This window comes from Burkholderia paludis (assembly GCF_000732615.1).
GTDB classification, from domain to species: Bacteria; Pseudomonadota; Gammaproteobacteria; order Burkholderiales; family Burkholderiaceae; genus Burkholderia; species Burkholderia paludis.
Map to the genome: position 1 here is coordinate 1 of NZ_JPGL01000076.1, position 46,581 is coordinate 46,581.

At 66.8% G+C, this 46,581-nt stretch carries 44 protein-coding genes and 7 tRNA genes; 27 read left to right on the forward strand and 24 right to left on the reverse strand.

The window, feature by feature from the left end; translation table 11 throughout:
* The coding region (locus GQ56_RS0133790; RefSeq protein ID WP_031402868.1) for a DUF4136 domain-containing protein at positions 1-449 on the reverse strand (449 nt) is incomplete at its 3' end.
* Between the two features lie 188 nt (positions 450-637).
* Here GQ56_RS0133790 and pepN point away from each other — a divergent pair.
* The 7 genes from pepN (at position 638) to GQ56_RS0133825 (ending at position 8,508) form a co-directional block, all read left to right on the forward strand.
* Positions 638-3,331: an aminopeptidase N gene (gene pepN / locus GQ56_RS0133795; protein WP_031402869.1), complete on the forward strand. Its 2,694-nt coding sequence runs from the start codon at positions 638-640 to the stop codon at positions 3,329-3,331.
* A gap of 276 nt (positions 3,332-3,607) precedes the next feature.
* A complete protein-coding gene (locus GQ56_RS0133800; RefSeq protein WP_031402870.1) occupies positions 3,608-4,621 on the forward strand; it encodes a class 1 fructose-bisphosphatase in 1,014 nt (337 codons plus the stop codon).
* A 206-nt stretch (positions 4,622-4,827) separates the two neighbouring features.
* Positions 4,828-4,903 (forward strand) — tRNA-Thr (locus GQ56_RS0133805).
* Between the two features lie 170 nt (positions 4,904-5,073).
* Positions 5,074-5,883: a helix-turn-helix transcriptional regulator gene (locus GQ56_RS0133810; RefSeq protein ID WP_031402871.1), complete on the forward strand. Its 810-nt coding sequence runs from the start codon at positions 5,074-5,076 to the stop codon at positions 5,881-5,883.
* Between the two features lie 164 nt (positions 5,884-6,047).
* On the forward strand, positions 6,048-7,781 hold the full coding sequence (locus GQ56_RS0133815; RefSeq protein ID WP_031402872.1) for an FAD-dependent oxidoreductase: 1,734 nt from the start codon (positions 6,048-6,050) through the stop codon (positions 7,779-7,781).
* Positions 7,778-7,990 carry a hypothetical protein gene (locus GQ56_RS0133820; protein WP_031402873.1) on the forward strand — a complete coding sequence of 71 codons (213 nt, stop codon included), beginning with the start codon at positions 7,778-7,780 and terminating at the stop codon, positions 7,988-7,990. Before GQ56_RS0133815 ends, GQ56_RS0133820 begins: the two co-directional genes overlap by 4 nt.
* A gap of 263 nt (positions 7,991-8,253) precedes the next feature.
* Positions 8,254-8,508 (forward strand): GlsB/YeaQ/YmgE family stress response membrane protein, encoded by a 255-nt coding sequence (locus GQ56_RS0133825; protein ID WP_027788093.1) that lies wholly within the window; start codon positions 8,254-8,256, stop codon positions 8,506-8,508.
* Positions 8,509-8,739: 231 nt separating this feature from the next.
* Here the strand turns inward: GQ56_RS0133825 and GQ56_RS0133830 are convergent, their stop codons facing one another.
* Complete coding sequence (locus GQ56_RS0133830; protein WP_031402874.1) at positions 8,740-11,094, reverse strand: TonB-dependent receptor; 2,355 nt, start codon at positions 11,092-11,094, stop codon at positions 8,740-8,742.
* 123 nt (positions 11,095-11,217) lie between these two features.
* Positions 11,218-11,607, reverse strand: a complete 390-nt coding sequence (locus tag GQ56_RS0133835) for a DUF2946 domain-containing protein (protein ID WP_031402875.1) — start codon at positions 11,605-11,607, stop codon at positions 11,218-11,220.
* Positions 11,608-11,846: 239 nt separating this feature from the next.
* Here GQ56_RS0133835 and GQ56_RS45955 point away from each other — a divergent pair, with 239 nt between their 5' ends.
* Positions 11,847-11,951: a chorismate mutase gene (locus GQ56_RS45955; RefSeq protein ID WP_162269111.1), complete on the forward strand. Its 105-nt coding sequence runs from the start codon at positions 11,847-11,849 to the stop codon at positions 11,949-11,951.
* A gap of 223 nt (positions 11,952-12,174) precedes the next feature.
* Positions 12,175-12,768 (forward strand): chorismate mutase, encoded by a 594-nt coding sequence (locus GQ56_RS0133850; RefSeq protein ID WP_031402876.1) that lies wholly within the window; start codon positions 12,175-12,177, stop codon positions 12,766-12,768.
* Between the two features lie 33 nt (positions 12,769-12,801).
* Here the strand turns inward: GQ56_RS0133850 and GQ56_RS0133855 are convergent, their stop codons facing one another.
* The 3 genes from GQ56_RS0133855 to GQ56_RS45700 form a co-directional block, all read right to left on the reverse strand.
* Positions 12,802-13,938, reverse strand: coding sequence for an exonuclease domain-containing protein (locus GQ56_RS0133855; protein WP_031402877.1), 1,137 nt, complete (start codon positions 13,936-13,938; stop codon positions 12,802-12,804).
* A 141-nt stretch (positions 13,939-14,079) separates the two neighbouring features.
* Complete coding sequence (locus GQ56_RS0133860) at positions 14,080-14,283, reverse strand: cold-shock protein (protein ID WP_031402878.1); 204 nt, start codon at positions 14,281-14,283, stop codon at positions 14,080-14,082.
* Positions 14,265-14,429, reverse strand: coding sequence for a hypothetical protein (locus GQ56_RS45700; protein WP_160257514.1), 165 nt, complete (start codon positions 14,427-14,429; stop codon positions 14,265-14,267). The genes GQ56_RS0133860 and GQ56_RS45700 overlap by 19 nt, the downstream gene beginning before the upstream one ends.
* Positions 14,430-14,676: 247 nt before the next feature.
* On the opposite strand from GQ56_RS45700, the gene GQ56_RS0133865 reads away from it, so the two are divergent.
* Both GQ56_RS0133865 and GQ56_RS0133870 read left to right on the forward strand, forming a co-directional pair.
* Entirely contained in the window at positions 14,677-14,943 is a 267-nt protein-coding gene (locus tag GQ56_RS0133865; protein WP_031402879.1) for a hypothetical protein, read from the forward strand.
* Positions 14,944-15,449: 506 nt separating this feature from the next.
* On the forward strand, positions 15,450-16,595 hold the full coding sequence (locus GQ56_RS0133870) for a porin (RefSeq protein WP_031402880.1): 1,146 nt from the start codon (positions 15,450-15,452) through the stop codon (positions 16,593-16,595).
* Positions 16,596-16,678: 83 nt separating this feature from the next.
* On the opposite strand, the gene greB is transcribed toward GQ56_RS0133870, so the two are convergent.
* On the reverse strand, positions 16,679-17,239 hold the full coding sequence (greB, locus tag GQ56_RS0133875; protein ID WP_031402881.1) for a transcription elongation factor GreB: 561 nt from the start codon (positions 17,237-17,239) through the stop codon (positions 16,679-16,681).
* A gap of 131 nt (positions 17,240-17,370) precedes the next feature.
* Here greB and GQ56_RS0133880 point away from each other — a divergent pair.
* The 4 genes from GQ56_RS0133880 to GQ56_RS0133895 all read left to right on the forward strand — a co-directional run bounded on the left by GQ56_RS0133880 (position 17,371) and on the right by GQ56_RS0133895 (position 17,876).
* Positions 17,371-17,447: transfer RNA gene (locus GQ56_RS0133880), tRNA-Arg, on the forward strand.
* A 66-nt stretch (positions 17,448-17,513) separates the two neighbouring features.
* Positions 17,514-17,590 (forward strand) — tRNA-Arg (locus tag GQ56_RS0133885).
* A 66-nt stretch (positions 17,591-17,656) separates the two neighbouring features.
* Positions 17,657-17,733, forward strand: a tRNA-Arg gene (locus GQ56_RS0133890).
* Between the two features lie 66 nt (positions 17,734-17,799).
* Positions 17,800-17,876: transfer RNA gene (locus GQ56_RS0133895), tRNA-Arg, on the forward strand.
* A gap of 192 nt (positions 17,877-18,068) precedes the next feature.
* On the opposite strand, the gene GQ56_RS0133900 is transcribed toward GQ56_RS0133895, so the two are convergent.
* From GQ56_RS0133900 to GQ56_RS0133915, 4 genes are all read right to left on the reverse strand, one after another.
* Entirely contained in the window at positions 18,069-20,435 is a 2,367-nt protein-coding gene (locus GQ56_RS0133900; RefSeq protein WP_031402882.1) for a RelA/SpoT family protein, read from the reverse strand.
* Between the two features lie 63 nt (positions 20,436-20,498).
* Positions 20,499-20,702, reverse strand: coding sequence for a DNA-directed RNA polymerase subunit omega (gene rpoZ, locus GQ56_RS0133905; RefSeq protein ID WP_006025620.1), 204 nt, complete (start codon positions 20,700-20,702; stop codon positions 20,499-20,501).
* A 58-nt stretch (positions 20,703-20,760) separates the two neighbouring features.
* Entirely contained in the window at positions 20,761-21,444 is a 684-nt protein-coding gene (gene gmk / locus GQ56_RS0133910) for a guanylate kinase (protein ID WP_031402883.1), read from the reverse strand.
* Positions 21,445-21,450: 6 nt separating this feature from the next.
* Positions 21,451-22,374 (reverse strand): YicC/YloC family endoribonuclease, encoded by a 924-nt coding sequence (locus tag GQ56_RS0133915; protein ID WP_031402884.1) that lies wholly within the window; start codon positions 22,372-22,374, stop codon positions 21,451-21,453.
* A 173-nt stretch (positions 22,375-22,547) separates the two neighbouring features.
* Between GQ56_RS0133915 and rph the strand changes: the two genes are divergently transcribed.
* From rph to GQ56_RS0133965, 9 genes are all read left to right on the forward strand, one after another.
* Positions 22,548-23,288, forward strand: coding sequence for a ribonuclease PH (rph, locus tag GQ56_RS0133920; protein WP_031402885.1), 741 nt, complete (start codon positions 22,548-22,550; stop codon positions 23,286-23,288).
* On the forward strand, positions 23,281-23,907 hold the full coding sequence (gene rdgB, locus GQ56_RS0133925) for an RdgB/HAM1 family non-canonical purine NTP pyrophosphatase (RefSeq protein ID WP_031402886.1): 627 nt from the start codon (positions 23,281-23,283) through the stop codon (positions 23,905-23,907). The genes rph and rdgB overlap by 8 nt, the downstream gene beginning before the upstream one ends.
* 34 nt (positions 23,908-23,941) lie before the next feature.
* Positions 23,942-25,156 (forward strand): radical SAM family heme chaperone HemW, encoded by a 1,215-nt coding sequence (gene hemW / locus GQ56_RS0133930; protein WP_031402887.1) that lies wholly within the window; start codon positions 23,942-23,944, stop codon positions 25,154-25,156.
* 42 nt (positions 25,157-25,198) lie between these two features.
* Positions 25,199-25,286: transfer RNA gene (locus GQ56_RS0133935), tRNA-Ser, on the forward strand.
* 140 nt (positions 25,287-25,426) lie between these two features.
* Positions 25,427-25,822, forward strand: a complete 396-nt coding sequence (locus GQ56_RS0133940; protein ID WP_031402888.1) for a hypothetical protein — start codon at positions 25,427-25,429, stop codon at positions 25,820-25,822.
* A gap of 216 nt (positions 25,823-26,038) precedes the next feature.
* A complete protein-coding gene (locus GQ56_RS0133950) occupies positions 26,039-26,332 on the forward strand; it encodes a hypothetical protein (protein WP_031402889.1) in 294 nt (97 codons plus the stop codon).
* A gap of 312 nt (positions 26,333-26,644) precedes the next feature.
* Positions 26,645-27,133, forward strand: coding sequence for an energy transducer TonB family protein (locus tag GQ56_RS0133955; protein ID WP_031402890.1), 489 nt, complete (start codon positions 26,645-26,647; stop codon positions 27,131-27,133).
* A gap of 292 nt (positions 27,134-27,425) precedes the next feature.
* The gene (locus GQ56_RS0133960) at positions 27,426-28,736 is read left to right on the forward strand and encodes an MFS transporter (RefSeq protein ID WP_031402891.1); all 1,311 of its coding nucleotides are present in this window, start codon (positions 27,426-27,428) and stop codon (positions 28,734-28,736) included.
* A gap of 104 nt (positions 28,737-28,840) precedes the next feature.
* A complete protein-coding gene (locus GQ56_RS0133965; protein ID WP_021164136.1) occupies positions 28,841-29,020 on the forward strand; it encodes a hypothetical protein in 180 nt (59 codons plus the stop codon).
* A gap of 14 nt (positions 29,021-29,034) precedes the next feature.
* On the opposite strand, the gene waaC is transcribed toward GQ56_RS0133965, so the two are convergent.
* Complete coding sequence (waaC, locus tag GQ56_RS0133970) at positions 29,035-30,033, reverse strand: lipopolysaccharide heptosyltransferase I (protein WP_031402892.1); 999 nt, start codon at positions 30,031-30,033, stop codon at positions 29,035-29,037.
* A gap of 170 nt (positions 30,034-30,203) precedes the next feature.
* Here waaC and GQ56_RS0133975 point away from each other — a divergent pair, with 170 nt between their 5' ends.
* On the forward strand, positions 30,204-31,757 hold the full coding sequence (locus tag GQ56_RS0133975) for a chloride channel protein (RefSeq protein WP_031402893.1): 1,554 nt from the start codon (positions 30,204-30,206) through the stop codon (positions 31,755-31,757).
* Positions 31,758-31,873: 116 nt separating this feature from the next.
* Here the strand turns inward: GQ56_RS0133975 and GQ56_RS0133985 are convergent, their stop codons facing one another.
* The 5 genes from GQ56_RS0133985 to GQ56_RS0134005 all read right to left on the reverse strand — a co-directional run bounded on the left by GQ56_RS0133985 (position 31,874) and on the right by GQ56_RS0134005 (position 35,022).
* Positions 31,874-32,275 carry a YXWGXW repeat-containing protein gene (locus GQ56_RS0133985; protein ID WP_031402895.1) on the reverse strand — a complete coding sequence of 134 codons (402 nt, stop codon included), beginning with the start codon at positions 32,273-32,275 and terminating at the stop codon, positions 31,874-31,876.
* Between the two features lie 160 nt (positions 32,276-32,435).
* Positions 32,436-32,690, reverse strand: coding sequence for a cell division topological specificity factor MinE (gene minE, locus GQ56_RS0133990; protein ID WP_031402896.1), 255 nt, complete (start codon positions 32,688-32,690; stop codon positions 32,436-32,438).
* A 12-nt stretch (positions 32,691-32,702) separates the two neighbouring features.
* Positions 32,703-33,518 (reverse strand): septum site-determining protein MinD, encoded by an 816-nt coding sequence (gene minD, locus GQ56_RS0133995; protein ID WP_031402897.1) that lies wholly within the window; start codon positions 33,516-33,518, stop codon positions 32,703-32,705.
* A gap of 59 nt (positions 33,519-33,577) precedes the next feature.
* On the reverse strand, positions 33,578-34,348 hold the full coding sequence (gene minC, locus GQ56_RS0134000; RefSeq protein ID WP_031402898.1) for a septum site-determining protein MinC: 771 nt from the start codon (positions 34,346-34,348) through the stop codon (positions 33,578-33,580).
* Positions 34,349-34,509: 161 nt separating this feature from the next.
* The gene (locus GQ56_RS0134005; protein WP_031402899.1) at positions 34,510-35,022 is read right to left on the reverse strand and encodes a GNAT family N-acetyltransferase; all 513 of its coding nucleotides are present in this window, start codon (positions 35,020-35,022) and stop codon (positions 34,510-34,512) included.
* Positions 35,023-35,689: 667 nt separating this feature from the next.
* Here GQ56_RS0134005 and GQ56_RS0134010 point away from each other — a divergent pair.
* Entirely contained in the window at positions 35,690-36,850 is a 1,161-nt protein-coding gene (locus GQ56_RS0134010) for an alkane 1-monooxygenase (protein ID WP_031402900.1), read from the forward strand.
* A 103-nt stretch (positions 36,851-36,953) separates the two neighbouring features.
* Here the strand turns inward: GQ56_RS0134010 and GQ56_RS0134015 are convergent, their stop codons facing one another.
* The 4 genes from GQ56_RS0134015 to serS all read right to left on the reverse strand — a co-directional run bounded on the left by GQ56_RS0134015 (position 36,954) and on the right by serS (position 41,299).
* Positions 36,954-38,489 (reverse strand): methyl-accepting chemotaxis protein, encoded by a 1,536-nt coding sequence (locus tag GQ56_RS0134015; protein WP_031402901.1) that lies wholly within the window; start codon positions 38,487-38,489, stop codon positions 36,954-36,956.
* A 144-nt stretch (positions 38,490-38,633) separates the two neighbouring features.
* Positions 38,634-39,587, reverse strand: coding sequence for a phosphatase PAP2 family protein (locus tag GQ56_RS0134020; RefSeq protein ID WP_063934563.1), 954 nt, complete (start codon positions 39,585-39,587; stop codon positions 38,634-38,636).
* Between the two features lie 202 nt (positions 39,588-39,789).
* Positions 39,790-39,880, reverse strand: a tRNA-Ser gene (locus GQ56_RS0134025).
* Between the two features lie 117 nt (positions 39,881-39,997).
* Positions 39,998-41,299, reverse strand: a complete 1,302-nt coding sequence (gene serS, locus GQ56_RS0134030; RefSeq protein WP_031402903.1) for a serine--tRNA ligase — start codon at positions 41,297-41,299, stop codon at positions 39,998-40,000.
* Between the two features lie 252 nt (positions 41,300-41,551).
* Between serS and GQ56_RS0134035 the strand changes: the two genes are divergently transcribed.
* Positions 41,552-41,818: a DUF2164 domain-containing protein gene (locus GQ56_RS0134035; protein WP_031402904.1), complete on the forward strand. Its 267-nt coding sequence runs from the start codon at positions 41,552-41,554 to the stop codon at positions 41,816-41,818.
* A gap of 43 nt (positions 41,819-41,861) precedes the next feature.
* On the opposite strand, the gene GQ56_RS0134040 is transcribed toward GQ56_RS0134035, so the two are convergent.
* The 3 genes from GQ56_RS0134040 to GQ56_RS0134050 form a co-directional block, all read right to left on the reverse strand.
* The gene (locus tag GQ56_RS0134040) at positions 41,862-43,172 is read right to left on the reverse strand and encodes a replication-associated recombination protein A (protein WP_031402905.1); all 1,311 of its coding nucleotides are present in this window, start codon (positions 43,170-43,172) and stop codon (positions 41,862-41,864) included.
* Positions 43,173-43,378: 206 nt separating this feature from the next.
* Positions 43,379-44,068: an outer membrane lipoprotein chaperone LolA gene (gene lolA, locus GQ56_RS0134045; protein WP_031402906.1), complete on the reverse strand. Its 690-nt coding sequence runs from the start codon at positions 44,066-44,068 to the stop codon at positions 43,379-43,381.
* Positions 44,069-44,114: 46 nt separating this feature from the next.
* Positions 44,115-46,424, reverse strand: a complete 2,310-nt coding sequence (locus GQ56_RS0134050; RefSeq protein WP_031402907.1) for a DNA translocase FtsK — start codon at positions 46,422-46,424, stop codon at positions 44,115-44,117.
* Positions 46,425-46,581: the final 157 nt, after the last annotated feature.

A 46,581-nucleotide genomic window follows, 5' to 3' on the forward strand; every position in this document is an offset into this window, starting at 1 on the left:
ATGCCGGGGGTGTAGTCAAACCCCGGTTCCGTCTGCGCAACATCCCCCGCCGGCACCGCCCCCCAGGGCCCCCCCGGCCCCCACGGGCCGCCCCGCCAGTACGGCCCGGGCGCGAACCACGGATCGTAGTAGACCGGCTGCGGCACCGTCACGAGATCGCTGCCGACCGCATAGGTCAGCCCGACGAGATACCGCGCCTGCTCCTGCGCCACCTGGCGGAACGCATACGTGGACAGTTCGTTCGCGACGATCGGTTCGTAGGTCGACTGCTCGATGCTGTTCTTCTGCGCATCGGTGCGCGTGAATGCGTAGGTGCGGGTCGCGTCGCTGCCGCGCCAGTCGGAGAAGGCCGTGACCTGGGTCGTCACGTAGCTCGTGCAGCCGGTCAGCAGCGCCACCCACAGCACCGCCGCCCAGCCTGCACCGCGTCGTATCCATTCGTGTTTCATGTTGATCCTCGTCGATCCGTCACCCGTTTGTCGCACCACGCGAACCGTAACGGGATGCCGATAATACGCGGACTGCCGGAACCCGCAAAAAGTTCGACCGGCACACGGCCGCCAGCCTTTGTACAATGGCCCGGTTCGCCCCGCCCGTGCCGCGGGTCCGCCCCCCCACTCCACCGATCTCGACGACCATGTCCGACAACGCCTCCTCCACCGTGATCCGCCGCGCCGACTACACGCCGCCGGCCTTCCTCATCGATTCCGTCGCGCTCGAATTCGATCTGGCGCCGGCCCGCACGGTCGTCAGGAATACGATGCGCGTGCGCCGCAATCCGGACGCCGCGCCCGCGCCGCACCTGGAACTGCTGGGCGAAGCGCTCGAATTCCTCGGCGCCCGGCTGGATGGCGCGCCGCACAGCGCCGTGCGCGCGCACGAGCACGGACTGACCGTCGAGAACGTTCCCGACGCCTTCGAGCTGACGCTCGAGAGCGCCTGCGCGCCGGACCAGAATACGACGCTGTCGGGCCTGTATGTGTCGAGCGGCAACTTCTTCACGCAGTGCGAGGCCGAAGGTTTCCGCCGCATCACCTATTTCCTCGACCGTCCGGACGTGATGGCGTCGTACACGGTGACGCTGCGCGCCGACAAGGCCGCGTACCCGGTGCTGCTGTCGAACGGCAACCTCGTCGATTCGGGCGACCTGCCCGACGGCCGCCACTTCGCGAAGTGGGAAGATCCGTTCCGCAAGCCGAGCTACCTGTTCGCGCTCGTCGCCGGCAAGCTCGTCGCGATCGAGGAAAAGATCACCACCGGCTCGGGCAAGGAAAAGCTGCTGCAGGTGTGGGTCGAACCGGCCGATCTCGACAAGACGCGTCACGCGATGGAGTCGCTGATCCACTCGATCCGCTGGGACGAGAAGCGCTTCGGCCTCGAACTCGATCTCGACCGCTTCATGATCGTCGCCGTCGGCGATTTCAACATGGGCGCGATGGAAAACAAGGGGCTCAACATCTTCAACACGAAGTACGTGCTGGCGAACCCCGAGACCGCGACCGACACCGACTTCGCGAACATCGAGTCGGTGGTCGGCCATGAATACTTCCACAACTGGACCGGCAACCGCGTCACCTGCCGCGACTGGTTCCAGCTGAGCCTGAAGGAAGGCCTGACCGTGTTCCGCGACCAGGAATTCTCGGCCGACATGGCCGCGGGCGACGACATCGAATCGGCCGCTCGCGCGGTCAAGCGCATCGAGGACGTCCGCGTGCTGCGCCAGTTGCAGTTCGCCGAGGACGCGGGCCCGATGGCGCATCCGGTGCGCCCGGAGAGCTACGTCGAGATCAACAACTTCTACACGATGACCGTCTACGAGAAGGGTTCGGAAGTCGTGCGGATGTACCAGACGCTGTTCGGCCGCGACGGCTTCCGCAAGGGCATGGACCTGTACTTCAAGCGCCACGACGGCCATGCGGTGACCTGCGACGACTTCCGGCACGCGATGGCCGACGCAAACGGGCGCGACCTCGCGCAGTTCGAGCGCTGGTACAGCCAGGCCGGCACGCCGCGCGTCTCGGTGCGCACCGCGTACGACGCCGCCGCGCGCCGCTTTACGGTCACGCTCGCGCAGGGCTACGGCGACGCGTCGCCGGCCGCGCGCGACACGCAGCAAGGGCCGCTGCTGATTCCGTTCGCGATCGGCCTGATCGGCCGCGACGGCCGCGACCTGCCGCTGCGTCTCGACGGCGAAGCCGCCGCATCGGGCACGACGCGCGTGCTCGACTTCACCGACGCCGAGCAGACCTTCACGTTCGTCGACGTGCCGGAGCGACCGCTGCCGTCGCTGCTGCGCAACTTCTCGTCGCCGGTGATCGTCGAGTACGACTACAGCGACGACGACCTCGCGTTTCTGCTCGCGCACGACAGCGATCCGTTCAACCGCTGGGAGGCCGGCCAGCGCCTCGCGACGCGCGCGCTGCTGACGCTCGCCTCCCGCGCCGCCGCGCACGAGCCGCTCACGCTCGGCGAGAATTTCGTCGCCGCGTTTCGCCGTGTGCTGACCGACGCAACGTTGTCGCCCGCGTTCCGCGAACTCGCGCTGACGCTGCCGTCGGAAACCTATCTCGCCGACCAGATGGCCGAGGCCGATCCGGCCGCCGTGCATCGCGCGCGCCTGTTCGTGCGCCGCCAGCTCGCAAGCGCGCTGCGCGCCGACTGGCTCGCCGCCTACGAGCAGCAGCAGACGCCCGGCGCCTACGAGCCGACGCCGGAGGCCTCGGGTCGCCGCGCGCTGAAGAACCTCGCGCTGGCGTATCTCGCCGAACTCGACGATCCGGCCGACGCGGTGCGCCTCGCCACCGCGCAGTACGAAACCGCGAACAACATGACCGATCGCGCGGCCGCGCTCGGCGCGCTGCTGTCCGCCGCGGCGGCCGGTGCGCCCGAGCCGGCCGAGCATGCGCTCGACGACTTCTACCGTCGCTTCGAGAAGGAGGCGCTCGTGATCGACAAGTGGTTCGCGATGCAGGCCGCACAACGCGGTACGGCCGAGCAGCCGACGCTCGCGAAGGTTCGCCGGCTGCTCGCGCACCCGGCCTTCAACCTGAAGAACCCGAACCGCGCGCGCTCGCTGATCTTCAGCTTCTGCGCAGCCAACCCCGCGCAATTCCACGCGGCGGACGGCTCCGGTTACGCGTTCTGGGCCGAGCAGGTGCTCGCGCTCGACGCGATCAACCCGCAGGTCGCCGCACGCCTCGCGCGCTCGCTCGAACTGTGGCGCCGCTTCACGCCCGCGCTGCGCGACCGGATGCGCGACGCGCTCGAGCAGGTCGCGGCCGGCGCGAAGTCGCGCGACGTGCGCGAGATCGTCGAGAAGGCGCTCGCATAACGCCGTCTCCCGCATCACGCCCGCGCAATGAAGCCGGTGCCGCCCGTCGCGGCACCGGCTTTTTCAATTGCGCGCGCGGCCGGCACCGGGCGGCATCGCGGGGTCTGACCGCGCAACCGGCCGCGGGCGCAGCGCGTCCCGGCCGTGCCGCCCGGCGGCAACCGGGCCCGCCCGGCCTCCCGGCCATGTAACCGGACGAAAAAAGGCGGCGGCACGCGGGGCGCGGCAGGTAAAATTGCGGCCATTCAAGGATTCTTTGGCCTTTCGGAGTCTGTCATGTCCATTGCCCGCCGCACCACGCTGTCGAAGTTCCTGATCGAACAGCAACGTGAGACCAACAACCTCCCCGCCGACCTGCGCCTGCTGATCGAAGTCGTCGCACGCGCGTGCAAGGCGATCAGCTACAACGTGTCGAAGGGCGCGCTCGGCGACGCGCTCGGCACCGCCGGCAGCGAAAACGTCCAGGGCGAAGTGCAGAAGAAGCTCGACATCCTGTCGAACGAAATCCTGCTCGACGCGAACGAATGGGGCGGCAACCTCGCCGCGATGGCGTCGGAAGAAATGGAAACGTTCTTCCCGATCCCCGCGAACTACCCGCGCGGCGAATACCTGCTCGTGTTCGATCCGCTCGACGGCTCGTCGAACATCGACGTGAACGTGTCGATCGGCACGATCTTCTCGGTGCTGCGCTGCCCGGACGGCAAGCAGGCAACCGAGGAATCGTTCCTGCAACCCGGCACCCAGCAGGTCGCGGCCGGCTACGCGGTGTACGGTCCGCAGACGGTGTTCGTGCTCACGACCGGCAACGGCGTGAACTGCTTCACGCTCGACCGCGAAGTCGGCTCGTGGGTGCTCACGCAGAGCAACATGCAGATCCCGGCCGATACGCGCGAATACGCGATCAACGCATCGAACGCGCGCCACTGGTACGACCCGGTCAAGCGCTACGTCGACGAGTTGAACGCCGGCAAGGAAGGCCCGCGCGGCGACAACTTCAACATGCGCTGGATCGCATCGATGGTGGCCGACGTGCACCGGATCCTGAACCGCGGCGGCATCTTCATGTACCCGGCCGACAAGCGCACGCCCGATCGTCCGGGCAAGCTGCGCCTGATGTACGAAGCGAACCCGATGTCGTTCATCGTCGAACAGGCAGGCGGCGCGGCGACCACCGGCACGCAGCGCATCCTCGACGTGCAGCCGACGGGCCTGCACCAGCGCGTCCCCGTGTTCCTCGGTTCGAAGAACGAAGTCGAGCGCGTCACCGGCTATCACGGCGAAGCAAAATAATTGCACTGCAGCACTAGACGGAGGTGCGGTACGCAAGTACAATCGCGCCTCGCGATGTGGCCCTCACCGGTCGCATCGCAGTGAAGTGAAAGCGGTAAGTCCGCCGGATCGAGGGTTTCGCGAAGCAGCAGCAGCAAGCTGAAAAAAATTTCGCAAAACCTATTGCCAAGATCTCGGATTTCACCATATAATTTCATTTCTCTGCTGCCGGTGTAGCTCAGTTGGTAGAGCAGCGCATTCGTAATGCGAAGGTCGTAGGTTCGACTCCTATCTCCGGCACCAAGATATAAAGGCCTGACAAGCATCGCTTGTCAGGCCTTTTCTCTTTTCCGACGCCGCGATCATGCGCCCGCGTCTTCCCGCACCGGTTCCGCTTGCGGGCATCCCCCGACTTACACGCCGCGCACCGCCGATTACAATCGGCCGGATTCTTCCGCCCTCTCCCCTGCATCATGCGCACTTGGCGTCTCGAGCGAGCGACGCTCACCGGGCAGCTGGACGTGGCCCGCGCAACCGGCCTCGTCGCCGCGATCGGCGGCAACGAGCCGAACGCATTCGCGGCCGAAATCCTGAAGCTGTTCGACAGCGCGCTGTCCATCACGCAATGCACGATCTTCGCGTACGAGTTCGGCAATCGCCCGCGCACGATGTCGGTCGCCGACCATCGCGGCGGCCGCTACCTGCGCGACGTCGCCGACACCTATGCACGCCATTTCTATGCGCTCGACGGCAATCAGCCGATCGTATCGACCGCGCATCGCGGCGCACGGCGTCACGACCTGCTGCTGCACCGGCAGGCAGGCGACGAGATCGGCCACGAAGCGTATCGCGCGGCGTGCTACCGCGGCCCCGACGTCTCCGACCGGCTGGCGCTGCTGACGCAGCCCGACGATACGACCTGGCTGTCGATCAACCTGTACCGCGCGCATCGCAGCGGCGCGTTCCTGCCGCGCGAAATCGCCGAGATCGAAACGCTCGCGCCGCTGATCGCACAGGCCGCGCAGCATCACTACGCGCTGGCCGGCGCGGCGCAGATCGGCATCCCGCAGCGGATGCTCGCGCGACTGCGCAATGCGTGCCCCGAGTTGTCCAAGCGGGAACTCGACGTGCTGCGCGGCGTGCTCGACGGCCGGACCGCGCACGAGATCGGCGAAACGATCGGCGTGAAGGCTTCGAGCGTCATCACCTACCAGAAGCGCGCATACCGTCGTCTCGGCATTTCGAGCCAGCGTGAACTGTTCGCACTGTGCATGCAGCCCTGAGCCCGCACGATCCGCCTTGACCCTCGCGGCCCCGCCCGCACCTCGTTCGCCGTACCCGAAATGGGGACAACGACGGCATGACCGGCTTCCATACTGCACCGACCTGCTGCACGCATCGCGCCGTCGATCCGTGCACGTCGAACCGGACCACCAGGAAGCCCACGATGGATATCGACTTCACACCCTACCCGTTCGTCGCCGAGCGCCATCCCCCGCAACGTCCTGCCTGCGACGACGGCGTCGATACGCACCGCCATCGCGTCGCGATCGTGGGCGGCGGCCCCGTGGGCCTTGCAGTCGCGCTCGGCCTTGCGAACCACGGTATCCGCAGCGTGTTGATCGAGGCCGACGACTCGGTGTGCCACGGCAGCCGCGCCATCTGCGTCTCGCGCCGCAGCCTCGAGATCGTCGAGCGGCTCGGCGCACTCGACGATTTCCTGCGCGTGGGGCTGCCGTGGACCGGCGGACGCAGCTTCTACCGTCGCGACGAGGTGCTCCATTTCACGATGCCGCAGGACGACAACCAGAAGCTGCCGCCGATGGTGAATCTCGCGCAGTACCACATCGAGCAGTTCCTGCTCGATGCCGCGCTGCGCCGCCCCGAGCTCATCGAGATCCGCTGGCAGGCGAAGGTCGTCGGCGTGACGCGGCAGCCGGACGGTGTGCGCCTCGAGGTCGACACGCCGCCGGGCGGCTACGCGCTCGAGGCCGACTGGGTCGTGGCATGCGACGGCGGACGCAGCACGCTGCGCGATGCGCTCGGCCTGTCGCTCCAGGGCACGAGCTACGAAGGCCGATACGTGATCGTCGACATCGCGCTCGAGAGCGACCGGCCGACCGAACGGCTCGCGTATTTCGATCCGTCGTCGAACCCGGGTTCGACGGTGCTCGTCCACAAGCAGCCGGGCAACGTGTGGCGGATCGACTACCAGTTGCGCGACGGCGAGGATCCCGACGCGGCCGTGCAACCCGGGAACGTGATCCCGCGCGTGCAGAGCCTGCTCGACATGATGGGCGAGCGCGGCCACTGGTCGCCGATCTGGATCACGATCTACAAGGCAAACGCGCTGACGCTGGAACGCTACCGGCACGGCCGCGTGCTGTTCTGCGGCGACGCCGCGCATCTCGTGCCGATCTTCGGCGTACGCGGGGCAAATTCAGGCATCGAAGACGCCGACAACCTTGCGTGGAAGCTCGCGTATACGATCCGCGGCCTTGCATCGGACAGCCTGCTCGACAGCTACTCGGACGAACGCGTGTTCGCCGCGCACGAGAACCTCCGCTACGGCACGAAGAGCACCGAATTCATGGCGCCGCCGTCGTTTGCCTTCGAACTGATGCGCCGGGCCGTGCTGTCGCTCGCGGTCCGGCACCCGGCGCTGCGTTCGTTGATCAATCCGCGCCAGACATCGGCCATCGCGTATGCGGCGTCGCCGCTCAACGCGGCGGAACGCGACACGTTTGCCGCCGGGCCGGCGCCCGGCACGGTGCTCGCGGAATGCCCGCTGCTGCTGCCCGCGACGCACGGCCGCGCCCCATGCCGCGGGCACCTGACCGATCTCGTCGCGCCGCGCTTCATCGCGTTCTGCTTCACCTTCGACGGCACGCCCGATCCGACGCTCGCCGATCTCGAACGGCGCCTGCAGGACGCACACATGCCGTTCGCGCTGGTCACGCTCGCCCGGCACGCGACGCCACGGCAACCTGCGTGCGACGGCCATGATGACCTGGGCAGGCTGTTCGACATGTATGGCGCGCGCGACGGCACCGTCTATCTCGTCCGTCCGGACGGCCACGTCCTCGGCCGCTGGCACGACGCACGCGCCGACGACGTGGCCGCCGCGCTCGAACGTGCGCTTCATCCGGACACGCCCACCGATCTTCAGGAGACCGCATGATGACGGATACCGAACGCGACATCCTCTACACCGACCTGTGCCGGACGATGACCCGCATCGGCGAAGCCGACGCATCGCTCTATCTGGCCCGCTTCGCGCTGCTGTCGATCGAGGCGATCGGCGATACCGCGACCGTCGTCCGGCTGATCGCCGACGCAAGCGTCGGACTGCCCGATACCGGCATGCCGGCATCGACGCACGAACGATGAAATCCGTGTCCGCCGGTCCTCGCCGGCGACACTTTCTTACAGATTCTTTTCTCCCTGAATCGACCGTGCGCGAGCCGCACCGTAGGCAGACGAATTCCCTGGAAAATCCCGTTACGGGTGCATAACATTACTTAACGATTCCGACCCGTCTATCGCGTTACATTGCGTGGGCGGCGCGGCGGGTCGCGATGCCGCCTTCATGCAGCTTGCGGCGACATAGCCGACGTCCGGTCATTTCGACACAACCCAAGGAGAGGACCACCATGACTCATGGCTTGATTATGTGGCTGATCATCGGCGCGATCGCCGGCTGGCTTGCCGGCTTGCTCGTCAAGGGCGGCGGCTTCGGGCTCATCGTCGACATCATCGTCGGGATCGTCGGCGCGGTGATCGGCGGCTGGCTCGCCGGGCTGCTCGGCATCAGCATCGGCAGCGGTTTCATCGGATCGGTGATCGTCGCGGTCGTCGGTGCAGTGATCCTGCTGTTCGTGATCCGACTATTCAAGCGAGCGGCCTGACGCGTCTCTCCACGCGCCTTCGGGCGCGTTTTCGCATCAGGCCGGCGCGCGGCCCGTTCGCCGCGCGCCGCCGACGCTTTCAGCGCCTAGCGCGCTGCAACCGGCCGTCGATCTGGCCGGCCGTCGGCAAGCGGCTGCGCACGCCGCGCGCACCGTCGCTTCCGCGCCACCCGGTGCTCGGCATCGCCCCTCCCCGTCCCGCATCGCACGCGTCGTCTGCAGCCGACGACGTTATAGCGACCATTTCAGTTCTCCATAGAACGTACGCCCCGGATACGGGTGAAACACGTAGTAACGACGGTCCGTCAGGTTGTCGATTCCGACCGATGCGCTCCAGTGACGATCGAAGCGGTAACGCGCCTTCAGGTCGACGACCGTGAACGAGCTCGTGCCGCCGTAGACGTCCGGATTCACGTCGCTGTTGTCGAGCGTGTTGAACTGGCGGCCCGAGTAGCGCACGCCGACGCTCGCAAGCCAATGCTCGTCGAAGCGATACGACGCAAGCAGGTTCGCGCGCATGCGCGGAATACGCGGAAAGCGCGAGCCGACATACGCGGGATTCGCGGCGTCGGCGAGAATCCGGACGTTGCTCGCCGACACGTTCGCGTCGATTGCGAGCCCCTTCAACCCGACGTTCTCGCCGCTGAACGCCAGTTCGACGCCGCGTACGCGCACGCGGTCGACGTTCGAGACATTGGTGACGGTCGTCGCCCCCGACACCGTCGTCTGGCTATAGATCGAATCGCGCAGGTCGCTCTGGAACACGCTGGCGCGCACGACGCCCACGCCCACGTCGCGTTCGGCCGTGAAATCCCAGTCGATCGCCTTTTCCGGCCGCAGGTTCGGGTTGTTGTTGACGATCGCGTTGTTCGAGATCGTGCCCTGGAACAGTTCGCCGACCGTCGGGAACCGCGTGCCGGTCGCAAACGACAGCCGGAAGCGCCAGACATCCGTCGCGTCCCATTGCAGCGCGGCCTTCGGCGACAGCGCGTTCGCGCCGCGATCCGCATAGCCGAGCGTGCCGGCTGCATTGCCGAGCGCGCCGCCGTACGCGTCCCAGCGTTCGTAGCGCAGCCCCAGCGTCGCGAGCCACGCCGGCGCGAAACGCCATGCGTCCTGCCCGTACAGTGCCTGCGTGCGCGTGTCGCCGCGGTAGACGCTCGCGAGCGACGTGGTCGGCCCGGCCAGCCAGTCGGCCGTGTTGTACGTGACGTTGCGCAGGAAGTAGTTGTCGTAGTGATAGCCGAACGTGAACGTGTGGCCCCTCACTTCCGGCGCCTCGGCCTTCAGGTCGAGCGTACGCCAGCCCGTGCCGTCGCCCTGGAACAGCGTGCCCGCGCCGCCCTGCACGGTCGACGCCGCACGCAGCACGTCGCGCGACACGTCGTACGCGGACACGACGCCCGACAGCCGCCACCCGGAATCGAGCCGGCCGTTCAGGCCGAGCGCATACAGCCAGTTCTCCTGGTCGCCGCGCTGCGGCGCGAATGCGTTCGGCGCGACGGTCATGTTCTGGCCGCCGATCGAGACATTGCCGCCGTAGACCGGATTGCCGGCCGCATCGCGCAGGAAGGTTTCGCCGTGCTGCCGGTAATGGTTCTCCCAATGCCCGAGCGTGAGCGTCGCGTCGACGCGGTCGGTGAACGCATAGCCCATCCGGACCGTCTCGTTGATCTGCTCGGTCCGCTCGATCGTCTGCGCGCCGACGATGGTCCGCGGCTTGCCGTTGGGCCCGATGTCGGTCACGGCGCCGGTCACGGGCACGGCGGCGCCGAGCTTCGGGTTGTACGCCGCATTGGGGCTCGCATACTGCATCGGCTGACTGTCGTTCTCGAGCCTGTCGAGCGACAGCGCGAACCAGAACCGCCCGACCCGGTTCGCGATCCGCGCGGTCTGATGATTGCCGCCGAAGCTGTCCGCGTAGCCGTAGCCGTCGTGGTAGCGCTGCGTGAAGAATTGCGTCGACAGCGACGCCTCGAGCTTTTCCGGGCGACGTGTGGTGAGCTGCACGGTCGAGCCGATGGAGTTGCCGGGATACAGCGCGGAAAAAGGGCCGTAGAGCACGTCCACGCGCGCGATGTCGTCGGGCGGGATCAGCGACCAGCGCGGCGGATACGCATAGCTCGAGCCGAGCAGGTTCGACAGCAGCACGCCGTCGGCGTAGACGAGCCCGCGCGCACTCTGCAGTTCGTTGAAGTCGCGGCCGGCAAACACGCTGTTGCGGTCGCCGATATAGCGCTTGCGGACCATCAGGTTCGGCGCGTACTTCAGCGCATCCTCGGTGGTGACGTTGGTGTGCGAATCGATTTGCTCGCGCGTCATCGATTCGACGACGGCCGGCGTAATCCGATCGACCGGCTGCCGCTGGGCCGTCACGCTGACGGCGCTCAGCGTATCGCCGGCCGGTGCCGACGGCACGGTTGCGCCCGAAGCGGCCGGCGCGGCGGCGGGACGCCCGACACCGCGGGCGGGATCGACGGCATCGTCGGTCGATGCGGCATGCGCGGCGGCAGGCCACGCGAAAGCAGCCGCGCATGCAAGCGCGAGCCGGCCGCGCGATGGCCGCGCGACGAAGGTAGACGACATGGGGAATTCCTGAAAACGTGATCGGACGCCGCCGGACACGAGCACGCGCCGCGCACGGACGGCACGGCGCGCAGCTCCTGCTGCTGCGGCACGCGCGCCACCGGGGCGCGCGGACGACTTCAATCAGACCGGAGGGTTTTCAGGCGGGGCGCGCGGCTGCGCGAGACGCATGCCCTTGCGGGGCAGATCGAGCATGGCCGGAGCGGCCGCGCGGTAGGCGAAGGCCCGTACGAAACCCGGCATCGCGGGCAGGCTCGTACCCAGCGCCACGTTTGCCGCGAAGCCCGGGCAGTACACGCAATGCGGCACGCCGGCATGGTCGGGCGACGTCGCACCGTGATCGCCGCCCGCCGGCGCGAGCACGACCTGGCGGGTGCCCGCTGCACTGCACAACTCGAGCGTGAGCGCGCCGGAGCCGGTCGACGCGACGCGCGCGTAGCCGATGACGGGCGACAGTACGTTCAGTACCAGCGCCAGCCATACGAGGCCGATCCATCGCGTCGTTCGTTTCATTGCGGTCCGGAAAAAGTGCGCGAGAGTATAACAAGCGGCCCGATTGTTGCCGATTCCGTACGCTGCACCAGTCGGCACCACCGGTCGCGCCGCAGCGCATGTGCCGTTAATACAACAGAGACAAAATCTAACGATTCGCTGCTGGCATAAATCCAAGCACGAGGTTGATAATCATTGAAATTGCTGGAGAAATGACCATGGATGAAAGACCCACTCGCATGCCCCCGCCCGAGCAAGTGATGAGCCCGGATCCGGAACCCGTCGGCGTGGAATTCCTCGCCGAATTGCCCGACCACGTGCGGGCATTCTTCGACGAACAGCACAAGCTGTACTCGCCGAAGTGAACGACTGTCCGGTTCTGTAACCGCCACGTGCCGATCATCGCCATCGTGCGGGACATCACTGCGCATCGTGCGCAATTCGCATCGCACCCGGGCCGCAACAGCCTGACGGTGCCGGATCAGCTCGCCTGCTGATTCTCCTGTCGCGACGCTACGCCGCGCGACTGTCTTCGTCTATCCTTCTGGTTTTCCATCTCCGGCTCGCCCGGCTCTCCCGATCATCCCGATGAAGCAAGCCATTCGTGCCAGCGTCGCTGTCGCCGCGCTCGGCGTCGCCCTCTTTTCGTCGCCGCGCATCGCCTGCGCGGACGGCGACGACACCGCGCTCACCAACGTCGTCGCGCTCGCATCGCAGCGCCTTGCACTCGCCGAACCGGTCGCGCGATGGAAATGGGCGAATCACAAGGCGATCGAGGATCGGCCGCGCGAAGCAGCGCTGCTCACCGTGGTCGAAAAGCGCGCGACACAGGCCGGCGTCGATCCTGCGTTCGCGCGAACCTTCTTCGAGGATCAGATCGTCGCGAGCAAGGACGTGCAGAACGCACTGTTCGCGACCTGGCGCGCAACGCGGCCGCCCGAGGGCGCGCCGCCCGATCTGGCGACCAGCACGCGCCCGGCGCTCGACCGGCTGACGCAGAAGATGATGGCGGGTCTCGCGCAAGTCGCGCCGTTGCGCGATGCGCCCGATTGCCAGGCGCGGCTCGCGCGCAGCATTGCGAACTGGAAGACCCTCACGCGTTTCGACTCGACGCAGACGCAGGCACTCGACACCGCGTTGTCACACGTCTGCTCGGCCGGCGGCGCCAGCGCGACAGGCTGACGCGGCGGGCCCGGATCGGGCCGCGGCGCTCGATCAACCCGCCTGCCCCGCGGGCAGGCTTGCGGCGAGCGGCATCAGTTGCAGGCCGCGTGCGAGATGGGTTTGCAGCAGGCGATGAGTAAAGGGTTCGAACGCGCCGTCCGTCCCGCCGGCTGCGAGTTGCACGGCGGCATCGAGCGAGTCGACCACGCCGAGATAGCGCCAGCCGTCGATCACATGAAACAGGCGGCGCTCGCCGTGGGCCTCGAACGCAACGGCGCCGTCGAACGGCCAGGGTGCACCGGCGGCACGGCCGGAATCGGCCGGGCGGCGGTTGTACGACGGCCGCAGCCTGGCGATCCATTGCGCCTCGGCAAGCATCGCCCCGAGCTCGTTGCCGGTCTCGCGCCATTCGACACGCCGCACCTGCTGCGCAAGCCGCATTTCCTTCGACGAACGGCGCTCGCCGGTCAGCAGTGCACGCAACCGCTGGCGCACGCGCACGCTGCGGCCGACATACAGCGCCTCGTCGCGCTCTCCGAACAGCGCATAGGCGCCGCACCCCGCCGGCGCGGTGTCGAGCCAGGCCTCGGTCAGATCGCCGGCCAGACGGAAGTGACGCGTCGTGCGCGCGATCTGGTCACGCAAGCGCTCGAGCGGCACGATGTCGTGCAACCGCCGCCAGAACTGCCAGAGCAGGTCGGCATCCGCCAGCGCGCGGTGTCGCGCGGCCGGCACGAGGCCATGCCGGTCGATCAGTGCATCGAGCCCGTGCCGCGACTCGCGCGGAAACAGCGCACGCGACAGCCGCACCGTACACAGCACATCGGGATTGAACGTCAGGCCGGCGCGCTCGAATTCGGCACGCAGAAAGCCGCGGTCGAAGCTCGCGTTGTGCGCGACGAACAGCTTGCCGTCGAGCCGCTCGAACAACGCCGGCGCCAGCGACGCGAACGAGGGCGCGTCGCGCACCATGTCGTCCGAAATGCCCGTCAACTGCTGGATGAACGGCGGAATCGACTGGCCCGGATTGACGAGCGTCGTCCACGTCGACACGCCGAGCGGGCCGATTTCAACCACGCCGATTTCGGTGATGCGGTGCTCGGCGAACGAACTGCCTGAGGTTTCGAGGTCGACGAAGACGAGCGGCTGCTCGCGGGCGGGATCGGACGGACAGGGGGAATCGGACATGGAAAGACAGGAAAACGATGCTTCCGTGAGTATGCACCGGCATGCACGCTCGCGGCCAGCCCGGACCGGTATGTTCTGCCCCCTGAAAGCAAAAAGCCCCCGCGATGCGGGGGCCGGACGTGATCGGCAAAGCGTGGCGCGTCAGACCGCCTGGATATTCGCTGCCTGCTTGCCTTTCGGCCCGACTTTCACGTCGAACGAAACACGCTGGTTTTCCTTCAGCGTCTTGAAGCCGTCCATCCGGATTTCGGAAAAGTGTGCAAACAAATCTTCACCGCCATTGTCCGACGTAATAAAGCCGAAACCTTTAGCATCGTTAAACCATTTCACGACACCGGTATCCATGTCTTCGTTCCCCACTCGATAAGATCAAAAAAGCTATTTTTATAGCCGTTTCCCGAAATCCCGAAACATTGCGCCAGCACCAGCACCAGCACGCCGCCCGAGGACGGAGTGCTGACTTTATAAATTGGACAATCCGGGTGCGTCAAGAAAATTTTTCACTTCCGCTTTATCAAAAAAGTGCTAATGCCACTGGAATCGGTACACCACCGGTTTTTATTAATTGATTCGCATCAAAAACCTGTCAATATTACCGGGATCGTATCGCTGATAATATCGCCAGCGAAAATCCTACCGGGGACAAATCGACCCGGTAAAACCCTCGGGTTTATTCCGGGTTGCGTAAACCCGAAGACGTTGAGATGCTGATCCAACGCCGAAAGGAAGGAGAAGGTCATGTGGCTGGACGGAATCAAGCGCTTCGCGAGCCGGCTCGGGCGCGTACGCCGCAAATCCCGCGCCCTGACCAAGCCGGCTCGCGAAACGCCGTGCGACACCGAGTTCGATACGACCTGGCACGGCGATCACTGGCAGAACCTGCTCGCATCGCCCCTGGATGCCCGTCACTACGTGATGGAAGACTGGACTTACACGCCGCCGCCGGCCGACGCGGACGAGGCCGCACCTGCGTCGAAACGCAAGCGGCGCGCTTACGCGCAATAGCGCACAACAGCACGGAACCGCAGAACAAAAAAAAAGCGCGACTGGGAAGTCGCGCCGACAAAGGTTTGGAGATCTTTTCCGTCAACGAAAAAGTCTGCTTCGGAAAGCAGAGATCGCAGTATAGCGAGAGAACATCCTTTCATTATCCATGCTCCACACAAACCTCTATTGCCGATGTGTCAATAATCGGGCTGCCGCCTCTCGCCTGCCATCCCGCACCTGTCGCGACCACGCAACGCTCATTATGCAGTCCTGATCGCTATTTTGTTTCGCTGCACCGCCGCAAACCCTTGATGGACAAGCCTCTGAGCCGATTTCTTAATCTTTGCGGATTCCAAAATATATTATTGCTTAAAGCACGACCCTGCCCCGCTTCACCCACTCCGTACACTGCAGATGGCTTTTGATAAGCGCACCGCCGCTCTGCCGGACCGGTCACAGCATCAAGCAAAAAAGGCCCGTCCGCAGCAGGTTCGATCGACATCATCCTGTTTGGAGACAGATCCATGAAAAAAACCCTGATCGTCACCGCGTTGTCGGGTGTATTCGTTACGGCAGCCCATGCCCAAAGCAGCGTGACGCTGTACGGCTTGATCGATGCAGGCATCACCTATACGAACAATCAGGGCGGCCACAGCGCCTGGCAGGAAACCAGCGGGTCGGTCAACGGCAGCCGCTGGGGCTTGCGCGGCACCGAAGATCTCGGCGGCGGCCTGAAAGCGATCTTCACGCTGGAGAATGGTTTCGGCATCAACAACGGCGCGCTGAAGCAGAGCGGCCGCGAATTCGGCCGGCAAGCGTTTGTCGGCCTCGCACAAGACACCTACGGCTCGCTGACGCTCGGCCGGCAGTACGACAGCGTCGTCGACTACCTCGGGCCGCTGTCGCTGACCGGTACGCAATACGGCGGCACGCAGTTCGCTCACCCGTTCGACAACGACAACCTGAACAACTCGTTCCGGATCAACAACGCGGTCAAGTACCAGAGCGCGAACTACGGCGGCCTCAAGTTCGGTGCGTTGTACGGGTTCTCGAATTCGACGTCGTTCGCGAACAACCGTGCGTATAGCGGCGGCGTGTCGTACAGCTACATGGGCTTCAACTTCGCCGCGGCCTACTTGCAGCTGAACAGCGACGTGAATGCGCTCGCGCAGGCGGCGACCGATCCGGGCGCGGTGACCGGCGAGTGGACGTTCGCATCGCACGTGCAGCGTACCTGGGGCGGCGGCCTGAATTACGGGTTCGGCCCCGCCACGGTCGGCTTCGTCTTCACGCAGACGCGCCTGACCGGCATCCGCGCGATCAGCGCAGGGCAGTCCGGCGTCTCCGGCGGCATCACGGGCCTCGGCGGCACCGCGCGCTTCAGCAACTACGAAATCAACGGCCGCTACGCGCTGACGCCGGCCGTGTCGCTCGCCGGCTCCTACACGTACACGCAGGGCCGCCTGGCCGGCGACAAGCCGACCTGGCACCAGTTCAACCTGCAAGCCGACTATGCGCTGTCGAAGCGCACCGACGTCTACCTGCAGGGCGAATTCCAGAAGGTCAACAGCGACGGCCTCGACCTCGGCGCCAACATCAACGGGCTGGGCGCCGCCTCATCGACCAACAAGCAGATCGCGGTCACGGCCGGCCTGCGCCATCGCTTCTGAGCGACCGGTACATTCACCGCACGCCGGACGACGAAGCGCCCCTTGCAGGGCGCTTTTCCTTTGCCGCACCCACCCGACGCCGTTCAGGCGTTGCCCGACGCCGGGTAGCGGACGTCGAGCACGTCGATCGGCTGCGGGCCTGCCGGCGTCATCAGCATGACGGTGTCGCCGATCTTCGCCTTGATCAGCGCACGCGCGACCGGCGAAATCCAGCTGACGCAACCGTGGTCGAGATCGACTTCGTCGATCCCGACGATCGTGATCGTGTGATCCTCGCCGTCCGGCGTCTCGTAATCGACCGTCGCGCCGAAAAACACCTGGTCGACATTTTCCTGCCGGCTCGCGTCGACGACCTCGGCGAGATCGAGCCGCTTCGTCAGGAAGCGGATGCGGCGATCGATCTCGCGAAGCCGCCGCTTGCCGTAGATGTAGTCGCCATTCTCCGACCGGTCGCCGTTCGACGCGGCCCACGACACGAGCCGCACCACCTCCGGACGCTCGACGTCGATCAGGTTCAGCAGTTCGTCCCGCAGCCGCTTGTGCCCGGCCGGCGTGATGTAGTTCTTCGCGCCTGCCGGGATCGCGGGCTGGGCCTGGTCGAGATCGTCGTCGCCGTCCGACTCTTTGACAAACGCCTTGTTCATGGTGCAGATTCAATACAGGGATGTTCGATGCTCCAAGGGTACACGATGGGCCCCCTGGTCAGGCTGTGTCGAACAATTCGCGAATAAGGCTTCCCTTTTCAAACAACCCTGCTATAATCCCTCTTCTGCGTGCGGCTGTAGCTCAGTTGGATAGAGTACTTGGCTACGAACCAAGGGGTCGTGGGTTCGAATCCTGCCAGCCGCGCCACTTTTTTCGAGGGCCTTCCGAATCGAAGGCCCTTTCAGTTCGAAGTAGTCGTGTTTTGTTTTGCGTGCGGCTGTAGCTCAGTTGGATAGAGTACTTGGCTACGAACCAAGGGGTCGTGGGTTCGAATCCTGCCAGCCGCGCCACTTTTTTCGAGGGCCTTCCGAATCGAAGGCCCTTTCAGTTCGAAGTAGTCGTGTTTTGTTTTGCGTGCGGCTGTAGCTCAGTTGGATAGAGTACTTGGCTACGAACCAAGGGGTCGTGGGTTCGAATCCTGCCAGCCGCGCCACTTTTTTCGAGGGCCTTCCGAATCGAAGGCCCTTTCAGTTCGAAGTAGTCGTGTTTTGTTTTGCGTGCGGCTGTAGCTCAGTTGGATAGAGTACTTGGCTACGAACCAAGGGGTCGTGGGTTCGAATCCTGCCAGCCGCGCCACCTTAAAAGGGCTTTCCTCCGGGAAAGCCCTTTTTCTTTTCCGCCTCGCTTTCCCCCTCCCCCGGCAAGATCGTGCGCGCCTTTCTCCGCAAGAACGGCCGCCGCGCCGCCCCTTCGCCGTTTCCCGCCGCACAAAGAAAAACGGCGGCCATTGGCCGCCGTCGCTCGATCATCCGCCCGCCCGGGCAGGCATCAATAATCCTGCCGCTCGCGCTCGATCCGCATGCCGCCATCGTGGCGCGCATGCGCGCCGTCGTCGGTCGAGCGCTCGCGCATGATCCGCATCACGTCCGGATTGGTTCGCACGCGCCGCATCACGTTCGCGAGATGCACTCGGTCGCTGACCTGGATCACGAAGCGCAGCACCGTCGATTCGTGCGTCAGATCCTCGTCCATCGCGATATGGACGATGTTCGCATCGGCCGACGTGATGTCCGCCGCCACGCGCGCAAAGATGCCCTTCGTGTTCTTCACGAGTGCCTTCACGGCGACATCGAACAGGCGACCCGGCTGCGGCGCCCACTCGACGTCGATCCAGCGCCCCGGATCGCGGCGATGGATACGCTGCGCCACGCGGCAATCGGTCGTATGAATCGCCATGCCCAGGCCGATCCCGATGTAGCCCATGATCGCATCGCCCGGAATCGGCCGGCAGCACGCGGACAACTGCACCGACATCCCTTCGGTGCCGGTAATCACGACCGGCGGCGCATGATGCGCGGCATGCCGCTCGGATTTCGGCAGATCGTCGTCCGCATCGCGGCCGCTCATCAGCACCTCGATGCGCTTGGCCATCACAGCGGCCACGCGACGGCCGAGGCCGATGTCCGCGAAGATTTCCTGACGGCTCTTGTTGCCCGTCCACTGCACGAGCTTTTCCCACACTTCCGGCTCGACATCGGCCAGCGCGAGGCCGTAACCCTTCAGGCTCTGGTCTACCAGCCGCTCGCCAAGCTGCACGGACTCGTTCAGCCGCATCGTCTTCAGGTAGTGGCGAATCGCCGAGCGCGCCTTGCCGGTCCGCACGAAGCCGAGCCACGCCGGGTTCGGCTTCGAATACGGCGCGGTGATCACCTCGACGATGTCGCCGCTCTTCAGCTCGGTGCGCAGCGGCAGCAATTCGTTGTTGATCTTCACGGCCACGCACTGGTTGCCGAGATCGCTGTGGATCGAATACGCGAAATCGAGCGCCGTCGCGCCGCGCGGCAGCGCCATGATCTTCGACTTCGGCGTGAACACGTAGACCGCGTCGGGGAACAGGTCGATCTTCACGTGTTCGAGGAATTCGCTCGAATCGCCGGCCTCGCTCTGGATGTCGAGCAGCGACTTCAGCCACTGGTGCGCGCGCTTCTGCACGTCGCTGAGATCCGCGCCGCCGTTCTTGTACAGCCAGTGCGCGGCAACTCCGGCCTCGGCGATCTCGTGCATCTTGCGCGTGCGCACCTGGAACTCGATCGGCGCACCGAACGGGCCGACGAGCGTCGTGTGCAGCGACTGATAGCCGTTGATCTTCGGGATCGCGATGTAGTCCTTGAACTTGCCGGGCACGGGCTTGTACAGCGCATGCAGCGCACCGATGCACGTGTAGCAGTCGAGCGGGCTGTCGACGACGACGCGGAAGCCGTACACGTCGAGCACCTGCGAGAACGACAGCTGCTTGTCGCGCATCTTCCGGTAGACGCTGTAGATGGTTTTCTCGCGGCCCGTGATCTCGGCGTCGATCTTCGCATCGGCCATCGCGCGCTGCGCGGCCTCGAGGATCTTGCTGATCACCTCGCGGCGATTGCCGCGCGCGGCCTTCACGGCCTTCTCGAGCGTCGCGTAGCGATGCGGGTTGAAATTCGCGAAGCTCATGTCCTGCAGCTCGCGATACGTGTTGTTCAACCCGAGGCGGTGCGCGATCGGCGCGTAGATATCGAGCGTTTCCCGTGCGACCCGGCGGCGCTTTTCCATCGGCACCGCGCCGAGCGTGCGCATGTTGTGCAGGCGGTCGGCGAGCTTGACGAGAATGACGCGCACGTCGCGCGCCATCGCGAGCAGCATCTTGCGGAAGTTCTCCGCCTGCGCTTCCTCGCGGCTGCGGAACTCCATCTTGTCGAGCTTCGACAGGCCGTCGACCAGTTCGGCGACCTTCGGGCCGAACCGTTCGGCCAGCTCGCTCTTGGTCACGCCCTGGTCTTCCATCACGTCGTGCAGGAGCGCAGCCATGACGGCCTGCGCGTCGAGCTTCCAGCCGGCGCAGATTTCCGCGACGGCGACAGGATGAGTGATATAGGGTTCGCCGCTCTGGCGATATTGACCGAGGTGGGCTTCGTCGCTGAAGTGGAACGCCGCCTTGACCTCTTTGATCTCTTCCGGAGGGAGGTACTCGGCAAGCGCGGCCGTCAGTTTCGCGATCGAAACGACGCCGTGCTTGCGAGGCTGCTCCGGCGTGGCGGTCGGACCGAACAGATGCCTGAAGGACTGTTCGAGGACCGCGTCGATGTACTGGCGCGCAGGCGACTGGGCCGTGGCTTCGGTGGTCGAATCCGCGGAGGCGGACGATGGGGTGGTGCTCATATTCGCCTCCAGGTCGAGTCGTTGCGCGCGTGGATTACATGGCTGGAACGGGCCGGATGCGCGTTACACCGGCACCTTCTTCAGCATCTCGACACCGACCTGACCGGCGGCGATTTCGCGCAGCGCGACGACGGTCGGCTTGTCGCGGCTTTCGATCTTCGGCGTATGGCCTTGCGCGAGCTGCCGCGCGCGATAGGTGGCGGCGAGCGCCAGTTCGAAGCGGTTCGGGATTTGCTTCAGGCAGTCTTCGACGGTAATGCGAGCCATGTTGGTAATTCCTTCTGAATATAGTCCCTATTCTACCTTATGTCCCTCGTCCCCCGCGTCATTCCGCGTGGGGCAGATGGATGCCGAGCTCGATGAACAGCTCCGTGTGTCGCGCGTACTGCGAAGCAAAGCGCAGGCGCGTGGCCGCGACGATGCATTCGAGCTCCGCGAGCGCCCGCTCGAAATTCTCGTTGATCACCACGTATTCCGCTTCCGACGCGTGCGCGATCTCGCTGCCGGCGGCCAGCAGGCGCCGCGTGATCACGTTCGGCTCGTCCTGGCCGCGCTTCTTCAGGCGCTCCTCGAGCGCGTCGAGCGACGGCGGCAGGATAAAGATGCCGACCGCGTTGCGGAACTGCTTCTTCACCTGCAACGCGCCCTGCCAGTCGATCTCGAGCAGCACGTCGTGGCCGCTCTTCATCTGCTCCTCGATCCAGACGCGCGACGTGCCGTAGTAGTTGCCGTGCACTTCCGCGCTTTCGAGGAATTCGTGCGCCGCATGGCGTGCGCGGAAATCGTCGACCGTCGTGAAGTGATAGTGCTGGCCGTCCTGTTCGCCCGGACGCGGCTTGCGCGTCGTGTACGAGATCGACAGGCAGATGTCGCTGTCCTTCGACAGCAGCGCATTCACGAGCGTCGACTTGCCGGCGCCCGACGGCGCGACGACCATGAAAAGGTTGCCGGGATAGACGCCGCCGTGCAGCGAATGCGACGCGTGGACGTCGCGGTTGGATTCCGTCATGTTGCTTTACTCCAGGTTTTGCACTTGCTCGCGCATCTGCTCGATCAGCAGCTTGAGCGCCATCGACGCGTCGGCCAGTTCCTTCGCCGCCGCCTTCGAGCCGAGCGTGTTCGCTTCGCGATTCAGTTCCTGCATCATGAAGTCGAGACGCTTGCCGACGCGGCCGCCCTTCTCGATCACATGGCGCGTTTCGTTCAGGTGCGCGGTGAGCCGCGACAGCTCTTCCGCGATGTCGATCCGGATCCCGTACATCGTCACTTCCTGACGGATGCGCTCCGCGGCTTCCTCGCGCGTCACGATCGGCGCGCTGCCTTCGGGCGCCGCGATGCCGAGCGCCTCCTGCAGCCGCTCGACGATCTTCTGCTGATGCTTCGCGATCAGCTCCGGCACGAGCGGCGTGATGCGCGCGACGATGGCTTCCATCTCGGCAACGTTCGACAGCAGCATCGTCGCCAGTTGCGCGCCTTCGCGCGAACGCACGACGACGAGCTCGCCGATCGCTTCCTTGCCGCATGCGAGCACCGCGTCGCGGATCGCTTCCGCCGACACGCCGCTCTCGGCCAGCACGCCGGGCCAGCGCAGGATCTCGCCCGCGCGCAGGCGGCCGACGCCCGGGAACGTGTCGAGCACCGAGCGCTCGAGTTCGGCAAGCTGGCCCAGCGCCGACTGGTTCAGCGCGCCCGCGCCGATGCTCTGCTCGCCGCGCTGCAGGTTGATGCGAACGTCGACCTTGCCGCGCGACAGCTTGTTCATCAGCATTTCACGCAGGGCGGGTTCGCACGCCCGCACGTCGTCCGGCATCCGGAAATTCAGGTCGAGGAAGCGCGAGTTCACGGTGCGCAGTTCGACCGACACGCTGGTGCCTCCGTTGCCGGTGGCCGTCACGAGTTCGCGCGTCGCGCTCGCGTAGCCCGTCATGCTGTAGATCATGGTTCGTCTCGCCGTCTGGGTGCCCTTGCGGGCGGGGATATGTCGAGGCGCCCGGCGCATCGGAAAGCGCGGGGCGGGAAGCGCGCATTATCCCATTTTTGCGGGCCGCCCCGCCGGGCAGGCCCGCCGTTCGGCGCTAGAATCGGGGTTTCCTCTCGTTTCGCGATTCCAACATGACGTCCTCCCTGTCCCGCCCGAGCGGCCGCCGCGCCGACGAACTGCGCAAGGTCGCCCTCACGCGCCACTACACGAAACATGCCGAAGGCTCCGTGCTGGTCGAATTCGGCGACACCAAGGTGCTCTGCACCGCGAGCGTCGCCGAGCGCGTGCCCGAGTTCCTGCGCGAGCGCGGGCAAGGCTGGCTGACCGCCGAGTACGGCATGCTGCCGCGCGCGACGCATACGCGCAGCGATCGCGAAGCCGCGCGCGGCAAGCAGACCGGCCGCACGCAGGAAATTCAGCGCCTGATCGGCCGCGCGCTGCGCGCGGTGTTCGACCTCGAGGCGCTCGGCCCGCGCACGATCCACATCGACTGCGACGTGATCCAGGCCGACGGCGGCACGCGCACGGCGAGCATCACCGGCGCATTCGTCGCCGCGCACGACGCCGTGTCGACGCTGATCGCGGCCGGCAAGCTCACGCGCTCGCCGATCACCGACCACGTCGCCGCGATCTCGGTCGGCGTGTACGAAGGCGCACCGGTGCTCGATCTCGATTACGCGGAAGATTCGCGCTGCGACACCGACATGAACGTCGTGATGACGGGCGCCGGCGGCTTCGTCGAAGTCCAGGGCACGGCGGAAGGCGCGGCGTTCTCGCGCGCCGAGATGAACGCGCTGCTCGACCTCGCGCAAGGCGGGATCGGCGCGCTCGTCCAGCTCCAGAAAGACGTGCTGGGTGCCGGACATGCCTGACGACCGCACCATCGCGCCGCTGTCGCGCATCGTTCTCGCGTCGAACAACGCCGGCAAGCTGCGCGAATTCGCCGCGCTGTTCTCGACGGTCGGCATCGAGATCGTCCCGCAGGGCGACCTGGCGGTGCCCGAGGCGGAAGAGCCGTTCGGCACGTTCATCGAGAACGCGCTGACGAAGGCGCGTCACGCGTCGCGGCTCACCGGGCTGCCGGCGATCGCCGACGATTCGGGCCTGTGCGTGCGCGTGCTGCGCGGCGCGCCGGGCGTCTATTCGGCACGCTACGCGCAGCGCGCCGGCCGCGACAAGGGCGACGCGGCGAACAACGCGTATCTCGTCGAGCAACTGCACGGCGTCGACGACCGGCGCGCATACTATTGCTGCGTGCTCGCGCTGGTGCGCCACGCGGACGACCCCGAGCCGCTGTTCGCCGAAGGACGCTGGTCGGGCGAGATCGTCGACACGCCGCGCGGCGAGCACGGATTCGGCTACGACCCGTATTTCTACCTGCCGTCGCTCGGCGCGACGGCCGCCGAACTCGAGCCGGCCGTGAAGAACACGCACAGCCATCGCGCGCTGGCGTTGAAAGCGCTGCTCGCGCGGCTCGCGGAGGAAGCATGAGCGTGCCCGATACCCGTTCGCCGCCGGAGGCCGCATGAGCCGCGCCGCGGAAACCGGCGCGCGCGTCGTCGCGACCTTCACGTCGCCCGGCCAGGTGCGGCTGACGTCGCTGCCGCCGCTCGCGCTGTACGTGCATTTTCCGTGGTGCGTTCGCAAGTGCCCGTACTGCGATTTCAACTCGCACGAATGGAAGGGTGAGCGGTTTCCGGAAACCGAGTATCTCGACGCGCTGCGCGCCGATCTCGAACAGGCGCTGCCGCTCGTGTGGGGCCGGCAGGTGCATACCGTGTTCATCGGCGGCGGCACGCCGAGCCTGCTGTCGGCGGCCGGCCTCGACCGGATGCTGTCCGACGTGCGCGCGCTGCTGCCGCTCGACGCCGATGCGGAAATCACGCTCGAGGCGAATCCGGGCACCTTCGAGGCCGCGAAGTTCGCGCAGTTCCGCGCGAGCGGCGTGAATCGGCTGTCGGTGGGCATCCAGAGCTTCAACGAGACGCACCTTAAGGCGCTCGGCCGGATACACGACACCGCGCAGGCGCGCGCGGCCGTCGAGATCGCCGCGAAGAACTTCGACAACTTCAACCTCGACCTGATGTTCGCGCTGCCGAACCAGACGCTCGACGAATGCCGCACCGACATCGAGACCGCGCTGTCTTACGCGCCGCCGCATCTGTCGCTGTATCACCTGACGCTCGAGCCGAATACGCTGTTCGCGAAATACCCGCCCGTCGTGCCCGACGACGACGCATCGGCCGACATGCAGGAATGGATCCACGCACGCACGGCCGAGGCCGGCTACGGTCGCTACGAGGTTTCCGCGTACGCGAAGCCGAATCATCAGTGCAAGCACAACCTGAACTACTGGCGCTTCGGCGACTATCTCGGGATCGGGGCGGGCGCGCATACGAAACTGTCGTTCCCGAACCGCATCCTGCGACAGGCGCGCTACAAGCATCCGGCGACCTTCATCGAGCAGGCGCTGGCCGGCACGCCCGTGCAGGAAGAGCGCGAAGTCGGCGCGCGCGACCTGCCGTTCGAGTTCATGCTGAACACGCTGCGGCTCGTCGAGGGCTTCCCCGTGCACAGCTTCGCCGAGCGCACCGGCCTGCCGATGAGCACGATCGAGCCGGCATTGCAGGAGGCGGAACGGCGCGGGCTGATCGCGCGCGATTTCGCGCAAGTCGCGCCGACGCCGCTCGGCCAGCGTTTCCTCAACGACCTGCAGGAATTGTTCCTGCGCGACGACTGAAGGTGAACATCGCGGCATTTCGGTTACAATGCCGCCTCGTGTGGAAGCGTGGCCGAGCGGTTTAAGGCACTGGTCTTGAAAACCAGCGACGGGAAACTGTCCGTGAGTTCGAATCTCACCGCTTCCGCCAGGCAGTTCGCCAAACCCCGTCCATTCGCAGAATGACGGGGTTTTTTGCTTTTCGCCGCGCCCTTCCCGCACGTTCCGACGCGTCGCGCCGGATGCCGTTACAATCCGGCGCTCCGATCCGCGAAACGGGAAACCCACGTCATGAAGCCCATCATCGTCTCGTCGCTCGCCGCCATGCTGGTGGCCGTCAGCACGCACGCGGCGGCCGACACCGCCGCCGGCAGCGACGCGCAGGCATCGTGCGCGATCGCGTACGTGACCGGCGTCGGCGGCTCGCCGCGCGGCCTGAGCGAATACCTCGCGAGCCCGGCGCCGTACAACTACCTGAAGGACAACGACCTGCAGTGCAAGGTGTCGGACGACGGACGCACGTCGAACTGCACCGGCGTGACCTACCTCCGGAACGAACAGGTCAGCGTGTACGACGATTCCGATCCCGCGACGCTGACCGTCGTGGCGCGCGTGGAACTCGACCACGGCCAGAAATACCCGGTGATCGTCGTCGTGCAGCGCAAGGACGCCCGCTGCAAGCAGTGACGCAGCCATTCGCGCGCGCGCGCCGGTCGACCCGGAACGCGGGTGCGTGCCGCGCGTCGCGCGGCACCTGAACCGCGGGCGCCGGCGGCGGTCCGCGCCTGATGCCTCCCGGCCCGGCGCACCATCACCTAGAATTCGTTCATCACGGCGACACGACCGCCGCCGCGTACTCGATGCCGCACGCGCCACCCCTGCGCGCGGCACACGGAGATCGCCATGACCGACCTGTCGACACCGACGGAACACGTCGATTACGAAGGCTTCGAGATCCATGTCGTGCCGGCCATGGCACCCGGCAACGACACGCGCTACACCTACACCGGCTACGTGTGCCATCCCGGCACGAATCCCGCACTGCCCGGCCACGCGGTACCGTTCCACGCGGACGGCGAGGAAAGCTTCGCGAGCGTCGACGAAGCCGTCCACGAAGCCGTGCACATCGGCAAGAGCATCATCGACGGCACGCACCCCGACCTGTCGGTGCTGTCGCTCGTCACGCACGGCTTCTGAACCCGGCGAACCGCAACGCCCGCGATTGCGCGGGCTTCTGCCGAGGGGATGCCGCGAGACCGCCGGGTTCGGCCGGCCGCGCGCCTGCGCCCGCTCCGCGCCTTTCAATCGTGCAACGCACCGGCCGGCATGCGCCCGCGACGCATGCCGCGCGGGCGCCGTCACATGTCGCGTCCCATCGCGATGCACGGCTCGCATGCCCGCGTCATCAGCCATCGCGACACACGGCATCGCCCGTTATGCGTTTCTCCCGATATCGGCCCGCGTCGGTACGCCTATCATTTTTCTATAGTCACTTCTGGCTAGCCTCTCATGCGCCCCCTTCCCCGTCCGTGCGTCGACCGGCTGCGTGCAGTTGCGCTGGCCGTCGTCGCCCTGCTTGCCGCGTGCACGATCACGCCGCCGCCGCCGCACGCGGTCCTGACGATCCCGTCGATCACCCGCAGCGGGAACCTCGACCAGTATCGCGTCGAAGTCGCCCGGCGCGTCGCCGAACGCAACCCGGCCGGCATGCTGCACGGCACGCCGCAGGCAATGCTCCGGTCGCTCGTCGTCGTGGCATTCACGGTCGACCGCAGCGGCCGTCTCGTCAACGCATCCGTCTACCGCAGCAACGGCGACAGCGAAGCGGAGGCGCTCGCGCTCGCGTCGCTCCGGCGCTCGGCGCCGCTGCCGCCGCCGCCGACCCGACTGCTCGACGGCAACGGCCAGATCGAGATGATGGAAGGCTGGCTCTTCAACGACGACGGCCACTTCCAGTTGCAAAGCACCGCGTCCGCGCAGGCGCAATCGATCGAATGACCGGTCGCTGCCTCGCGATTGCCGGCGTGCGGCGGCGCTGGCTATAATTTTCCGCAACCGCGCGGCCATCACGCCGCGCGCGGGTTCGCGGGCCCTACCCGGCATGCGATCCGACCATGCCGGCACCGGGCGGCGGCGACCTATCCGTCTCCATCGTCGACCGGCGGGTGACGTCCGCGCGACGGCGCGCGGCCACGCCGCCACCGCCTCATCGGCTCGGCGGCTCCAGGCAGGCTTGCGCCTGCCCGAGCGCACGCCCAGCCGACCGCCCAACGATAAAACGGAGACATTCATGTCCGCATCCCCCCCGGCCGTTGCACACGCAACCGGTTCGGCCGGCGCCGTCAGCCACCGCCGCATCGTGTTCGCCAGCTTCATCGGCACCGCGATCGAGTTCTACGATTTCTACGTGTACGCAACGGCCGCCGCGCTCGTCATCGGCCCCGTCTTCTTCCCGCACGGCTCCGCGACCGCCCAGGCGCTGTCCGCATTCGTCACGTTCGGCATCGCATTCATCGCCCGCCCGATCGGCTCGTTCCTGTTCGGGCACTTCGGCGACCGCATCGGCCGCAAGTCGACGCTCGTCGCGTCGCTGCTGGTGATGGGCGTGTCGACCACCGCGATCGGCCTCGTGCCCGGTTACGACGCGATCGGCACGCTCGCCCCGGTGCTGCTGTGCGTGCTGCGCTTCGGCCAGGGGATCGGCCTCGGCGGCGAATGGGGCGGCGCGGCGCTGCTCGCGACCGAGCACGCGCCGCAGGGCAAGCGCGGCTGGTTCGGGATGTTCCCGCAGCTCGGGCCGTCGGTCGGCTTCCTGATGTCGAACGGCCTGTTCTTCGCGCTCGCGCTGTCGCTGTCCGACGAGCAGTTCCGCGGCTGGGGCTGGCGCATCCCGTTCCTGGTCAGCGCGGTGCTCGTCGCGCTCGGCCTGTACGTGCGGCTCAAGATCACCGAAACGCCCGCGTTCCAGGCCACGCTCGACCGCAACGAGCGCGTGCGCGTGCCGGTCGCCACGCTCGTCACGCAGCACTGGCGGCCGACACTGCTCGGTGCGCTCGCGATGGTCGTCTGTTACACGCTGTTCTATATCTCGACGGTGTTTTCGCTGTCGTACGGCGTGTCGACGCTGCATATCCCGCGCCAGAGCTTCCTCGGCCTGCTGTGCCTGGCGGTCGTGTTCATGGGGCTCGCGACGCCGCTGTCCGCGTGGGCGTCGGACCGCTTCGGCCGCAAGCCGGTGCTCGTCGCGGGCGGGATCGCCGCACTGCTGTCGGGGTTCGCGATGGAACCGTTGCTCGGCAGCGGCTCGATGCCGCTCGTCGCGCTGTTCCTGACGATCGAGCTGTTTCTGATGGGCGTGACGTTCGCGCCGATGGGCGCGCTGCTGCCGGAACTGTTCCCGACCCCCGTCCGCTATACGGGCGCGGGGGTCTCGTACAACCTCGGCGGGATTCTCGGCGCGTCGATCGCGCCCTATATCGCGCAACTGCTGGCCGCGCACGGCGGGCTGTCATGGGTTGGCGGCTATGTCTCGGTCGCGGCGGCGATCAGCCTGATCGGCGTGCTGCTGATGCGCGAAACGCGCGACGCATCGCTCGTCTGAGCCCCCGGGGCGACCCGGGTTGTGCGGCGGCAGGCGTTGCCTATACTCGATCCTGGGCGCGCCGTCGCGCGCCCAGCGATCCCGCCCCGAAAGGAGCCGCCGCCATGAACATCCGCCTCGGCAACGCCGATCTCGTCCTGATCCTCGCGCTCGCGCTGGGCGGCGCGCTACTGCTCGCGCTGCGCTTCCGGCCGAAGACCTGGCGCGGCCTCGTGTTCGAGGCCCTGCTGGCGAACCTGGCGGCCATCGCCGCCGTCGTCACGGTCGAGGCGCTGCTCGCCTGAGCGGCTCCGCGCCGTCAGGCAATCATCCGCGCCGGCTGCGCGCCATAGGCCGGGCCGACCGCGTCGATCGCGTCCAGCGCCTGCCGGACCGACGGCATCGCGCCCGGTTCGCCGATCGACAGCGCGTTCGGCGCGCCGCCGATTCCGCAATGATGACGCGACGTCGCGACAAAGATCATCACGGTCGGCCGTTGCAGCGCACGCGCCATGTGCACGAACCCCGTATCGACGCCCACCACGAGCGCGGCCCGGCCGAGCGCCGCGCCAAGTTCACGGACGGTCATCGCCGGCAGCACGACCGCTCCCGGCGCGCGCGCCGCGATGTCCTGCGCATCGTCATGCTCGGCCGCCGATCCCCACGGCAGCAGCACGCGCACGCCGCGCATCATCATCTGCGTGGCGAGCATGGCCCAGTGGTCGGCCGGCCATTTCTTGTCGGGATTGGACGTCGCATGGAACAGCAGCATGAACGGCGCGCTGTCGGCCACGGCCGCGGGCAGGTTCACGCCCTGCGGCGGGACGATGCCGTACGCGGCAGCGCCCGCAGGGACGTAGCCGAGCGCCTCGCCGGCGCTCACGCGCATCCCGTGCCAGGCGTCGCAGTCCGGACGCGGGCCGAAACGATGCGAATACGCGAAGCGTGCGCCCGCTTCGCCGAGATCCCGCGTCTGGTAGCCGACGCGACGCGCCGCGCGCGCCAGCACCGAAATGATGGCGCTCTTGTAGACGCCGTGCAGGTCGATCACCGCGTCGTAACGGTGCGCGCGCAGCTCACCGATCGACGCCGAGATCGCCTTCAGGTCGCCGGCATTGCGCAGCTTCTTGAAGCGGCGCAACGGCGCGCACAGCACGGCGGCCACGCCCGGATGCCAGCGCACGACCTCCGCGCACGATTCATCCACCGCCCAGTCGACCGTTACGCCAGGGAACGCGCGGTGCAGATCCGCAACAACGGGCAACGTCTGAACGACATCGCCTAGCGACGTCACTTTCACGATAAGGATACGTTTCACGATATGTGGGTAAAGGCTGGCCGATTTGACATGCTAACGATGTTGTCATGCGCAGACATTACGAGAAAATTACCTTTGCAACAAAGTGCGTCTCCTTTCAGGAAGATTCTCGATTCCCGCACCCATCCGGTTCTTTTTATAATCCGGTCTTTGCCCTCCGGCCCGCGTCGATGCCACGCCACGACATTCCTGCCCTGTTTCCCGCGCTCACCCGCCGCTCGCTGCGCATCTGGCGCCAGTACGGCGTTTTCTGGCTCGGTGCGATCGTCGTCGGCCTCGCCGCGGTGCTCTACGCGCGGCTGATCGACTGGGGCTACGAGACCTTCCGCACGATGCGCGAGCACGCCGCCTGGCTGCCGCTGCTGCTGACGCCGGCGATCGCGGCCGCATCGGTATGGATCACGCGCCGCTTCTTCCGCGGCGCCGAGGGCAGCGGCATCCCGCAGGTGATCGCGACGCTGCATGCGCGCCCGAGCGCGTTCGGCGCGCGGCTGCTGACGCTGCGCATCCTGTTCGGCAAGGTGCTGGTGTCGTTCCTCGGCATCCTGGGCGGCTTCACGATCGGCCGCGAAGGGCCGACCGTGCAGGTCGGCGCGGCGCTGATGTTCAACCTGCGGCGCTTCTACCCGCGTTCGAACGCGCAGATCGAGCGCCAGCTGGTGCTGGCGGGCGCGGCGGCCGGGCTGTCGGCCGCGTTCAACACGCCGCTCGCCGGGATCGTGTTCGCGATCGAGGAACTGACGCGCAGCTTCTCGGCACGCGCGAGCGGCGTGCTGATCACGGCGATCATCCTCGCCGGCGTCGTCGCGCTCGGCCTGAACGGCAACTACACGTATTTCGGTACGATCGATGCCGGCCCCCATTTTCCGAAAATGCTGGCGATTGCCGTGCTCGTCACCGCGATCGTGACGGGGATCGCGGGCGGCCTGTTCTGCTGGCTGCTGCTCAATACCGGACGCTGGCTGCCCGCGCAACTGCTGGGCCTGTATCGCGAGCGGCCGATCACGTTCGCCGCACTGTGCGGCTTCGCGATCGCCGTCGTCGGCCTCGTCTCGGGCGGCACGACGTTCGGCAGCGGTTATGCCGAGGCGCGCGGCCTGCTCGACGGCAGCCAGCATCTTTCGGTGTTTTACCCCTTCCTGAAGATGGTGTCGATGGTCGCGTCGTACCTGCCGGGCATCCCGGGCGGGATCTTCGCGCCGTCGCTGTCGATCGGCGCCGGATTCGGCAACCTGCTGCACGTCGTGTTCAGCAACATGAGCCTGCCGATGCTGATCGCCCTTGCGATGGTCGGCTATCTGGCGGCCGTCACGCAGTCGCCGATCACGTCGTTCGTGATCGTGATGGAGATGATCAACGGTCACGCGCTCGTGATTTCGCTGATGGCCACCGCGCTGGTGTCGAGCCGCGTGTCGCGCTTCTTCGCGCCGCCGCTCTACGAAACGCTCGCCCTGCGCTATCTCGCGCCGCCCGTCGCGGCCGCGGAACCGGCCGCGGCAGGCGCCGCGGGCACATCGACGGCGGCGACCGGCGTCACCGAGCCGCAGGATGCGACCGCCGCGCCCGCCGATCCGCTCGACACGCTGCGCGACGAAGACGGCGGCGCGCCGTCCTCCGCCGCGCCGGTCGCAAGCACGCCGCACGCGGCGGCCCCGTCCGGCGTCGAGCCGGCTGCGTCCGCCGCGAATGGCCCGGCGCAGCCCGGCCCGCGCGACGCTCAGTAGATCACGACGGGCGCCGGATGGTAGTAGGCCGGCCGCGCCGGTACGACGATGCACCCGGCCAGCGTGATCGCGACGAGCGCGATGGCGATTACGGTTTTTTTCATCGCGTGCCTCGATCATGCCCAGTGGCCACGGGTCCAGAACCAGTTCGGACCGCGCTGGTCCCAGTGGCCGGGCACCCAATGCATGCCGACGCGCTCGGCTTCCCAGTGGCCGCCGATCCACACGTAGCGGCCATGATCCCAGTGCCAGTGGCCGCGCTCCCACACGTAACCGACCCGTGCGGCCGGAACGACTTCATAGCGCACGGGCGGCGGCGCGTTCGGCGCGACGACGACGACTTCCTCGGTGCGCATGGCGACCGGCTCTGCGACGACCATGCGGCCCGGCTGCGCGATCACGGGCGCGCCGACAATGATTTCCTCCGCATGCGCGGCAAACGGCGCGACGACGGCTGACAGGCCCGCTGCGAACAGGGCGAGCGAAACGATACGACGTTGAACGGTAGAGACAGCCATCACATCCTCCTGGTTGAACAAGTTACGCGAGCGTATTCGTTCAATGCGGGAGGACCGGATTCGGCCGACAGGCGCCGTGTTACGGGATGGCCGAAAGTGCAACAGGGCGTAAGACGCGCACGGCGGCACCGGCCGCCGTGCGGAGGGACACCTGCAAGGGTCAGACTTGCGGGATCTCGATCTTCACTTCGAGGACTTCGAGATCGTCCTGGCGCTCGAGGCTGACGCGAATGTCGTCGTTCGAAATCTGGACATACTTCGAGATGACCGCGACGAGTTCCTTCTGCAACGCGGGCAGGTAATCGGCCGGCGGCCGGCCGCCGACCCGTTCGTGCGCGATGATGAGCTGCAGGCGCTCCTTCGCGACCGATGCGGACTTCTTCTTCTCGCCGAGGAGAAACGAAAGGATGGACATGAGCGGCCTCCGTTACTTGCTGCCGAAGAGGCGCTGCAGCAGGCCCGGCTTCTGGTAGTCGGTGAAGCGCAGCGGCTTGTCTTCGCCGAGGAAGCGGGCAACGACGTCCTTGTACGCTTCCGCGACGTCGGTGCCGTCGATATGCACGGCCGGCAGGCCCTGGTTCGATGCGTGCAGCACGGCTTCCGACTCGGGCACCACGCCGATCAGCTTGATGCGCAGGATCTCGCTGATGTCCTCGAGCGACAGCATCTCGCCTTCGCTCACGCGCTTCGGGCTGTAACGCGTGATCAGCAGGTGCTCCTTGATCGGATCCTTGCCTTCGGTCCCACGCTTCGTCTTCGACGACAGAATGCCGAGGATGCGGTCCGAGTCGCGCACCGACGACACTTCCGGGTTCGTGACGATCAGCGCTTCATCGGCGAAGTACATCGCGTGCAGCGCGCCGGCCTCGATCCCGGCCGGCGAATCGCAGACGATGAATTCGAAGTCCATCGCGGCGAGATCGTTCAGCACCTTCTCGACGCCTTCGCGCGTCAGCGCATCCTTGTCGCGCGTCTGCGACGCCGGCAGGATGAACAGGTTCTCGCACTTCTTGTCCTTGATCAGCGCCTGGTTCAGGTTCGCTTCGCCCTGGATCACGTTCACGAGGTCGTACACCACGCGACGCTCGCAGCCCATGATGAGATCGAGGTTGCGCAGGCCGACGTCGAAGTCGATCACGGCCGTCTTGTGGCCGCGCAGCGCGAGACCGGACGCAAAGCTCGCGCTCGTCGTCGTCTTGCCCACGCCGCCCTTGCCCGAGGTCACCACGATGATTTTTGCCATTTACCCAATACCCTGTGTTCGTCAATGAGAGCCGATCGATCCGGAGCGTGCCGCGTAGGTCACGTCAGGCGCAGCGGTTCGATCATCAGTTTTTCCTCTTCGAGCCGGATCTGCACCGATTTGCCCAGTACGTCGGCGGGCAGCGGGTTCTCGGTCGTTCGATAGATACCCGCGATCGAAATCAGTTCCGGTTCGAGACACGTGCAGAAAATGCGCGCGTCGTGATTGCCGTGCACACCCGCGAGCGCGCGGCCGCGCAACGGCGCGTAGATGTGGATATTGCCTTCCGCGATGATCTCCGCGCCGTGACTGACCGGCGCGAGCACCACGAGGTCTCCTTTCGCGTAAATCTGCTGCCCCGAACGCAACGGCCGGTCGATCACGAGCGTCTGGCCGCCCGCCTGCGACACGGCCGGCGCGGGCTCCGGCGCCGGTTCGGCTGCCGGAGCGGCGACGGCGGCTTCCGCGGCAGGCGCCGGTTCCGCGTCGTCGGCCAGCTTCGCGGCCGGGGCGCGGCGATCGCGCGCCTCGAGCAACGGCAGGCCGGCGTCCCCCGCCCAGCCCTGCGTTGCCAGCGCCACGACGCCCACCGGGCGCATCCGCACGTCGCTCAACATCTGGCGGATGTCCGCCAGCGCGACGCGTTCGCCGTCCGCCAGGCGGCGAACGTCGATCGCGACGACATCGTCGGCGAAAAACTCGGGAGTCGCTTCGAAGCGCTTGACCAGTTCGGCACGCAACGCATCGAGATCGGTCGTCTTCACGGTGAACAGCAACGTATCGACCGATCCGCTGCGCAGCTCGAAGAATGGCGATTTTTTAAGCGACATGGACACTCTGCAAAAATTTTTTGCGTATTTTACAGGCGTCCACGCGTGCGGCCATTATTTTTGGGAAGCCGGGTTGCGGCGGCCCGGGCGGGGCCGCAACCGGCAGGCGGGCGGGCGACCGGACCTTGGTCGCGCCGCACGGCCCGCATCCTGACCTTGCGTCAGTGCTTCACCTGCGACACGTACAGCGATTTCATCGCGCCGGGCATCCGCGCGATCGGCGCGTGTTCGCCGGTATTGCCGAAACCCGCGCGTTCGTAGAAGCGGATCGCGTTGCGGTTCGCATCGGCGATCCATGCGTAGACGTCCTCGGCGCCGCGCTCGGCGAGCCATGCGGTGGCCGTCTCCAGCAGCAGCACGCCGCCACGCAGATGGCGCACCGCGTGCGCGACCCACAGCTCGCTCACGAACGCGCGCCGCTCCGGCGTGTTGTCGAAGTACGCGCCGATCATGCCGGCCGGATGGCCTTCGGTGTACAGCAGGAAAGTCGTCGATTCGTCAGACATGGCGCGCTGCGCGGCGATCGCCGACGCTGCGTCCGTTTCGACGTTCAGCAATTCGGCCTCCGGCGCTTCGCCGGGCGCGTAGGGCTCGCGCAGCGACGCGGCGCGGAGTTCGCGATACACGCTACCCTGGTCGGCAACGATACGACGAACGGTCAAGGTCGAACTCATGCAGGCACAGCCCCCTTCGGACAGCAAGCTACTAGCTTCAACCGAAAGCGGGGCATGAGTCAAATCGTTATTTTCAAATGACGGCGAGAATCGAAAGGCAGCAGCGCCGCCGGCAGCCGGGTACGCCGGTTCATGTGCGAGTGCAGCATCGCCGGATCGGCGCACGCCGTCGGACGACGGCGACGGTGCTGCCGTCCGGGCCGCGGCGCCGCACGCCTTGCGACGCGCGGCCGTCGCGCTTCGGGCCCGACCCATTTCACCGCGAAAACCGTCATGACAGGTAAAACGGACGAGCCTGTCGGCCCGCCTCGCGGGTGCCTGTTCCGTCAAGCATATTGCGATGCAACATTTGTTGCAGACACGCCAACCCATTGTCCGCACGCATCGCCGCCGGCCATCCGTCTGACGAACCCGCTGCCGGGCCGGGTCGATCCGGCGCGTCCCGCATGTTTCAATCGGCGCGCGCCGGCCCTTCCCGGCCCGCGCCCCACGCGCCCCGGCGTTTGGAGCCGCGCGCCTAGCGCCGGGGTTTGGCAAGCGCGCGCATGGATCGTATAACAGGCAGAACCGGGGGAAGATCCGGTGCCGCCGCGCACGTCGCGGTCCCGCGAGCATACGAACAACCGTACATGCGGCCGCCCTCGGGCCGGCCGACAGGAGGGAGACAATGGCAACGACCGACGGATCGGCCTCGGGCTGGTCGGATGGCAAGCGTTACCTGTGGCTGCTCGGCGCGCTGACGATCACGCTGCCGATCCTCGCCGCCCAGCTCGCGCTGTCGACGGGCCTGCACGTGTTCTGGTGGTTCGGCCCGCTGTTCGCGTTCGGCGTGATCCCGATCCTCGATACGCTGATCGGCGACGATCGCGACAATCCGCCCGAGACCGTCGTCCCGCACCTCGAGCGGGAGCGCTATTACCGGCTCATCGTCTATCTCGCGACCTTCGTCGAATACGTCGCGTTCTTCGTGTGCGTCTGGATCGTCGGCACGCATGCGCTCGCATGGTACGACTACGTCGGCTTCGCGCTGTCGCTCGGCGCCGCGACCGGCATTTCGATCAACACCGCACACGAACTCGGGCACAAGACCGACCGCTTCGAGCGCTGGCTCGCGAAGATCACGCTCGCGCCGGTCGCGTATGGCCACTTCTACGTCGAACACAACCGCGGCCACCACGTGCGCGTCGCGACGGCCGAGGATCCGGCGAGCGCGCGCTACGGCGAATCGTTCTGGGCCTTCCTGCCGCGCACCGTGACCGGCAGCATCCGCTCGGCGTGGCGGCTCGAAAAGGCACGCCTCGAACGGCTCGGGCATTCGCCCTGGACCTGGCGCAACGAAGTGCTGCACGCCTGGGCAATGACCGTCGTCGTATGGGGCATCGCGATCGCGATGGCCGGCAAGGTCGTGATCCCGTTCCTCGTGATCCAGGCCGTCTACGGCGCGTCGCTGCTCGAGGTCGTGAACTACGTCGAGCATTACGGCCTCGGCCGCCGCAAGCTGCCGAGCGGCCGCTACGAACGCTGCACGCCGCAGCATTCGTGGAACAGCAATCACGTCGTCACCAATCTGTTCCTGTACCAGCTGCAGCGGCACGCCGACCATCATGCGAATCCGACGCGCTCGTACCAGGCGCTGCGCCACTTCGACGATTCGCCGCAACTGCCGGCCGGCTACGCGACGATGATCCTGTTCGCGTACGTGCCGCCGCTCTGGTACCGCGTGATGAATCCGCGCGTGGTCGCCCACTACGGCGGCGACATGGCGCAATCGAACATCAAGCCGTCGATCCGCGCCAAAGTGCTCGCTCAGTATCCGGCCGCGGCCTGATCGCGGGGAACCGGCCGGCAAGGGCCGGCCCCGGCGAGTCGCCGGATGTCGGCGTCGTCGCCGCGCCCTGCGCCACCGAAGTCCGGCGCGCCGGGCACGGCCGTTACGCCGCTTCCGGCAGCCTGAACACGGCCACCGCGTGCCGCAGCGCGCTCGCCTGCTCGGCCAGTGCCTGCGTCGCGGCGGATGCCTGTTCGACGAGCGCCGCGTTGCGCTGCGTCGCTTCGTCCATCTGCGTCACAGCAATGTTCACCTGCTGGATGCCGCCGCTCTGCTCCTGCGACGCGGACGAGATCTCGCCGACGATCGTCGTGACCCGCTGCACCGCGCTCACGATCTCGTGAATCGACGCGCCCGCGCGGCCGATCAGCACGGCGCCTTCGTCGACCCGGCGCGTCGATTGCTCGATGAGCCCCTTGATCTCCTTCGCGGCGGCGGCGCTGCGCTGCGCGAGCGTGCGGACTTCCGCCGCGACGACCGCGAAGCCGCGCCCCTGTTCGCCCGCACGGGCCGCCTCGACCGCCGCGTTCAATGCGAGGATGTTGGTCTGGAACGCGATGCCGTCGATCACCGAGATGATCTCGCCGACCTTCGCCGAGCTGTCCGCGATGCCGGTCATCGTGCCGACGGCGTCCGTCATCACGCCGCCGCCTGCCGACGCGATGCTGGACGCGTCGTGCGCAAGTTGCGCCGCGTGCTGCGCGTGCTCGGCCGACTGGCGCACGCTGCCCGTAAGTTCGGTCATGCTGGCGGCCGTTTCCTCGAGCGACGCGGCCTGCGCCTCGGTACGCGCCGACAGGTCGTAATTGCCCGACGCGATCTGCGCGCTCGCCGTCGCGACGGCTTCGGCGTGCGTACGCACCTCGAGCACCACCCCCGACAGGCTCGCCTGCATCGCCTGCAGCGCGCGCAGCAGGTCGGCGATCTCGTCACGGCCGCTCGCATCGACGCGACGCGTCAGGTCGCCGCCGGCGACGGCTTGCGCGCAGGCCACCGCACGGTCGAGCGGCCGCAGGATCGCACGGCTGAACAGGAATGCACCGACCATCGCGACGGCCAGCACGATCAGCATCAGCACGAGGCTCGCGGCGGTGGCGTGCTGCGCGTCGCGGCTCGCCTGCGCCGACACCGTGGCGCTCTCGTCGGCGATCGATTTCGCGGCCCGCTCCAGCAGGGCCGCCGGTTCGCGGTCGACGCCCGCCACGGCGGCATCGCCGGCCGACATCTCGAAGCCGGCGGCCTTGAATGCGTCGAAGCCGCGCCGGTACCCCTCGCCCATCTCCGTGTGCGCGCGCATGAACTGCTCGACGAGCGAGCGGCTCTCGCCCTGCGGCAACTGGTGCACGAGCTGCGCGGCGAGCGCATCGACCGTACGCTCGCGCGTCTGGAACGCCTGCCAGTACTGGTCGAGCTTCCCGGGCTGCTTGCCGCGCAACAGCGTGTCCTTCCATTCCTGCACCTGCAGCTTGAACTGCACGAGCGTGGCCGACACGAGCCGCTCGTCGCCGACATTCGTCTGCACGTCTTCGGCGAACGTATCGATCGAACGGTTGAGTATGTGGATACCGTACAGCGCGCCACAGAACATCAGCAACAGCGCGACGGCGAATGCGAGGGGAATCTTGTAGCTCAGCTTCATGGGACCTTGAATCGACGGGAAACGATGCGGCCGGGCAAGGGCGCCCGCCGCCGCTCCGTGTTAACGGCGCGGAAAACGCAGGCTTAAAACTGAGGAAAGCGGTGAAAGCCGGACGCCGCGCGTGCGCTTCAGCGCGTGGCGCGCTCAGGTCGAATGCGTCGCGCGGGGCGCCGTTGTCGCGGCAACCCGCGAGCCCGCCATCCGGCGGCGCACGGCGACGATCGACAGCACGCCGAAGACGATCCCGGCGAGCACATCGGCAAGATAATGGCCGCCCTGCGTCGGCGACGACGCGATCATCACGGCATTCAGCGCGAGCGCGGCGGGAAACACGTAGCGGACGTGCCGTACCGCGTACGCGAGCAACAGCGCCAGCATCACGTGGAACGACGGCATCGACACGAGCCCCTGCGAGTCGGACAGGCTGAAGCGCCGAAGCTGCCCGCTGCGCAGCAGGTCGTAGTGAGACACGGTCGACGCCGTGCCCGGATCGGCGATGCCGAAATGGACGAATGCGCTTCGCGCCGGGAACGGCGTCGAGACGAGCACGGCGACGAGCAGCGCGAATGCGAACAGCGCCATGAATTCGGCGAGGTCGTCGTAGCGCCGCGTGATCGCGAGGATGAACGGAACGGCCACCAGTTGCACGATGCTGCTGCGATACGCCACCGCCAGCACGCGCTGCAGTCCGGCATGCGCGCCCAGCCAGCCATACAGGTCGGGCCAGTGAAAGCCGAGCAGCGCATCGAAGCGGACGAGATCGGCGTCGATCGACGGCGGCGCGAGCGCCACGCACCGATAGTCGAGCAGCACGACCGCCTGGCTGAAGGCGGCGATCGTCACGATACAGAGCAGGGCCAGCGCCGCTTCGCGCCATCGCCACGCATGGGCGCGCTTGCAATGGCGCGGCGTGCGCGACAGCACGATCAATGCCGTCGCAACCGCGATGGCCGCGCATCCTGCCAGCCCCGCGAAAATCGCCGCGTCGCCCAACGCCAGCGCGATGCCGACGCCCTGCGCGCCGCGAATGCCCGCGACGGCAATGACGACGGTCAGCAGCGCAATGCCCGTCAGGACTTTCGGCACTCGGTTCGTCATCGGATCGCGGGGTTCGCCGCGCGGCGCGGCTGCATCGAGGACGCGGCACGATCATGCCGCGCGGTTGGCCGTCATCGTACCAGCCCGATCCGGATGTGCCGACGGCGCGGATGTTGCCGCCGCAACGGTTTGCGACACATGCGCGGCGCAAGCCCAAAACGAAAAACCCCTTGATCCTTCCGGATCAAGGGGCTTCGTATTTTGGCGGAGAGGGTGGGATTCGAACCCACGGTACGGGGAAACCGTACGCCTGATTTCGAGTCAGGTACATTCGACCACTCTGCCACCTCTCCTTCCTTACTGCATTTCGCGGTTGGTCGTTTCCGCGAAAGAAAAGATTATAAGACGATCTCTTCTGAACTGACAAGCCCTTTTTGCAAATTATTTTGCGAGGGCTTCGGCCGCCTGCATCACGATGCCCGTACCGGCGCGTCGATCCGCTCGATACCGCCCATGTACGGACGCAGCACTTCCGGCACCGTGACCGAACCGTCGGCGTTCTGGTAGTTCTCCAGCACCGCGACGAGCGTGCGGCCGACCGCGAGGCCCGACCCGTTCAGCGTATGCACGAGCTCGGGCTTGCCCTGCGCGTTGCGGAAACGCGCCTGCATCCGGCGCGCCTGGAACGACTCGGTATTCGAGCAGCTCGAGATCTCGCGATAGGTGTTCTGCGCGGGCAGCCACACCTCGAGGTCGAACGTCTTCGCGGCCGAGAAGCCCATGTCGCCCGTGCACAGCGTGATCACGCGGTACGGCAGGCCGAGCTTCTGCAGGATCGCTTCCGCATGACCGACCATTTCGTCGAGCGCCGCATACGACGTTTCCGGCGCGACGACCTGCACCATCTCGACCTTGTCGAACTGGTGCTGGCGGATCATCCCGCGCGTGTCGCGGCCGTACGAGCCGGCTTCCGAACGGAAGCACGGCGAATGCGCGGTCAGCTTGATCGGCAGCGCGGACGCGTCGACGATCGACTCGCGCACGGTGTTGGTCAGCGAGATCTCGGACGTCGAGATCAGGTATTGCGTGACCGTGTTCTCTTCGCCGCCCTTCTCGACGCGGAACATGTCGTCCGCGAACTTCGGCAACTGGCCCGTGCCGTACAGGATCTCGGGGTTCACGATGTACGGCGTATACGCTTCCGTGTAGCCGTGCTGCTGCGTGTGCGTGTCGATCATGAACTGCGCGAGTGCGCGGTGCAGCCGCGCGATCGGGCCGCGCAGCATCGTGAAGCGCGCGCCAGCGAGCTTCGCGCCCGTCTCGAAATCGAGGCCGAGCGGCGTGCCGACGTCGACGTGATCCTTCACCTCGAAATCGAACGTGCGCGGCGTGCCCCAGCGGCGCGCCTCGACGTTGCCGGCTTCGTCCTTGCCGACCGGCACGCTTTCGTGCGCGACGTTCGGCATGCCCAGCATCAGGTCGGACAGGCGCGCCTGGATGTCGCCGAGCTTGGCTTCCGACGCCTTCATTTCGTCGCCGATGCCGCCGACCTCGGCCATCACGGCCGACGCGTCCTCGCCCTTCCCCTTCATCACGCCGATCTGCTTCGACAGGCTGTTGCGGCGCGCCTGGAGCTCTTCGGTGCGGGTCTGGATCGCGCGGCGTTCCGCTTCGAGGGCGGAGAACGCGGCGACGTCGAGGGTGTAGCCGCGATCGGCGAGGCGCTGGGCGACGCCGTCGAGGTCTTTGCGCAGCAACTGGATGTCGAGCATGGGAGGACTTGGAAAATCGTTGTGTAAGACGGGAATTCTAACGCACCGCGGGGCCGCCACGGCACCGGACGAACGGACAATGCCGTAAACGGGCGATGACCGGGGTAAGGCGACCATGGCAGTATCGCATTGCCGGTTCGCGTGCGGCGCCCGCACAGCGCGCGGCGTCGCAACATCGCGGATCGCAAGACGCCCGCGTCCGCCGCCGGCGCGTCAACCGAAGCCCCCGCCAACCGCCAACCGAGGAAACCGATGGCCATCGAACTGGACAAGGACGTGCGCGACCGCGCGATCGCGTCGCTGCAACGCTATTTCACGGAAAACATGGACGAGCCGATCGGCAACATCCAGGCCGGCGCGCTGCTGCACTTCTTCGTCGAGGAAATCGCGCCCGTGATCTACAACCTCGCGATCGCCGACGCGCAGCAGAGCCTGCACGCCCGCGTCACCGAACTCGACATCGAATGCCACCAGGAGCCGTTCGGCTACTGGAAGAAGCAGCCGGCCCGCAAGCGCTGACGCGTTCGCGGCGGCGCCGGCCGAACCGGGCCGCGCCTCGCGGTCAGTCCTTCTTGCCGGCCTCGCGGTCGAGCTCGCGCAGCCACGCGAGCTTGTCGGCGATCTTCGATTCGAGCCCGCGCGGCACCGGCTGGTACCAGCGCGGCTCGCGCATTCCGTCCGGCAGGTACGTCTCGCCGGCCGCATATGCATTCGGCTCGTCGTGCGCGTATCGGTACGCGTGGCCGTAGCCCAGCTCCTTCATCAGCTTGGTCGGCGCGTTGCGCAGGTGCACCGGCACCTCGCGCGACTTGTCCTGCTTCACGAACGCCATCGCCTGGTTGAACGCGTTGTAGCCTGCGTTGCTCTTGGCCGCGCACGCGAGATAGATCACCGCCTGCCCGAGCGCGAGCTCGCCTTCCGGCGAGCCGAGCCGCTCGTAGGTTTCGGCCGCGTCGTTCGCCACCTGCAGCGCGCGCGGATCGGCAAGGCCGATGTCCTCCCACGCCATCCGCACGATCCGCCGCGCGAGATACTTCGGATCCGCGCCGCCGTCGATCATCCGGCAGAACCAGTACAGCGCGCCGTCCGGGCTCGAGCCGCGCACCGACTTGTGCAGCGCTGAAATCTGGTCGTAGAAGTTGTCGCCGCCCTTGTCGAAGCGCCGCGCGTTGAGCGTCATCGCGCTGCTGACGAATTCCGCATCGATCGTCGCGACGCCGGCAGACGCCGCCGCCGTCTGCGCCTGTTCGAGCAGGTTCAGGAAGCGCCGTGCGTCGCCGTCCGCGTAGCCGACCAGCGTATCGACCGCCTTGTCGTCGAACGCCAGGCCGTCGAGCGCGATTGCCTGCGCGCGCTTCAGCAACTGGCGCATCTCGTCGTCGTCCAGCGACTTCAGCACGTAGACCTGCGCACGCGACAGCAACGCCGAGTTGACCTCGAAGCTCGGGTTCTCGGTGGTCGCACCGATGAAGGTGACGAGCCCGGACTCGACGAACGGCAGCAACGCATCCTGCTGCCCCTTGTTGAAGCGGTGGATCTCGTCGACGAACAGGATCGTGTGGCGGCCGGTGCGGTTCAGCGTCTCCTTCGCCTGCTCCATCGACTCGCGGATGTCCTTCACCCCGCCGAGCACCGCCGACAGCGCGATGAACTCGCAGTCGAACGCAAGCGCGGTGAGCCGCGCGAGCGTCGTCTTGCCGACGCCGGGCGGCCCCCACAGGATCATCGAATGCGGCTTGCCCGATTCGAACGCAAGCCGCAGCGGCTTGCCTTCGCCCAGCAAATGCGTCTGGCCGATCACCTCGGCGAGCGTCTTCGGCCGCAGCGCCTCGGCGAGCGGCCGGCGCGGCTCGACTTGAAACAGGTCGGACATGAACCCTCGCTCCACATCAAACGGTAGCGGCCGAACGCGGCCGCCTGACCCGACATTATGACAGCCGGGCGACAGCGCCGCCGCGCATGGCGGCCACGGAGCCGGCGCCCGGTGCCTGGTGCCCGCGCCTGGTGCCCGCGCCCCAAAACAACACGGGCCTGCCGTCGCCGGCAGGCCCGTTGCGGAAGAACGGCGCGCGGCGCCGGTCAGCCGGTGATCACGTCCGCACCCTTCGGCACGACGAACTTGAAGGTATCGCCCTTCAGCGGCGGATTCGTCTGGATGTTCGTGAACGTCAGCAGCGTGACGTTACCGAACACGTCGTGCAACTCCATCGCGGCGAGCGTGCCGTTCCGGAAGCCGATGCCGATCCGCTGGAACTGCGTGTCCTGCGCCTTCGGCAACATCTCGAGCCACTCGATGCCACCCTTCTCGCCGGCGTCGCGCAGCGTGTAGTTCTTGTCGAGATCGTTGCTGCCGAACAGGATCGCGGCAGGGCTCGCGCCCAGCGCGCCGTTCAGCTTGCGCTCGGTGACCTGGTTCAGGTCGCGGTCGTACACGTAGAGCTTGTCGCCGTCGGCCTGCAGCACCTGCTGGTACGGCTTCTGGTACGTCCAGATGAACTTGCCCGGACGCGAGAACACGAACGTGCCGCTCGAGTTGTCGGAGGGCTTCGGCATCGCCTGCACGGCGCTCGCGCCCTTCGCCGGCGCCTTGACGATCTGCTGCGTGAAGTCGCCCTTCGCCGAACGCACCTGCGACACGAAGGCCTTCAGTTGCTCGGTGCCGCCCGCGAACGCGTGCGTCGCCGCGAGCATCAGCGATGCGCCGGCAAGCGCCGCGCCGAGCCAGCGCCGCGTCGAACGAAGAGACAGTGCGAACGAATGTTGCTGCATATTGCGGTTTTCTCCCTGGGTGGCCGGCGCGGCGAACGCCGCGGACTCATTCCGCGTCGCGCGCCGGCACAAGAATTTCGCGGTTGCCGCTCGACGACATCGCCGACACGAGCCCCGATTGCTCCATCTGCTCGAGCAGCCGCGCCGCGCGGTTGTAGCCGATCCGCAAATGGCGCTGCACGAGCGAGATCGACGCGCGGCGGTTCTTGATGACGATCTCGACCGCCTGGTCGTACAGCGGATCAGACTCGTCGCCGCCTTCGCCGGTTCCCGCACCGGCCGAGCCCTCGTCGCCGTCGGCGGTGCCGCCTTCGAGCAGGCCCTCGACGTAGTTCGGCTCGCCGTGCTCCTTGAGCTTGTCGACGACGCGGTGCACTTCGTCGTCGGCGACGTACGCGCCGTGCACGCGCACGGGCAGCCCGGTGCCGGGCGCCAGGTACAGCATGTCGCCCATCCCGAGCAGCGATTCGGCGCCCATCTGGTCGAGAATCGTGCGCGAGTCGATCTTCGACGACACCTGGAACGCGATCCGGGTAGGCACGTTCGCCTTGATCAGGCCGGTGATCACGTCGACGGACGGACGCTGCGTCGCGAGGATCAGGTGGATGCCGGCCGCGCGCGCCTTCTGCGCGATCCGCGCGATCAGCTCCTCGACCTTCTTGCCGACGACCATCATCAGGTCGGCCAGCTCGTCGATCACGACCACGATGTTCGGCAGGCGGCCGAGCGGCTCGGGATCTTCCGGCGTCAGGCTGAACGGGTTCGGAATCTTCTCCTCGCGCTTCGCCGCCTCGTCGATCTTGTTGTTGTAGCCCGCGAGGTTGCGCACGCCGAGCTTGCTCATCAGCTTGTAGCGGCGCTCCATCTCCGCGACCGTCCAGTTCAGCGCGTGGCCGGCCTGGCGCATGTCGGTGACGACCGGGCACAGCAGGTGCGGAATGCCTTCGTAGACGCTCATCTCGAGCATCTTGGGATCGATCAGGATCAGGCGCACCTGCTCGGCGGTCGCCTTGTACAGCAGCGACAGGATCATCGCGTTGATCCCGACCGACTTGCCCGAACCGGTCGTGCCGGCAACCAGCAGGTGCGGCATCTTGGCGAGATCCGCGCACACGGGCTTGCCGCCGATGTCCTTGCCGAGGCTCAGCGTCAGCGCCGACGAAGCGGCCGCGTACACCTCGGAACCGATGATCTCGGACAGGTGCACCGTCTGGCGGCGCTGGTTCGGCAGCTCGAGCGCCATGTAGTTCTTGCCGGGGATCGTCTCGACGACGCGGATCGACACGAGCGACAGCGAGCGCGCCAGATCCTTCGCGAGATTGACGATCTGGCTGCCCTTCACGCCGGTGGCCGGCTCGATCTCGTAACGCGTGACGACCGGGCCCGGATACGCGGCGACGACGCTCGCCTCGACGCCGAAGTCCTTCAGCTTCTTCTCGATCAGGCGCGACGTGAATTCGAGCGTGTCGGCGGAAATCGCCTCCTGCGCCTTCGGCGCGGGATCGAGCAGCGACACCGGCGGCAGCGTCGAGTCGCCCGGCAGGTCGGTGAACAGCGGGACCTGCCGCTCGCGCTCGACGCGCTCGGACTTCGCCGGCGTGACGACCGGCGGCACGATCGTCACGGGCTCGTGATCCTCGATGCGCACGCGCTCCTCCTCGACCTTGCCTTCGCGGCGCACGGCCGCGGCCTCGCCGAGCTTGCGGTCGCGCTCGGCCTCGCGGCGCAGCTTCGCGACGTTGACGGCGGACAGGATCGCGCCGCCGACGCGCTCGGCGACCGACAGCCACGAGAAGCGGAAATACAGCGACAGGCCGATCGCGAGCGCGATCAGCAGCAGCAGCGTGCCGCCCGTGAAACCGAACGCATGCGACATCGCGGCGGCAACGGCCTCGCCGACGACGCCGCCCGGCGCCCGCGGCAACTGCACCTTCAGCGACCACATGCGCAGCGCCTCGATGCCGTCGCACGCCAGCACGACGAGCACGAACGAGAAAATCTCGGTGAGCCAGCCGATCGGCCGCTCGGGTTCGTCCGCGACCGCTTCGTGGCGCGTGATGCGGCGGTAGTTGACCGCGATGCGCCGCGCGAGCGGCACGATCAGCCAGTACGCCGACAACCCGAACAGCAGCAGGATGATGTCGGCCGTCCAGGCGCCGACGCGGCCGGCCCAGTTCGAAATGTGGTCCACCTGGGCGGCGTGCGTCCAGCTCGGATCGCGCCGGCTGTAGCTCAGCAGGGCCATCACCAGAAATGCGCAGAGCGCGACCTGGAGAATCCAGCGGATCTCCGTGAGGAGCTTCGACATCCGGTGCGGCAACGCCTGTGCCTGGGCGGAATAAGGAGCTTTTGCCATGAATCCGTATAAAGAGGACGGGCCGTGCGCCCGCCTGTCGTTCGATCGCGCTTATTGTAAACGCTGCACCGGGGCCCCAAGTGTAAATGACGGTTACATGACGGGGCCGGGATACGGCCGCCGCCTCGAACCCGCGCCGCGCCCCCCGCGGCAACAC

Coding starts and splice junctions, on each gene's coding strand:
- GQ56_RS0133850 (WP_031402876.1), top strand. CDS start 12,175: ATGAAGCAAGCCATTCGTGCCAGCGTCGCTGTCGCCGCGCTCGGCGTC.
- GQ56_RS0133985 (WP_031402895.1), bottom strand. CDS start 32,275: ATGGCTGTCTCTACCGTTCAACGTCGTATCGTTTCGCTCGCCCTGTTC.
- GQ56_RS0134015 (WP_031402901.1), bottom strand. CDS start 38,489: ATGAAGCTGAGCTACAAGATTCCCCTCGCATTCGCCGTCGCGCTGTTG.
- GQ56_RS0133800 (WP_031402870.1), top strand. CDS start 3,608: ATGTCCATTGCCCGCCGCACCACGCTGTCGAAGTTCCTGATCGAACAG.
- rph (WP_031402885.1), top strand. CDS start 22,548: ATGACGTCCTCCCTGTCCCGCCCGAGCGGCCGCCGCGCCGACGAACTG.
- GQ56_RS0133865 (WP_031402879.1), top strand. CDS start 14,677: ATGTGGCTGGACGGAATCAAGCGCTTCGCGAGCCGGCTCGGGCGCGTA.
- GQ56_RS0133855 (WP_031402877.1), bottom strand. CDS start 13,938: ATGTCCGATTCCCCCTGTCCGTCCGATCCCGCCCGCGAGCAGCCGCTC.
- GQ56_RS0134005 (WP_031402899.1), bottom strand. CDS start 35,022: ATGAGTTCGACCTTGACCGTTCGTCGTATCGTTGCCGACCAGGGTAGC.
- GQ56_RS0133810 (WP_031402871.1), top strand. CDS start 5,074: ATGCGCACTTGGCGTCTCGAGCGAGCGACGCTCACCGGGCAGCTGGAC.
- GQ56_RS0133975 (WP_031402893.1), top strand. CDS start 30,204: ATGCCACGCCACGACATTCCTGCCCTGTTTCCCGCGCTCACCCGCCGC.
- GQ56_RS0134035 (WP_031402904.1), top strand. CDS start 41,552: ATGGCCATCGAACTGGACAAGGACGTGCGCGACCGCGCGATCGCGTCG.
- GQ56_RS0133825 (WP_027788093.1), top strand. CDS start 8,254: ATGACTCATGGCTTGATTATGTGGCTGATCATCGGCGCGATCGCCGGC.
- minD (WP_031402897.1), bottom strand. CDS start 33,518: ATGGCAAAAATCATCGTGGTGACCTCGGGCAAGGGCGGCGTGGGCAAG.
- GQ56_RS0134010 (WP_031402900.1), top strand. CDS start 35,690: ATGGCAACGACCGACGGATCGGCCTCGGGCTGGTCGGATGGCAAGCGT.
- GQ56_RS0133835 (WP_031402875.1), bottom strand. CDS start 11,607: ATGAAACGAACGACGCGATGGATCGGCCTCGTATGGCTGGCGCTGGTA.
- GQ56_RS0133820 (WP_031402873.1), top strand. CDS start 7,778: ATGATGACGGATACCGAACGCGACATCCTCTACACCGACCTGTGCCGG.
- GQ56_RS0133915 (WP_031402884.1), bottom strand. CDS start 22,374: ATGATCTACAGCATGACGGGCTACGCGAGCGCGACGCGCGAACTCGTG.
- GQ56_RS0133960 (WP_031402891.1), top strand. CDS start 27,426: ATGTCCGCATCCCCCCCGGCCGTTGCACACGCAACCGGTTCGGCCGGC.
- GQ56_RS0133950 (WP_031402889.1), top strand. CDS start 26,039: ATGACCGACCTGTCGACACCGACGGAACACGTCGATTACGAAGGCTTC.
- GQ56_RS0133965 (WP_021164136.1), top strand. CDS start 28,841: ATGAACATCCGCCTCGGCAACGCCGATCTCGTCCTGATCCTCGCGCTC.
- GQ56_RS0133815 (WP_031402872.1), top strand. CDS start 6,048: ATGGATATCGACTTCACACCCTACCCGTTCGTCGCCGAGCGCCATCCC.
- gmk (WP_031402883.1), bottom strand. CDS start 21,444: ATGACGGAATCCAACCGCGACGTCCACGCGTCGCATTCGCTGCACGGC.
- rdgB (WP_031402886.1), top strand. CDS start 23,281: ATGCCTGACGACCGCACCATCGCGCCGCTGTCGCGCATCGTTCTCGCG.
- lolA (WP_031402906.1), bottom strand. CDS start 44,068: ATGCAGCAACATTCGTTCGCACTGTCTCTTCGTTCGACGCGGCGCTGG.
- serS (WP_031402903.1), bottom strand. CDS start 41,299: ATGCTCGACATCCAGTTGCTGCGCAAAGACCTCGACGGCGTCGCCCAG.
- GQ56_RS0133830 (WP_031402874.1), bottom strand. CDS start 11,094: ATGTCGTCTACCTTCGTCGCGCGGCCATCGCGCGGCCGGCTCGCGCTT.
- greB (WP_031402881.1), bottom strand. CDS start 17,239: ATGAACAAGGCGTTTGTCAAAGAGTCGGACGGCGACGACGATCTCGAC.
- hemW (WP_031402887.1), top strand. CDS start 23,942: ATGAGCCGCGCCGCGGAAACCGGCGCGCGCGTCGTCGCGACCTTCACG.
- rpoZ (WP_006025620.1), bottom strand. CDS start 20,702: ATGGCTCGCATTACCGTCGAAGACTGCCTGAAGCAAATCCCGAACCGC.
- GQ56_RS0133870 (WP_031402880.1), top strand. CDS start 15,450: ATGAAAAAAACCCTGATCGTCACCGCGTTGTCGGGTGTATTCGTTACG.
- GQ56_RS0133940 (WP_031402888.1), top strand. CDS start 25,427: ATGAAGCCCATCATCGTCTCGTCGCTCGCCGCCATGCTGGTGGCCGTC.
- GQ56_RS0134050 (WP_031402907.1), bottom strand. CDS start 46,424: ATGGCAAAAGCTCCTTATTCCGCCCAGGCACAGGCGTTGCCGCACCGG.
- GQ56_RS0133900 (WP_031402882.1), bottom strand. CDS start 20,435: ATGAGCACCACCCCATCGTCCGCCTCCGCGGATTCGACCACCGAAGCC.
- pepN (WP_031402869.1), top strand. CDS start 638: ATGTCCGACAACGCCTCCTCCACCGTGATCCGCCGCGCCGACTACACG.
- GQ56_RS0134040 (WP_031402905.1), bottom strand. CDS start 43,172: ATGTCCGACCTGTTTCAAGTCGAGCCGCGCCGGCCGCTCGCCGAGGCG.
- minE (WP_031402896.1), bottom strand. CDS start 32,690: ATGTCCATCCTTTCGTTTCTCCTCGGCGAGAAGAAGAAGTCCGCATCG.
- GQ56_RS0133860 (WP_031402878.1), bottom strand. CDS start 14,283: ATGGATACCGGTGTCGTGAAATGGTTTAACGATGCTAAAGGTTTCGGC.
- minC (WP_031402898.1), bottom strand. CDS start 34,348: ATGTCGCTTAAAAAATCGCCATTCTTCGAGCTGCGCAGCGGATCGGTC.
- GQ56_RS0133955 (WP_031402890.1), top strand. CDS start 26,645: ATGCGCCCCCTTCCCCGTCCGTGCGTCGACCGGCTGCGTGCAGTTGCG.
- GQ56_RS45955 (WP_162269111.1), top strand. CDS start 11,847: ATGAGCCCGGATCCGGAACCCGTCGGCGTGGAATTCCTCGCCGAATTG.
- GQ56_RS0134020 (WP_063934563.1), bottom strand. CDS start 39,587: ATGACGAACCGAGTGCCGAAAGTCCTGACGGGCATTGCGCTGCTGACC.